This window comes from Streptomyces sp. NPDC048254, assembly GCF_043201895.1.
Taxonomy (GTDB): Bacteria; Actinomycetota; Actinomycetes; order Streptomycetales; family Streptomycetaceae; genus Streptomyces.
Window position 1 is genome coordinate 170,853 of sequence record NZ_JBICZJ010000012.1, and the last position, 57,025, is coordinate 227,877.

Genomic DNA, 57,025 nt, shown 5'->3' on the forward strand with positions numbered 1-57,025 from the left:
GCCGGTACGACGACGAGATCGGCGTCATACACCCACGGCACCGCCGTCTGCACCCCGTCCAGCACCCAGACCCCGTCCTCTCGCCGTGCGGTCACCGCCAGCTCGGCCGGGTCGTGTCCGGTGCGCCCGCTCGCGGCGACGGTCAGCACCAGCTCGCCGCGCCCCGCCCGCGTCAGCAGCCTGCCCCTCAGCTCCTCGTCCCCGTAGGCCTGGACGGCCGCCATGGCCGCGCTGTTCTCCAGCAGCGGTACCCGGGCCAGCACCTTCGCCGACTCCCGGAGCACCAGGCAGAGCGCGATGGCGTCCAGGCCCGCCCCGCCGTACTCCTCGGCCGTCAGCAGACTCAGCAGGTCCGCGGCGGCCAGCCGCTCCCACAGGTCCCGGTCCATGTGCTCGGCCACGGCGCCGGTGGTCAGCGCGGGGCTCGGCACCGCATCCGGTGCCACCCCGGCGAACACCCCGCGCGCCGCCTCGGCCGCCGCCAGCTGCTCCTCGGTGAAGGTGAAGTCCACGGTCCTGTCCTCCCGGCGGGTCCGCTGATCTGACGGTCCGTCAAGATAGAACAGGTTCTAGAAGAAGGGAACCGAAAACCTCTGCGATCACCCGCTCCTTCCGTCGTAGGCTGACGCCCGCTGCCCGCCGACGGGGGCCGGGCACACGAGGGAGGACACATGGGGATCCGAAGCCTGACCCGCACCGAGGCCGAGCGCCGGTCCGCTCTGATCACGGTCGAGCGGTACGACGTGGACATCGACCTCACCGCCCTGCCCGGCGGACCGGAGATCCGGTGCGTCTCCACGGTGGCCTTCGGCTGCGCCGAGCCTGGCGCCGAGTCCTTCGTCGACTGCGCGGCCGAGGTCCGCTCCGCCACCCTCAACGGCACCCCCCTCACCCCCACCGACGACGGCCGGATCCCGCTGCCCGGCCTGGCCGCGCACAACGTGCTGCGCGTGGAGAGCGTCCAGGCCGACACCACGGTCAGCCCGGGCATCCACAAGGCCGTCGACCCCGCCGACGGCGAGGTCTACGTCTGGACCACCTTCGAACCGGACGAGGCCCGCTTCGTCTGGGCCTGCTTCGACCAGCCCGACCTCAAGGCCCCGCACGCCTTCACCGTGACCGCCCCGGCCGCCTGGACCGTCCTCAGCAACTCCGGCGGCCCGCGCGTCGAGGAGCAGGGCGCGGCCCGCCGCTGGAGCTTCCCGGACACCCCGCCGCTGTCCGTGTACAACACCGTCGTCAACGCGGGCCCCTTCCACGAGATCCGCCGCGAGACCGACGGCCACGACCTCGGGATCTTCGCCCGCCGCTCGCTCGCCGAGGTCCTGGAACGCGACGCCGACGAGATCTTCACCCTCACCCGCCAGGGCCTCGCCTTCTACGCCGAGGCCTTCGCGATGCCGTTCCCGCAGCGCAAGTACGACCAGGTGTTCATGCCCGAGTTCGGCGGCGCCATGGAGAACTACGGCTGCGTGACCTGGTCGGACATGTTCCTGCGGCGGGCCACACCGACGCCCGCCGAGCGCGAGCTGCTCGCGGTCGTGCTGCTGCACGAGATGGCGCACATGTGGTTCGGCAACATCGTCACCATGCGCTGGTGGGACGACCTCTGGCTGAACGAGGCCTTCGCCGAGTTCGCCTGCCACTGGGCCGCGGAGGGCGCCACCCGCTACACCGACGCCTGGGCCGGCCACCTCGCCGGCGACAAGCTCAAGGCCTACCTCTCCGACCAGGGCCCGGTCTCCCACCCGATCCACCAGCCCATCCACGACGTCGCCCAGGCCGCGTCGATCTTCGACAACATCACCTACCCCAAGGGCGCCTCCGTCCTCCAGCAGTTGATGACCTACGTCGGCGAGGACCGGTTCCGCACCGGCATGGCCGCCTACTTCGCCCGCCACGCCTGGGGCACCACCACCCTCCAGGACCTGATCGACGCCCTCGCCGAGGCGAGCGGCCGGGACCTCGCCGGCTGGCGGAAGGCCTGGCTGGAGACGGCCGGCACCGACCGCTTCACCCTGGAGAACGACGGCGACACAGTCACCCTCGTCGCCGACGGCACCCCGCGCCCGCAGGTCCTGGCGGTCGGCGCGTACGACCGCGACGGCGACGCCCTCGCACGCACCGCCCTGGTCCGCGTCGAGGTCACCGAGGACCGCACCCCGGTCACCGGCCTTCCCGCCACGTCCGACCTCCTCCTGATCAACGACGACGACCTCACCTTCGCCACCACCCGCCCGGACCCCGCCACCCGGGACACCCTCTTCCGTACGGCGGCCCAGCTGCCCACGGCCATCTCCCGGGGCGCGGCCGCCGCCACCGTCTGGGACATGCTCACGGCCGGCGAGGCCACGGCGGCCGAAGCCGGACGGTGCCTCACCGCGGTCCTCGCCGCCGAGACGTCCGACGCCGTGATCGAACCCTTCCTGACCCTCGTCACCAACATCGCCGAACTCTGGGCCCCGGACGCCGACCGCCCCGCCCTGACGGAGGCCGCGGCCAAGGCCTGCCGGCGGCTCGCCGACGACCCGGGCCGCCGCCAGGTGGCCCTGCGCGGCCTGGCCCGCACCGCGACCGGCGCCGCGGACCTGGCCTGGCTCCGCGACCAGGCCGGCGACGACATCGACCTGAGCTGGCGCGCCCTCGTCCGCGAGGCCGAACTCGGCGGCGACGTCACCGCCGCGTCCGCCGCCCTGCTCGAACGCGACCCCGACCCCGACGCCTGGGTCCGCGCCCTCACCGTCCGGGCCGCCACCCCCGACCCGGCCGCCAAGGCGGAGGTCTGGCAGCGGCTGATCGTGGACCGCACGGTGCCCGTCCAGTCGGTCAGGGCGGTGGCGGACGCCTTCTGGCGCCCCGGCCAGGACGCCCTGCTCGCCCTCTACGCCGAGCGCTATCTGGCCGTGATCCCCCAGCTGGACCAGGGCGGAATGATTCCGGCGATGGTCTACACCTCCGCGCTCTTCCCGTCGTACGCCATCGACTCCGCATACCTCGAGAAGGCCCGGCAGGCGGCCCAGGACGCGGCCCCCGTGGTCCGCAACACTCTCCTGGAACGCTCCGACGCCGTCCGCCGTATGCTCCACGCCCGGACCGTGAACGCCTGATACATCCGCCATACCCCCTTCGCCCGCTGCGCCCGGTCCCGGGGCACATCCACAGTTTCGAGGGCGGGGCCCGCGGGTTCAACCGCTGTGGAAAACCTTCGGCGCGGCCTGTGGACAACCCGCCTGACAGGGCTCCACGGGCCGCCCTCGTCCGCCGCACGACCTGCTGTGACCTGGGGCGTAGGGTCCGGCGGAGCGCTGCGGGGACCGCGGCCGCGGCCGGCCGGAGTGGCGATGGCCACGCCTCCGGGCCGGTCCCCGGGGCTGCGCCCGGCCGCCAGGGCTGAGTACCGTTCCGTGCGAGTGCCGGGCAGCGGCACACCGGCCGGTCCAGGATGGGCCCTCCGGACGACACGGGACGACACGGCGGGATCGGGGAACGGGGCGTAATGGACGCGTACGACGGGGACTCGGACGCCCGGCAGGGGCTGGTGGGTCCGAGCGGGACGCGTCCTGGTCCGGGACCTGTCACAGCGGCCGGTCCGGAGCAACCGCCCCTCGGCACCCAGCAGCCCCCCGCCGCCCCCCGTACCGGCGTCGCCGCCCTCTCCCCCCGCTACCAGGTCGGCGCGGCCCTCGCGCTGGCCCTGGTCGCGGTCGCCGCCTGTGTGCACCTCGGGATGGTGTTCCTGAGCATCGCGCCGGCGAACACCGTGACGAAGCAGCACGGCAAGGCGATCGAGGAATGGGTGTACCCGGAGTTCGAGCAGAACTGGAAGCTGTTCGCGCCGAACCCGCTCCAGCAGAACATCGCCGTGCAGGTACGCGCCGACGTGCGGATGCGGGACGGCACCACGACCACCACCGGCTGGAACGACCTGTCCGCCCAGGACGGCAGGGCCATCGACGGCAGCCTGCTGCCGAGCCACACCGTGCAGAACGAGCTGCGCCGGGCCTGGGACTTCTTCGTCACCACGCACGGCACCGACAACCGCCCCATCGGCCTGCGCGGCTCCCTCTCCGAGCAGTACCTGCGCCGGATCGTCGTGATGCGCATGTACGAGGGGGACGCGACCAGCGAGAAGGGCACCATCGAGCGCGTCCAGGTGCGCTCGAGCACCACCAACGTGCCCCCACCGGACTGGAGCGGGGAAAAGGTCTCCGACACCCCCGTCTACCGGGTGCTGCCCTGGTGGACGGTCACGGTGGACGAGGCCGACGGAGGTGTGCGATGAGCCGCCTCGCCCTGTGCCTGTCCCGTGCCATCGCCCGGGTCACCGAGTCCGCGCTCGGCCCGTACCAGACGGCCGTCGTACGCATCGGCTTCGCCGGCACCTGGCTGCTGTTCCTGCTGCGCGAGTACCCGCACCGCCAGGAGCTGTACGGCCCCGACGGCCCCTGGAGCTTCGACCTCGCCCAGCAGCTGACCTCGGACAACCACGCGTTCACGGCGCTGCTGGCCTCCGACGGCCGGGCCTACTTCGAGGTCTTCTACCTCCTGGCCGTCCTCTCCAGCGCCCTGCTGGTGGTGGGCTGGCGCACCCGCACCATGTCCCTGCTGTTCATGGTCGGCGTGCTGTCCCTGCAGAACCGCAGCGTCTTCATGGGCGACGGCGGCGACAACGTGCTGCACCTGATGTCCTTCTACCTGGTGTTCACCCGCTGCGGCCAGGTGTGGTCCCTGGACGCGCGCCGAGCGGCACGCGCGCGTGCCGAGCGGCAGCCGGTCACCGACCGGGTCGGACCGGCGCTGTGGGCGGTGTCCGGTCTCCTGCTGGTCCTGGCGGCCCTCACCGGCCGCACCGGCGGCGGCTGGCTGGTACCGGCCCTCATGTGGGCGACCTGGGCGGGCGCCGCCCTGTGGTGGGCGGCGGGCCGCTGGGCACGCACACCCGAGCCGCGGATCCTGCTGGACGTCATCGCCAACATCCTGCACAACGGTGCCCTGTTCGTGATCATGGCCGAGGCCTGCCTGATCTACGCCACCGCCGGCTGGTACAAGATCCAGGGCTCCCGCTGGCAGGACGGCACCGCCATCTACTACCCGCTCCACCTGGACTACTTCTCGCCCTGGCCGGCCCTGGCCGACCTGCTGTCCGTCAACGGCACGCTGGTGATGCTGGTGACCTACGGGACGGTCATCGTCCAGGTCGCCTTCCCGTTCACGCTGTTCAACCGCCGGGTCAAGAACGTGCTGCTGGCCGCGATGATGGCCGAGCACGCGGTGATCGCGGTCGTCCTCGGCCTGCCCTTCTTCTCGCTCGCCATGATCGCGGCGGACTCGGTCTTCCTGCCGACGGCCCTCCTGCTCTGGGTCGGCGACCGCGCGTCACGCGTGCGTGACCGTGTCTTTGGGCGTGGCGCCCCCGGACTGCCGCCCACGCGCTCCCCGGAGGCGGAGGAGCAGCCCCGCGTAGGCTTCGGGGCATGACCGACCCCCTGGACCACTGGGCGCGGCTGGCGGGCTCCGCCGTCCTCCTCGACGGCTTCCACGCCCTCAAGCACGCCCTGCGCTTCGGCGCGGAGGTGCCGGTGGCGGTCACCACGGACCGGGCGGCGGCGCTGGCCCTGGCGGACGAGCTGGCGCCGGACGTACGGGAGGCGCTGGCCGCGCTCCTGACGGAGGTGCCGCCGCCGACGTACACGTCCCTCGTCCCGCGCCCGCACCCCACGGCGGTGGCCGCCCTGGCCGTACGGCCGCCTCGCGAGGCCAACCTGCGTGCGCTGTCCCGCGTCCCGCGCACGGCCCCGGTCGTGGTCCTCGACGAGCCGCGCAACCTGGGCAACGCGGGCGCCGTGATCCGCTTGGCGGCGGGCTTCGGAGCGACCGGAGTCATCACCACCGGAACCCTCGACCCCTGGCATCCGACGGTCGTCCGGGGCGGCGCGGGCCTCCACTTCGCCACGGCGGTGGAACGGCTGACGGTGGCGGAGCTGCCACAGGGCCCGCTGTTCGCCCTGGACCCGGAGGGCGAGGACATCAGGGGGCTGAAACTCCCGGACGACGCGATCCTCGCCTTCGGCTCCGAGCGAACGGGACTCTCGGCCGACCTGCGCGCGCGAGCCGACCATCTCCTCCGGCTGCCGATGCGCCCTCAGGTGAGCAGCTACAACTTGGCGACCAGCGTGGCGATGACCTTGTACCACTGGAGTGCCTTGTAAGGGGGCTGGGCTGCGGCGCCGCGTGAGGGGCGCGGGGCTGTATCCGCATGCGGCTCCGCCGCGTGGGCGCGACCAGCCCCGACGGTGCCGCACCGACCACACGACCGTCGGCCACGACGGCGGCACCGCCCGGCTCGGCACCGCCGATGACCACCGTCGTGGCCGAGCGCCGTCGCGGTGGACAAGGAAGCTCGGCCGAAGACGTGTCGGCTACCCCTCCCGCCGCACCTCGATCACCCGGAACCGGCTCGCCACGAACGCCCCGTCGCACAGCGCGGCGTTCGCCGCGGGGTTTCCGCCCGAGCCGTGGAAGTCGGAGAACGCGGCTGTCTGGTTGACGTACACGCCGCCGACCAGGTTCAGCGACAACTGGGCCGCCTCCTCCAGGCAGACCTCCTCCACGGCGCCCTCCACGTCCGCGTCGACGGTGTACGCGCCGACCGTCATCGCGCCCTTGTCCCGGACCGTCCGCCGCAGCAGCTGCACCGCGTCGGTGGCCGAGTCGACGGCGACCGCGAAGGACACCGGCCCGAAGCACTCGCTCATGTACGCGGCCTCGTCGTCGGCCCCCTCCCAATATTTCCGCGCCCCGTCCAGCTTCACGATCACCGGCGTGCGGACGACCGCGTCCGGGAACTCCGGGTTGGCGATCTCACGTGAGGCCAGGGCGACTTCGCCGAGTCCGGCGGCGGCCTCCAGGCGGGCCTTGACGTCGGGGTTGACGATCGCGCCGAGCAGCGCGTTCGCGCGGGCGTCGTCGCCGAGCAGGCCGTCGACCGCGCGGGCGAGGTCGGCGACCACCTCGTCGTACGTCCTGGGGCCTTCGTCGGTGCGGATGCCGTCGCGGGGGATCAGCAGGTTCTGCGGGGTCGTGCACATCTGGCCGCTGTAGAGGGAGAGCGAGAAGGCCAGGTTGGAGAGCATCCCCTTGTAGTTGTCGGTGGACTCCACCAGCACCGTGTTGACGCCGGCCTTCTCCGTGTAGACCTGCGCCTGCCGGGCGTTGGCCTCCAGCCAGTCGCCGAAGGCCGTTGAGCCCGTGTAGTCGATGATCTTGATCTCCGGGCGGGTGGCGAGCGTCTTCGCGATGCCCTCGCCGGGGCGTTCCGCCGTCAGCGCCACGAGGTTCGGGTCGAAGCCGGCTTCGGCGAGCACCTGCCGGGCGACCTGCACGGTCAGGGCGAGCGGGAGCACCGCGCGCGGGTGCGGCTTCACCAGTACCGCGTTGCCCGTGGCCAGGGAGGCGAACAGACCCGGGTAGCCGTTCCACGTCGGGAAGGTGTTGCAGCCGACGACCAGTGCGATCCCGCGCGGGACCGGCTTGAACGCCTTCGTCAGCGCGAGCGGGTCGCGCTTGCCCTGCGGCTTGGACCACTCGGCCGTGTCGGGGGTGCGGACCTGCTCCACGTACGCGTACGCCACCGCCTCCAGGCCGCGGTCCTGGGCGTGCGGGCCGCCCGCCTGGAACGCCATCATGAACGCCTGTCCGCTGGTGTGCATGACCGCGTGCGCGAACTCGTGCGTCCGGTCGCTGATCCGCTTGAGGATCTCCAGACACACCACCGCGCGCGCCTCCGCGCCCGCGTCGCGCCACGCGCGCTGGCCGGCCTTCATGGCGGGCAGCAGTGTGTCGACGTCGGCGTGTGGGTAGGTCACGCCCAGTTCGATGCCGTACGGGGAGACCTCGCCGCCCAGCCAGTCGTCGGTGCCGGGCTGGCCGAGGTCGATGCGGCCGCCGAGAAGGGCGTCGAAGGCGGCCTTGCCGGCCGCGGCGTCCAGGCTGCCATGCTCGCCGTAGGCCTTGGGGTGCTCGGGGTGGGGGGACCAGTACGCGCGCGTGCGGATCGCCTCCAGCGCCTGGTCAAGGGTGGGCCGGTGCTTGGCGATCAGCTCGTGCACGGTGAGTTCGGCGGTCATGCGGGACCAACTCCTCGTCTGATGAGCTCCCCTTCGAGCTCATGACCTGGGCGGAAACGGCCGGACAGAGCTAGAGTAACCGAACGATCGGTCGGGACAAGGGGGCCTGCCGCATCTGTGGAAAACCCCGTGCGGGAGGATCGCGCACATGACAGCACTCGACCTCAGCAGCCCCGTGGGGGTCGCCGGCGCCGGCACCATGGGCCAGGGCATCGCCCAGGTCGCACTCGTCGCGGGCCATCCCGTACGGCTCTACGACGCTGTCCCCGGGCGGGCCGGGGACGCTGCCGCGGCGATCGGCGCCCGTCTCGACCGGCTGGTCGAGAAGGACCGGATGACGGCCGTCGACCGGGACGCGGCCCGTGCCCGGCTGCTGCCCGCCGAGGAGCTCACCGAGTTCGCGGACTGCACCCTGGTCGTGGAGGCCGTCCAGGAGCGGCTGGAGGCCAAGCAGGAGCTGTTCCGGGCCCTTGAGGACATCGTCGACGGCGACTGTCTGCTGGCGACCAACACTTCCTCCCTGTCGGTGACCGCCATCGGGGGCTCCCTGCGCAGCGCCGCCCGCCTGGTGGGCCTGCACTTCTTCAACCCGGCGCCGTTGCTGCCGCTGGTCGAGGTCGTCTCCGGGTTCGCCACCGACGTCACGTCGGCCACGCGCGCGTACGAGACGGCCCGCGCCTGGGGCAAGGCGCCGGTCGCCTGCGCGGACACCCCCGGCTTCATCGTCAACCGCATCGCGCGGCCCTTCTACACCGAGGCGTTCGCCGTCTACGAGGCGCAGGCCGCCGACCCGGCCACCATCGACGCGGTGCTGCGCGAGAGCGGCGGCTTCCGGATGGGCGCCTTCGAACTGACCGACCTGATCGGCCAGGACGTCAACGAGTCCGTCACGCACTCCGTGTGGCAGGCCTTCTTCCAGGACGTCCGCTTCACGCCCTCCCTGGCCCAGCGCCGGCTCGTCGAGGCCGGCCACCTCGGCCGCAAGACCGGGCACGGCTGGTACGACTACGCGGACGACGCCGAGCGCCCCGAGCCGCACACCGCCGAGCCGGCCGACCGGCCCGCCTACGTCGTCGCCGAGGGCAACCTGGGCCCGGCGGCCGAGCTGCTCGCGATGATCCGCGAGGCGGGCATCCAGGTCCGCGACGAGGACGAGGACCACGGCACCCGCCTGGTACTGCCCAGCGGCGGCCAGCTGGTCCTCGCCGACGGCCAGACCTCGGTGGAGTTCCGGGACGTCGTCTACTTCGACCTGGCGCTCGACTACCGCCGCGCCACCCGCATCGCCCTGTCCGCCGGACACGACACGCTGCCCCAGACGCTCGGCGAGGCCATCGGTCTCTTCCAGGCGCTCGGCAAGCAGGTCAGCGTCATCGGTGACGTCCCCGGCATGATCGTCGCCCGCACGGTCGCCCGGATCGTCGACCTCGCGCACGACGCCGTCGCCAAGGGCGTCGCCACCGAGGAGGACATCGACACCGCGATGCGCCTGGGCGTCAACTACCCGCTCGGCCCCTTCGAGTGGAGCCGCCGCCTCGGCCGCGACTTCGCCTACGACCTCCTCGACGACCTCCATCTGCGCGACCCGAGCGGCCGCTACGCGCCCTCCCTCGCGCTCTACCGCCACGCGTACGCCACCGAGAAGCGGGAGGGCGCCTCATGACCACCGCCAAGCGCGACACCTACACCCCCGAGACCCTGCTCTCGGTGGCCGTCCAGGTCTTCAACGAGCGCGGCTACGACGGCACCTCCATGGAGCACCTCTCCAAGGCGGCCGGCATCTCCAAGTCGTCGATCTACCACCATGTCTCCGGCAAGGAGGAACTGCTGCGCCGGGCCGTCAGCCGCGCCCTGGACGGCCTGTTCGGGATCCTCGACGAGGAGCACGCGCGCGTGGGGCGCGCCGCCGACCGCCTGGAGCACGTCGTGCGCCGCATGGTCGAGGTGCTGATCGCCGAACTGCCGTACGTGACGCTGCTGCTGCGGGTGCGGGGCAACACCGACACCGAGCGGTGGGCGCTGGAGCGGCGCCGGGACTTCGACCACCGGGTGGCCGACCTGCTGAAGGCGGCCGCCGCCGACGGGGACGTCCGCGGTGACATCGAGGTGCGCCTCGCGACCCGGCTGGTCTTCGGCATGGTCAACTCGATCGTGGAGTGGTACCGCCCGGACGGGCGCGGCGGGACCGAGCGCGAGGTCTCCGACGCGGTGGTGCGCCTGGTGTTCTCGGGGCTCCGCGCGGCCTGACCCCGGCCGTCCGGCGTCAGCCGCCCGGTCCCAGGTCCTCCTCCTCGAACACCAGCAGGGTGCGGGTGCTGAGCACCTCCGGGATCGCCTGGAGCCGGGTCAGCACCAGCTCGCGCAGCGCCCTGTTGTCGGGCGTGTGCACCAGGAGCAGGACGTCGAAGTCGCCGCCCACCAGGGCGATGTGGTCGGCGCCGGGCAGCTGCCGCAACTCCTCGCGCACCGTGCGCCAGCTGTTCTGGACGATCTTCAGGGTGATGTAGGCGGAGGTGCCGTGCCCGGCCCGCTCATGGTCCACCCGGGCGCCGAAACCGCGTATCACCCCGTCCTCGATCAGACGGTTGATACGCGCGTAGGCGTTGGCGCGCGAGACGTGGACACGCTCGGCGACCGACCGTATCGAGGCCCGGCCGTCTGCCTGGAGGATCTGCAGGATGTCCTGATCAATGGCGTCCAGCGGGCGCGCGGGCGGCAGCGCGGCGCGGTCCTGCGGGCCCTCGGCCATTTGTTCAGGTGGCATGTCCCCCCGCCTTCCTACCATGGACGTAATGCGTTCATTCCAGGCTGTGGAGAACCGTTTGTCCACAGCCTGGAGCCGCCTGTAGCCAAAATGTGCTGACGACCGAACAATCGGTAGGTGAGACGGCTCACAGCCGACCCGTCTCCCGTAGCCACCCCCACGAGGAGGTGCCGTCATGACGGTCCTGGAGCAGCGAGGCGCATACCGCCCGTCGCCGCCGCCCGCCTGGCAACCCCGGACGGACCCCGCGCCTCTGCTGCCCGACGAGCGGCCCTACCGCGTCCTCGGGACCGAGGCGGCCGCCAAGGCCGATCCGGAGCTGCTGCGCCGGCTCTACACCCGGCTGGTGCACGGCCGCCGGTACAACACGCAGGCCACCGCCCTCACCAAACAGGGCCGCCTCGCCGTCTACCCGTCCAGCACCGGCCAGGAGGCCTGCGAGGTCGCGGCCGCGCTGGCCCTGGAGGAGCGCGACTGGCTCTTCCCCAGCTACCGCGACACCCTCGCGGTCGTCGCCCGGGGCGTGGACCCTGTGGAGGCGCTCACCCTGCTGCGCGGCGACTGGCACACCGGCTACGACCCCTACGCCCACCGCGTCGCCCCCCTCTCCACCCCGCTCGCCACCCAGCTCCCGCACGCCGTCGGCCTCGCCCACGCGGCCCGCCTCAAGGGCGACGACGTGGTCGCGCTCGCCATGGTCGGCGACGGCGGCACCAGCGAGGGCGACTTCCACGAGGCCCTGAACTTCGCCGCCGTCTGGCAGGCCCCGGTCGTCTTCCTGGTCCAGAACAACGGCTTCGCCATCTCCGTCCCGCTCGACAAGCAGACCGCCGCCCCCTCCCTGGCCCACAAGGCCGTCGGATACGGCATGCCGGGCCGCCTGGTCGACGGCAACGACGCGGCCGCCGTGCACCAGGTCCTCTCCGACGCCGTACGGCACGCGCGCCAGGGCGGCGGCCCCACCCTGGTCGAGGCGGTGACCTACCGCATCGACGCCCACACCAACGCCGACGACGCCACCCGCTACCGCGGCGACGCCGAGGTGGACGCCTGGCGCGACCACGACCCGATCCTGCTGCTGGAGCGCGAGCTGACCGACCGGGGACTGTTCGACGAGGACTTCGTACGGCACGCGCGCGAAGGCGCCGAGACCATGGCCGCCGACCTGCGCGAGCGCATGAACCGCGACCCGGAGCTCGACCCCATGGCCCTCTTCGACCAGGTGTACGCCGAGACCACCACCCAGCTGCGCGAGCAGCGCGCCATGCTGCGGGCCGAGCTGGAGGCCGAGCAGGCCGACCAGGAAGGCGGCGACCGATGACGACCGTCGCCGTCAAGCCCGCCACCATGGCCCAGGCCCTCACGCGCGCGCTGCGCGACGCGATGGCCGCCGACCCCTCCGTGCACGTCATGGGCGAGGACGTCGGCACCCTCGGCGGGGTCTTCCGGGTCACCGACGGCCTCGCCAAGGAGTTCGGCGAGGACCGCTGCACCGACACCCCGCTCGCCGAGGCCGGCATCCTCGGCACCGCCGTCGGCATGGCCATGTACGGGCTGCGCCCGGTCGTGGAGATGCAGTTCGACGCCTTCGCCTACCCCGGGTTCGAGCAGCTGATCAGCCATGTCTCCCGGATGCGCAACCGCACCCGCGGCCGGATGCCCCTCCCGATCACCGTCCGCATCCCCTACGGCGGCGGCATCGGCGGCGTCGAGCACCACAGCGACTCCTCCGAGGCCTACTACATGGCCACCCCCGGCCTGCATGTCGTCACCCCGGCCACGGTCGCCGACGCCTACGGCCTGCTGCGTGCCGCCATCGCCTCCGACGACCCGGTCGTCTTCCTCGAACCCAAGCGCCTGTACTGGTCCAAGGACACCTGGAACCCCGAGCAGCCGACGGACGTTGAACCCATCGGCCGCGCGGTGGTGCGCCGCACAGGGCGCAGTGCCACGCTCATCACCTACGGCCCGTCCGTATCGGTCTGCCTCGAAGCCGCCGAGGCCGCCCACGCGGAGGGCTGGGACCTCGAAGTCGTCGACCTGCGCTCCCTGGTGCCGTTCGACGACGAGACGGTCTGCGCCTCGGTACGGCGCACCGGGCGCGCGGTCGTCGTACACGAGTCGGGCGGGTTCGGCGGACCGGGAGGGGAGATCGCGGCCCGGGTCACGGAGCGCTGCTTCCACCACCTGGAGGCGCCGGTGCTGCGCGTGGCCGGGTTCGACATCCCCTACCCGCCGCCGATGCTGGAGCGCCACCACCTGCCCGGCGTCGACCGCATTCTGGACGCGGTGGCGCGTCTGCAGTGGGAGGCCGAGGGCTGATGGCACAGGTGCTGGAGTTCAAACTGCCCGACCTCGGGGAGGGGCTGACCGAGGCGGTGATCGTCAACTGGCTGGTCCAGGTCGGTGAGGTCGTCGCGATCGACCAGCCGGTCGTCGAGGTCGAGACGGCCAAGGCGATGGTCGAGGTCCCGTGCCCCTACGGCGGTGTGGTTACCGCCCGCTTCGGCGAGGAGGGCGCCGAACTGCCCGTCGGCGCCCCGCTGCTGACGGTCGCCGTCGGCGAGGCCACCCCGCTCCCCGAGGCGGAGGGCTCCGGCAACGTCCTGGTGGGCTACGGCACCGGGGCACCGCCGGCGCGCCGCCGCCGGGCCCGGCCCACCGCACCGGAGCAGGCCAACGGCACGGCCGGCAGGGCCGCCGCCGTCGAAACGGCGGTCCACGCGCGCGTGCCCGCACCGCCCCCGCTCCCCGAGGGCCCGGTCCCGGTGATCTCCCCGCTGGTCCGCCGGCTCGCCCGGGACAACGGCCTGGACCTGCGCGGGCTCTCCGGCTCGGGTCCCGACGGTCTGATCCTGCGCGCCGACGTCGAGGACGCCCTGCGGGTCAGCGCGGCCCGCGCCGCCACCAGGACCCCGCCCGGTCCGCTGAACTCCTTGGCCGGCCCCGCGAACGCCCGGACCGGCACCCGCACGCCCCTCAAGGGCATCCGGGGCGCGGTCGCCGAAAAGCTGTCCCGCAGCCGCCGGGAGATCCCGGACGCGACCTGCTGGGTGGACGCGGACGCGACCGAACTGGTGCGCGCACGGACCGCGATGAACGCGGCGGCGGGCCCGAAGATCTCCCTGCTCGCGCTCCTCGCCCGGATCAGCACGGCCGCCCTGGCCCGCTATCCCGAGCTGAACTCCTACGTCGACGTCGAGGCCCGCGAGATCGTCCAACTCGACCACGTCCATCTGGGCTTCGCCGCCCAGACCGACCGGGGCCTGGTGGTCCCTGTCGTCCGGGACGCCCACACCCGCGACGCCGAGGCGCTGACGGCGGAGTTCACCCGGCTGACCGAGGCGGCCCACACCGGAAAGCTCACCCCCGGCGAACTCACCGGCGGCACCTTCACGTTGAACAACTACGGCGTCTTCGGCGTCGACGGCTCCACGCCGATCATCAACCACCCCGAGGCGGCGATGCTGGGCGTGGGCCGTATCGTCCCGAAGCCGTGGGTGCACGAGGGCGAACTGGCGGTCCGGCAGGTCGTCCAGCTGTCCCTCACCTTCGACCACCGGGTCTGCGACGGCGGCACGGCGGGCGGGTTCCTCCGTTACGTGGCCGACTGCGTCGAAAACCCGGCGGTACTGCTCAGGACACTCTGACCGCAGCGCGCCCCTTCAGGGGCACGGGGCTGCATCAATATGCGGCTCCGCCGCGTGGGCGCGACCAGCCACAAACCAGCCGCACTCGCGCACGTACCCACGGCTCCGCCCCATGAGGCGCTGCACGACCGACTGTTCCCCGTGATCAGAAAGCCCCCCATACTCGAAAGGTGACCGACACCGAGCCGCCGGCCCACGACGCGATCGTGTTGGCCGGCGGCGCAGCCAGACGCCTCGGCGGGGCCGACAAACCCTCCGTCCGGGTAGGCGGCCGTCCCCTGCTCGACCGTGTGCTCACGGCCTGTGCCGGTGCCCGGAACACCGTCGTCGTGGCGGCCCCCCGCCCCACCTCCCGCCCGGTCCGCTGGACCCGCGAGGACCCCCCGGGCGGCGGCCCGGTCGCCGCCCTCGACGCCGGCCTGCGCCACACCACCGCCGACCGCGTGGTCGTACTCTCCGCGGACCTCCCGTTCCTCGAAGAGGCGACCGTGCAGCGGCTGCTGGCGGCCCTGCACACCAGCGGCACCGACGCCGCCCTGCTCACCGACGCCGACGGCCGGGACCAGCCCCTGGTGGCGGCCTACCGCACCGCACCGCTGCGCCGTGCGCTGTCCGCCCTCGCCGAGGATGGCGACGGCCTCGGCCTCACCGGACTCCCCCTGCGGCGCCTGACCGCCGCACTCGACCTCACCCGCGTCCCGGACCCCGTCGCGTCCTTCGACTGCGACACCTGGGACGACATCGCCGACGCCAGGGCACGCATCAGGGAGCATGGACACGTGTTGGATGAATGGATCTCCGCAGTCAAGGACGAGCTGGGCATCGACCTGGACGTCGACACCGGCGTCCTGCTCGACCTGGCCCGGGACGCCGCGCACGGCGTCGCCCGCCCGGCCGCCCCGCTGACCACGTTCCTCGTCGGCTACGCGGCCGCACAGGGCAAGGGCGGCCCCGAGGCGGTCGCCGAGGCGGCCCGCAAGGCCGCCGCGCTGGCCCTGCGCTGGGAGGAAGAGGCGAACGCTGCCGAGCAGCCGGCTTCCGGGAAGCCCGCCCCCGGCCCCGGGCTCGGCCGGTGACCGCCCCCGGCACCCGGGTCGGCGCGTCCGCCGGGGACACCGACGACGATCTCGACGTCGAGGAGGCACTCGCCCTCGTGAGAGAGCCCAGGGAGCCCCGGGAGTTCGGAGAGGGCGTCGGCGGCGGCCAGACGTCCCCGCCCAACGCCCCGGGCGAGCACGCCCACGGCGGTCGTTCGGCGCACCAGCACCGCGCCACCCCCTGGCCCCAGGCCCGCGAGATCGCCGCCCGTGCCGCCCGCTCCGGCGCCCGCCGGGCCCCCGTCTCCGTGCCACTGGCCGACGCCCTCGGGCTGGCTCTGGCCAGCCCGCTGGACGCACTGACCGACCTGCCCTCCTTCGACACCTCCGCGATGGACGGCTGGGCGGTGGCGGGCCCCGGTCCCTGGGACGTGCGCGAGGAGGGCGTGCTGGCCGGGCACGCGCAGCCCGAGCCGCTCACCGACGGTGAAGCGGTACGGATCGCCACCGGCGCCCGGATCCCGGCGGACACCACCGCGGTGCTGCGCAGCGAACACGGCCGTATCGACAGCCAGGGCAGGCTGCACCCCACCCGTGAGGTCGTGCACGGCCAGGACATCCGTCCGCGCGGCCAGGAGTGCCGCAGCGGTGACCAGTTGCTGTCCGTCGGCACCCTGGTCACCCCGGCCGTCCTCGGCCTCGCCGCGGCCGCCGGGTACGACACCGTCACGGTCGTCCCCCGTCCCCGGGCCGAAGTCCTGATCCTGGGCGACGAGTTGCTCACCGAGGGGCTCCCGAGCGAAGGACGTATCCGGGACGCGCTCGGCCCCATGCTGCCGCCCTGGCTGCGCGCGCTCGGCGCCGAGGTGACCGCCGTACGCCGGCTGGGCGACGACGCCAAGGCCCTGTACAAGGCGATCACCTCGTCCGGCGCCGACCTCGTCATCACCACGGGCGGCACCGCCTCCGGCCCGGTCGACCATGTCCACTCCACCTTGGAACGCATCGGCGCCGCCCTCCTCGTCGACGGCGTCAAGGTCCGCCCCGGCCACCCCATGCTGCTGGCCCGCACCCAGCAGAACCAGCACCTCGTCGGTCTCCCCGGCAACCCCCTCGCGGCCGTCTCCGGCCTGCTCACCCTCGCCGAGCCCCTGCTGCGCACCCTCGCCGCCCACCCGGCCCCCGAGCCGTACGCGGTGCCCCTGGCGGAAGCGGCGCAGGGACACCCGTACGACACCCGGCTCATCCCGGTCGTCCTGCGGGGTGACGCGGCCGTCCCGCTGCACTACAACGGCCCGGCGATGCTCCGCGGCATCGCCGCCGCCGACGCGCTCGCGGTCGTACCGCCGGGCGGGGCACAGCGGGGTGAGGAGACGGAGCTCCTTGACCTGCCGTGGGCGGCCGCGGGGATCGAGGTGTGTTTCACGTGAAACTTCCGGGCCATGACGCCATCGCCCGCCAGGCGGACGAACATCTGGTGACCCAACGGGTGAAACTCCCGAGGAAAGTGGTGGAGCGCCCGATCCGCCAGGTCAGCAAACGGCTGTCACTGGCCCTGCTCCTGCTGGTCGCCACCGCGTTCATCGTCTACGCCGACCGCAAGGGCTACAACGACACCTCGGACGGCAGCGTCGACCTCCTCGACGCCTTCTACTACGCGACCGTCACCCTCTCCACCACCGGATACGGCGACATCACCCCGGTCAGTGACGCCGCCCGGCTCACCAACATCTTCGTCATCACGCCTCTGCGCGTGCTTTTCCTGATCATCCTGGTCGGCACCACGCTCGAAGTCCTCACCGAACGCACCCGGGAGGAATGGCGCCAGAACCGCTGGAGGTCCGCCTTGCGGGATCACACCGTCGTCGTCGGTTTCGGGACGAAGGGGCGGTCGGCGATCCAGACCGTCTGCGCGACCGGGCTGAAGAAGGAACAGGTGGTCGTGGTCGACCCCAGCGCCACGGCGATCGACGCGGCCACTGCCGAGGGATACGCCGGGGTGGTCGGGGACGCGACACGAAGCGAGGTGCTGAAGCGGGCCGAGGTGCAGCGCGCCCGGCAGATCATCATCGCGACCCAGCGGGACGACACGGCCGTGCTGGTGACCCTGACCGCCCGGCAGCTCAACAAGGGCGCGAAGATCGTGGCCGCGGTCCGTGAGGAGGAGAACGCCCCGCTGCTCCAGCAGTCCGGCGCCGACGCCGTCATCACCAGCGCCAGCGCCGCCGGACGGTTGCTGGGGCTGTCCGTGCTCAGTCCGGCCGCCGGCATGGTCATGGAGGACCTGATCCAGCAGGGCACCGGCCTGGACCTGGTGGAGCGCCCGGCGGTCAAGGCCGAGGTCGGCAAGACCCCGCGCGAGACGTCCGACCTGGTGGTGAGCGTCCTCCGCGGACACCGGGTGCTCGGCTACGACGACCCGGCCGTCGGCACCATCCAGCTGACGGACCGGCTGATCACGATCGTGCGGGCCTCCCCGGGCACCCAGGTCGCCCCGGACATACGGCCGCTGCCCCGGGCCTGACCGGGAGCGCGGCCGGTCGGGGGGTAGCGTCGGCCGTATGTATGCGATCACGATTCCCGAACCTGGTGGGCCCGAGGCGCTGGTGTGGGACGAGGTCCCCGATCCCGTGCCCGGGGAGGGCGAGGTGCTGGTCGAGGTGGTGGCCAGCGCCGTCAACCGTGCCGACATCCTGCAACGGCAGGGCAACTACAACCCGCCGCCGGGCGCCTCCGCCTATCCCGGTCTGGAGTGCTCCGGCCGGATCGTCGAGCTCGGCCCCGGTGTCTCCGGCTGGTCGGTCGGCGACGAGGTGTGCGCACTGCTCGCGGGCGGCGGCTATGCGCAGAAGGTCGCCGTCCCGGCCGGGCAGCTGCTGCCGGTGCCCGAGGGCGTGGACCTCAAGCAGGCGGCCGCCCTGCCCGAGGTGGCCTGCACGGTCTGGTCGAACGTCTTCATGATCTCCCACCTGCACCCCGGTGAGACGCTGCTCGTGCACGGCGGCACCAGCGGCATCGGCACCATGGCGATCCAGCTGGGCAAGTCGGTCGGCGCCAAGGTCGCGGTCACCGCGGGCACCAAGGAGAAGCTGGACTTCTGCGCCGAGCTGGGCGCGGACATCCTCGTCAACTACCGCGACCAGGACTTCGTCGCCGAGGTACGGCAGGCCACCGACGGCGCCGGGGCCGACGTCATCCTCGACAACATGGGCGCCAGCTATCTGGACCGGAACGTGCGGGCCCTCGCGGTCAACGGGCGGCTCGCGATCATCGGTTTGCAGGGAGGGGTGAAGGGCGAGCTGAACATCGGCGCGCTGCTCGGCAAGCGGGCCGCGATCAGCGCGACCTCGCTGCGCGCTCGTCCGCTCACCGAGAAGGCGGCCATCGTCGCGGCCGTGCGGGAGCATGTGTGGCCGTTGATCGCGGGCGGCCATGTCCGGCCGGTCGTCGACCGCGAGCTGCCGATGGCCGAGGCGGCCGAGGCCCAGCGGCTGGTGGAGGCCAGCGCGCACATCGGCAAGGTCCTCCTCGTGGCCCCTTAGACAGGCCCTAGCTCCGCCGCACCCGCAGGGCGACGAAGGCGAGGCCGAGCCCGAGGCCGATCAGGACCAGGCCGCTGCCCAGCGGCAGGATGTGCAGCACAGGCTCGGAGGCGTCCTCCTCGCTGTGGGCCACGGCCTGGTGCGTGGGGTGCGGCGGGGACGGGGTGGGCACCAGTCCGGCCTCCCGGGGCGGCTGTGCCGAGGTGGCGGCCGGGCTCGCGTCGCCGGTCTCCTCGCCGGGCTCGTCCTCGTCCTCCCCCGAGCCGTCTTCGTCCTGCCCCTGGACGGCCGCCGCCGGGCCCTGGGGCCGTCCCGGCCGCAGCCGGCCCTCACCGGCCAGGGTTCCGGCCCGGGACGGCTCGGGGGAGGCCGAGGCGTCGGCGGAGTCCGAGGGCACGGGCTCGGGGTCATGGGCGACCACGGGCTCGGGGTCGTACGCGACGGCCGTGCCGTACGGCAGCAGTACCGTCGCGAGGACGAGCAGCAGGCGGACGAGCGCGAGCCGCACGCCGCCGAGGGTGGATCGCGGCCTTGGAGTCACGTCGGTGACCTCCTGGAACACAGTCGTCAGAGCCGACGCACACCAGACTCACATTCACTGACAAGACCGGCATTTCTGATTCGGCCGATGGGTCTACGCCCGTCCGGGAGCGGCTCGGGAAGGTGGATCAGCCCCAACCGGGGGGCACCACGGTGATGAGCTGTACGGGTGCGAGAGAATGGCGGCATGGAGATGCCGAGGAACGAACGGTCGCCCGAGAATCCGCAGATCCTGGTCGTGGGCCAGGACGGGATGGCACTCGGTGGCGGCAACGGGGACGAGGACTCCCGCGAGATCCCGGTGACGGAGATGGTGGAACAGCCCGCCAAGGTCATGCGGATCGGCAGCATGATCAAGCAGCTCCTGGAGGAGGTGCGGGCGGCTCCCCTCGACGAGGCCAGCCGGGTCCGGCTCAAGGAGATCCACGCCAGCTCCGTCAAGGAGCTGGAGGACGGTCTGGCGCCGGAGCTGGTGGAGGAGCTGGAGCGGCTCTCCCTGCCCTTCACCGACGACGTGACCCCGACCGACGCGGAACTGCGGATCGCGCAGGCCCAGTTGGTCGGCTGGCTGGAGGGCCTCTTCCACGGGATCCAGACCACCCTGTTCGCCCAGCAGATGGCCGCCCGCGCCCAGCTGGAGCAGATGCGGCGCGCGCTCCCGCCGGGCGTCGGCCACGAGGGCGAGGAACACGGACCGGCGGCCGGCCGTTCCGGCGGACCGTACCTCTAGGACTCCCGAGCAGGACTTCTGAGCAGGACTCCCGAGACGGCGAAGGGCCCGGCGTACACCGCCGGGCCCTTACTAGTGCGACTGCTGTGCCGCGCCTCAGCCGGTGGCCGGGTTGCCCGTCGACACCTTGAGCTCGATGGTCGGCATGTCCTCGGGGTCGACGTCCGTGCCGGAGGACGGGAACTGCTCCATGACCGTGCCGTCGCCGTAGGTGTTCTCGTCCATGGGGGTGATCTTCATCCGCCAGCCGGCGGCCTGGAAGCACTCCTTGACCGACTTGACGTACTTGAACTTGAAGTCCGGGACCTGGATCTTGTCGGCGTCGTCGTACGACTCCTGCGGCTCGGTGCACTCGGTCTTCTCGATGGTCTTCGCGGTGTCCGGCCCGCGGTAGCCCGACGCGTGCGAGGCCCCGGCGCTCGCGGTGCTTCCGCCGTTGCCGCCGCTTCCGCCGTTGTCGTCTCCGCTTCCGCCGCCGTTGTTCAGCGCCAGCGCGACGACCAGACCGATCACCGCGACCAGTGAGACCGCGATCGACCCGATGACCACCGGCCGGTTACCCCTGCCCCCACCACCGGAGGACGGCGACTGGGGGCTGATGGTGTACGGCGGCGGGGTCGTCGGCACCGGCTGGGCGTACCCGGCCGGCGTCTGGTAACCCGCCTGCTGCGGATAGCCGTACGCCGGAGCGGGAGCCGGAACCGGCCCTGGGGCCGGGGTGCCGTACGGATTCGGGTTCGGGTGCGGAGTCGGCTGGTACGGCGTCTGCACCGGTCCGGGAGGCGCCGGCGTCGCCTGGTCGACCGGCGGGAACACCGCGGAGCCGACCCCGGAACCGCTCTGGGCCGGCGGGATGCCCGGGACGATGCTGGGCGCGGCCGGCTGGAGCGAGGCGGCCACCCGCAGGCACTCGTCGCGCATGGACTCGGCAGTCGGGAAGCGCTCGTTCGGGTTCTTCTTCAGGGCGCGGGCGACCAGCGCGTCCACGGCCGGGGGAAGGGCACGGTTGACCGAGGAGGGAGCGACCGGCTCCTCCTGGACATGCGCGTAGGCGATCGCCAGCGGCGAGTCCGCGTCGAACGGCAGCCGGCCGGTGACCAGCTGGAACAGCATGATGCCGACCGAGTAGAGGTCGGAGCGGGCGTCCACGCCCCGGCCGAGGGCCTGCTCCGGGGAGAGGTACTGCGGGGTGCCGACGACCATCCCGGTCTGGGTCATAGAGGTGACCCCGGACTGCATGGCACGGGCGATGCCGAAGTCCATCACCTTGACGACCCCGCGCTTGGTCATCATCACGTTGCCGGGCTTGATGTCGCGGTGCACCAGCCCCATCTCGTGGCTGATCTCCAGCGCGGCCAGCACGTCGGCGGTGATCTTCAGCGCCTTGTCGGCGGGCATCGCGCCGTACTGCCGCACGTCCTCGTCGAGCACTGAGCCGAGCGGATGGCCCTCGACGTACTCCATGACGATGTACGGCATGGTCGAGCCGTCGAGTTCTTCTTCCCCGGTGTCGAAGACGGAGACGATGTTGGTGTGCGTGAGCTTGGCCACTGCCTGGGCCTCGCGGCGGAAACGCTCGCGGAAGGCCTGTTCCCGGCCGAGTTCGGTGTGCAGGGTCTTGATCGCGACCTGCCGGTCCAGGACCGTGTCGTACGCCAGGTGCACGGAGGCCATACCGCCCGCGCCGAGCAGGTCGCGCAGTTGGTAGCGGCCACCCGCCAGAGCCCGCCCCACGTAACGGCCGTGTGCGCCGTCCTGGCTCATTTGCCCCGTCCCCCGTCGGGCGCTCAGGCACCCTTGTTGATCGAATGTCTCATTCCCGGCCAAGTCTGCCGGAGGGCACCGACACGTCAAGCGCGGTGCCCGATCCGTGACCGTACGCGAAAGAAGAGCCGCGGAAGCGTTACAGCTGCCGTACGTCCGGTACACAGAATTTGCACGACAGCGCGTGGTACGGGTTTGATGGCCGGTCCGTCCACGGGCCGGAACCCGGACCTGGGGGTTGCGCGGAGGCTGTAGCGTGGCCGACTGAGACCGTGACAACACCGCGCGCACCGCGGGCAGAAACGACGGCGAGGACCGATGGCACAGACGCACAGCGCCCAGGGCCCGTCCGACCCCGAGGCGACTGGCGGCGGTATGTCGGACGCGCCTGAGCTGTGGGGCAACGGAGGTCTGGTCGGCGACGGCCGTTACCGGCTCACCCACCGCCTCGGCCGGGGCGGCATGGCCGAGGTGTTCGCGGCCGAGGACGTTCGGCTGGGCCGCACCGTGGCCGTGAAGCTGCTCCGTGCCGACCTCGCCGAGGACCCGGTCTCCAAGGCCCGTTTCACGCGCGAGGCACAGTCGGTCGCCGGGCTCAACCACCACGCGATCGTGGCGGTGTACGACTCCGGCGAGGACGTGGTCGGCGGCCAGTCCGTGCCGTACATCGTGATGGAGCTGGTCGAGGGCCGCACCATCCGCGACCTGCTGATCAACGCCGAGGCGCCGGGCCCCGAGCAGGCCCTGATCATCACGTCCGGGGTGCTGGAGGCGCTGGCCTACTCGCACCAGCACGGCATCGTGCACCGCGACATCAAACCCGCCAACGTGATCATCACCCACAACGGTGCCGTCAAGGTGATGGACTTCGGCATCGCCCGCGCCCTGCACGGCGCGTCCACGACGATGACGCAGACCGGCATGGTCATGGGCACGCCCCAGTACCTCTCCCCGGAGCAGGCGCTCGGCAAGGCCGTCGACCACCGCTCCGACCTGTACGCCACCGGCTGCCTGCTGTACGAACTCCTCTCACTGCGGCCGCCCTTCATCGGTGAGACGCCGCTGTCGGTGGTCTACCAGCACGTCCAGGACATCCCGGTGCCGCCGTCCCAGACCTCCGAGGGCGTCGCCCCGCCGGAGCTGGACGGCCTGGTCATGCGCTCGCTCGCCAAGGAGCCCGACGACCGCTTCCAGACCGCCGAGGAGATGCGCGGCCTGGTCCAGTACGGCCTGCAGATGCTGTACGACCAGGGCGCCCACACCGGCACCTGGAACACCGGCCCGGTCACCGTGCACGACGGCCGGCACGCCTCGGCGGGCGGTTTCGCCGGCACGACGGTGATGCAGAACCCGATGGCCTCCAACGGGACCTCGCAGATCCCGCAGCCGATCCTGCCGTCCGGCTACGGCGGCGGTGACGACGGCGGCTTCGAGGGTCACGGCAACCGGGGCAGCGGCCGCGGCAAGCTGTGGATCCTGGCCGTCTTCGCGGTGATCGCCATCGCGGCGGGCGTCGCGCTGGCCCTGAACAAGGGCGGCGGCAACGGCGGTGACCCGGGGACGTCGACGTCGCCGAGCGTCTCGCAGTCCACCAAGGACGAGACGCCCAGCGCGAGCCCCTCCGACGAGGCCAGCGACACGGCCACGGACACGGAGACCGACACCAGCGGCTCGGGCAACGACGACAACTCCGACTACACGCCGTCGGAGACCCCGTCGTACACCCAGTCCCAGACGGAGAGCACCGACCCGACCGACGAGCCGTCCGACACGGCGAGCGCCTCGCAGCCCACCGACACCGCGAGCTCCCCCGAGACGGACCCCACCGAATCGACGGGCACGGACGGCGGCAGCGGCGACACGGACCAGGGCAACACGATCTCCGGCGCCGGGCTGGGCAACCCCTGAAGGACACCGGCACCCCCGCGGGGCTGAGCAACGGCCCTCACCCGACGAACGCGTCGCACACCGCGTCGTACTCTCCGGTCCACCACACGGCCAGCGCCGACGCGGCCGGGAACTGAGGGTCCGCGCGGGTGTCGCCGCGCTCGTAGTGCCAGCGCAGCATCCAGAAGTCGTTGAGCCGTTCCCACCACACGCGGTGCACGGCCGCCGCCAGCTCCGAGGGCGTGGCACCGGCCGCGCGCCGGTACGCGCGCGCGTACGCCCGCACCTTCGCCAGGTCGAGCGCTCCCGCCGGGCGCACGAAGAAGATCGCGGCGGCGCGGACGGCCTCCTCCGCGCGGGGCTGCACGCCCAGCCGGTCCCAGTCGACGATCGCGGCGGGCGCATCGTCCTTGTAGAGCAGGTTGAACGGGTGGAAGTCGCCGTGCACCCAGCCCACGGAGGCGCCGCGCGGGGGACGCCGGCCGGCGTGCTGCTCCAGGAGCGCACGGCGTTCGAGCAACCGGTGCCGGGCGAGTTCGTCGAAGGCGTCGGCGGGCCGGTGCCGGCTGACCTGGGCGAGCAGGTCGTCGATGAGCGCGAAGGTGTCGGCGGGATCGGCGCTCTCGACGGGATGGGGGCTCGTTGCCGGGCGGGTGCGCCCCTTGGGTGGCATCACGCGCTCCAGGCAGGCGTGCACGGCGCCCAGGAGCGCACCGAGCCGCGCGCACTCCCCGCGCGTGAGCTGTCCGCCGTGCCGGTGCCGGCCGTCGATCCAGGGGTGCAGCGCGTAGGCGTGGCCGCCGACGACGGCGACCGTACGGCCCTCACGGTGGGCCAGCGGCGGGGCGACCGGGACGCCGAGGGCGGCCAGGCGCTGGGTGGCCAGATGGCGGCGCTCGATGGCGGCCGGGTCGGCGGTGTCGGGGTCGAAGTGGTGCTTCAGGAAGTAGCGGCCGCGGGTGGTGCGGACGCGGTAGCCGCGGTTGAGCAAGCCCTGTTCGACGGGTTCGCAGGTGAGTGCGGAACCGGCGGCGTACAGCCGGAGCAGGGCGCCCAGAGGGGGCGCATGGGGCATGAGGGGTGGTACACATGGGCGCGGCACGCGGCAGATGCTAGGGCAACGCCTGGGCCTGTGAGCTGGGGATTGTCGCAGGCAGTCGCGGTTGGTCGCTTTCGGTCACGTGGTGGACCGGGGCGAACGCGGGTGCGAAGGAATCGTCCCAGGACGCACCATCGGAGATGCCCTCACCGTGGCGCGCCCGTGTCGCGGGCCGAGAGCCGTACATCTTCCCGTGGCCCGGGGTGGCGGGATAACGTGCGGTAGCTCCGGCCTCCCGCAAGGCTCTGACCAGCTACCTTCCAGCCTGTGTCGATTTACTAGGAAACCCAAGCAAAAAGTACTTGGATTTCCAAGCAAAATCGCAGGTCAGGAGGGGTTTCACAGAAATGTGGAGCACTGGGTAACGTGCATCTTGCAGGGCGCTCGCCGGGGCACCTGTCACGCCTGTTCCCGGCCGAGTGGCACCCACCCCGTGCCACGGGTGTCGGAAGCAGGTGAGCCGCACTGGTTCACCCGGCAACCCCGGGGGCCGGACCGACGGAGGAGCACACGTGACCGTGGACAGCAGTGCCGCGAGCGAACCGCGACGCAGCGCCGCAGGCAAAGCCGGTACCACCGGCAGCAAGACCGGCACCAAGCGCACCACTCGCACCACCACGCCTCGCACCACCACGAAGAAGAGCACCGATCCCGAACTCGTGCAGCTGCTGACCCCGGAGGGCAAGCGGGTCAAGAACGCCGAGTACGACTCCTACGTCGCCGGGATCACCCCCGACGACCTGCGCGGCCTGTACCGCGACATGGTGCTCACCCGCCGCTTCGACGCCGAGGCCACCGCCCTGCAGCGCCAGGGCGAGCTGGGCCTGTGGGCGTCCCTGCTCGGCCAGGAGGCCGCCCAGATCGGCTCCGGGCGCGCCACCCGCGAGGACGACTACGTCTTCCCGACCTACCGTGAGCACGGCGTCGCCTGGTGCCGCGGGGTCGACCCGACCAACCTGCTGGGCATGTTCCGCGGCGTCAACCACGGCGGCTGGGACCCCAACAGCAACAACTTCCACCTCTACACGATCGTCATCGGCTCCCAGACGCTGCACGCCACCGGCTACGCCATGGGCGTCGCCAAGGACGGCGCGGACTCGGCGGTCATCGCCTACTTCGGCGACGGCGCCTCCAGCCAGGGCGACGTCGCCGAATCGTTCACCTTCGCCGCGGTCTACAACGCCCCGGTGGTGTTCTTCTGCCAGAACAACCAGTGGGCGATCTCCGAGCCGACCGAGAAGCAGACCCGCGTCCCGCTCTACCAGCGCGCCCAGGGCTACGGCTTCCCCGGCGTCCGTGTCGACGGCAACGACGTGCTGGCCTGCCTCGCGGTCACCAAGTGGGCGCTGGAGCGAGCCCGCAGCGGCGAGGGCCCGACGCTGGTCGAGGCGTACACCTACCGGATGGGCGCCCACACCACCTCCGACGACCCGACCAAGTACCGGGCCGACGAGGAGCGTGAGGCCTGGGAGGCCAAGGACCCGATCCTGCGCCTTCGCCGGTACCTGGAGGCCTCAAACCACGCGGACGAGGGATTCTTCGCGGAACTCGAGGCCGAGTCCGAGGCGTTGGGCAGGCGAGTGCGCGAAGCGGTCCGAGCCATGCCGGACCCGGACAACTTCGCCATGTTCGAGCACGTGTACGCGGACGGGCACGCGCTCGTCGACGAGGAACGAGCCCAGTTCGCCGCCTACCAGGCGTCGTTCGCGGACGTAGAGGGGGCCTGACCATGGCAGCGGAAAAGATGGCTCTGGCCAAGGCGATCAACGAGTCGCTGCGCCGCGCCCTGGAGACCGACCCCAAGGTCCTCGTCATGGGCGAGGACGTCGGCAAGCTCGGCGGCGTCTTCCGGGTCACCGACGGCCTCCAGAAGGACTTCGGCGAGAGCCGCGTCATCGACACCCCCCTCGCCGAGTCCGGCATCGTCGGCACCGCGATCGGCCTCGCCCTGCGCGGCTACCGCCCGGTGGTGGAGATCCAGTTCGACGGCTTCGTCTTCCCGGCCTACGACCAGATCGTCACCCAGCTGGCGAAGATGCACGCGCGTTCGCTGGGCAAGGTCAAGATGCCGGTCGTCGTACGCATCCCCTACGGCGGCGGCATCGGCGCGGTCGAGCACCACTCGGAGTCCCCCGAGGCGCTCTTCGCGCACGTGGCGGGCCTGAAGATCGTCTCCCCGTCCAACTCCTCGGACGCCTACTGGATGATGCAGCAGGCCATCCAGAGCGACGACCCGGTGATCTTCTTCGAACCCAAGCGCCGCTACTGGGACAAGGGCGAGGTCAACACCGAATCCATCCCGGGCCCGCTGCACAAGGCGCGCGTGGTCCGCGAGGGCACCGACCTCACCCTGGCCGCCTACGGCCCGATGGTGAAGCTCTGCCAGGAGGTCGCCGACGCGGCCGCCGAGGAGGGCAGGTCCCTGGAGATCCTCGACCTGCGGTCCGTCTCCCCGCTGGACTTCGACTCCATCCAGGCCTCGGTCGAGAAGACCCGCCGGCTGGTCGTCGTCCACGAGGCACCGGTGTTCTTCGGCTCGGGCGCGGAGATCGCCGCCCGTATCACCGAGCGCTGCTTCTACCACCTGGAGGCCCCGGTGCTCCGGGTCGGCGGCTACCACGCCCCCTACCCGCCGGCCCGCCTGGAGGAGGAGTACCTTCCGGGCCTGGACCGGGTGCTCGACGCCGTCGACCGTGCCCTGGCGTACTGAGGAGAGGGTCGTGACGACGATGACGGAAGCGTCCGTACGCGAGTTCAAGATGCCGGACGTGGGCGAGGGGCTCACCGAGGCCGAGATCCTCAAGTGGTACGTCCAGCCGGGCGACACGGTCACCGACGGCCAGGTGGTGTGCGAGGTCGAGACGGCGAAGGCGGCCGTCGAACTGCCCATCCCCTACGACGGGGTGGTGCGCGAGCTGCGCTTCGCCGAGGGCACCACGGTCGACGTGGGCACGGCGATCATCGCGGTGGACGTGTCGGGCGGGGCGGCCGTTCCCGTGGCGGAGCCCGCGCCGGCCGCGGAGCCGGAGGAGAAGCCGCAGGCCCGCCAGCCGGTCCTCGTCGGCTACGGCGTCGCGGCCTCCTCCACGAAGCGCCGCCCGCGCAAGGGCCCGGAGGTGACGGTCGCCGAGGCGGCGGTCACGGCGGCGGTCCAGCAGGAGCTGAACGGCCACGGCCCTGCCGAGGTCGCCGCAGTGGTCCCCGAGGCCCCCGCCGCGGAGCGTGCCCGTCCGCTGGCGAAGCCGCCGGTGCGCAAGCTGGCGAAGGACCTGGGCGTCGACCTGGCCACGGTGACCCCGTCGGGCCCGGACGGCGTCATCACGCGCGAGGACGTCCACGCGGCGGTGGCGGCCGTACCGGCGGCGGCCCCGCAGCAGGCGCCGGCCGTGCCGGCGGCTCCCGCCGTGCCGGCGGCTCCCGTGGCGTCGTACGAGGGTGCGCGGGAGACCCGGGTCCCCATCAAGGGCGTCCGCAAGGCGACGGCGGCGGCGATGGTGGGTTCGGCGTTCACGGCCCCGCATGTCACGGAGTTCGTGACGGTGGACGTGACCCGCACGATGAAGCTGGTGGAGGAGCTGAAGCAGGACAAGGACCTGCAAGGCCTCCGGGTGAACCCGCTTCTCCTCATCGCCAAGGCCCTGCTGGTCGCGATCCGGCGCAACCCGGACATCAACGCGTCCTGGGACGAGGCGAACCAGGAGATCGTGCTCAAGCACTACGTCAACCTGGGCATCGCCGCGGCCACCCCGCGGGGCCTGATCGTCCCGAACATCAAGGACGCCCACGCGAAGACGCTGCCGCAGCTGGCCGAGTCCCTCGGTGAGTTGGTGACCACGGCCCGGGACGGCAAGACCTCGCCCGGCGCCATGCAGGGCGGCACGGTGACGATCACCAACGTCGGTGTCTTCGGCATCGACACGGGGACGCCGATCCTCAACCCGGGCGAGGCGGCGATCCTGGCGGTCGGTGCGATCAAGCTCCAGCCCTGGGTCCACAAGGGCAAGGTCAAGCCCCGCCAGGTCACCACGCTGGCCCTGTCCTTCGACCACCGCCTGGTCGACGGCGAACTGGGCTCCAAGGTCCTCGCGGACATCGCGGCGATCCTGGAACAGCCGAAGCGGTTGATTACCTGGGGCTGAGGACGGATAGGTTGGACGAGTGGGCGGTCGCAACTTGGTCTTGCGACCGCCCACTCACTTTCAGATCCGGTTCAGCACGTAGACCGGCGCCCCCTCCTCCGTCCCGCCCCGCGAGTGGATGCAGGCGTGCTTGCGCAGCAGCCGGAGACACTCGTTGACGCGGTGCACCGTCAGGCCGGTGCGCGCGGCGATCGATTCGAGCGGCTCCCGCAGCTCGCCCCGCTCGACGAGGACCGGGGCGATGACGACGGCCACCGTCCACACGTCCTCGGTCACCGACAACCGCTGCCGCCAGTCGGCGAGCACGGACTCGGTGGTCGGCAGCGCCATGGGCGGGCCGTACGGCTTACGACGTTCGAGGACGAGTTCGTCGATCCGGTCGGCGATTCGTTCCATGGCCCGGACCATGGCCTGCTGCACGGCGAGCGTGCTCTTCTGCAACTCGATCAGTTCGCGCTGCCCGTTCGCCAGCTGCTCGTCCAGCTGAAGGTTGTGCGCCTCCAGCCGGACGATGGCCTCGGCGACCTGCTCCGGCATGGCGTAGGCGACGGGCGCGCCCGGTTCGGTGGGCTGCACCTCGGCCTCTTCGAGAGTGTAGGAACCCTCCTCGTGAACTGTCACGAGCACCTCGGTGGCCCATTCCTTGAAAGGAGCAGCGGTGCGCTTGGTGCAGGACATGACGAGGACGAGCAAGCCCTGGATATCGATCAGCTGCAGATCTCGACGCCACTGTCTACCTGCGGGGATGCTGAGACCGTAAGCGCTGCTGACACTCTCAAGACTCTCTCGATGTGTCTCCGGGACATGATCCGCCAGCGCCTTGCCGGGTGAGGCGTACCCCAGTTCCTTGCACACATCCACCGCCGGGAACCAGTGCGTTCCGTCCGGCATGGTCAGTCGTCGTACGCGGGCTCCGGTCGCCGCGTACACGAAGTCGCCGACGTCGATCGCCTCGTGGGACCTGGCGGGCTTCGCCTGCTTTTCGGGTTCGTTCATGGGAACCACCTCCGCCGCGGAATTTAGGGCGAAGAAAATCGAATATGCCAGTCAAATACTGCGATGTTCACGATTGCGAGGGAAGGATGCGATTTTTGCTGCGCCGGGTCGCTCGGGTATGCGAAAAGGCCCGCCGCAGATGGTGCGGCGGGCCTTCGTCGTCTGGGTGCCGGGGTGTCAGCCGAGGCGGGCGAAGCCGTAGTTGAGGAGCTTCGTGGCGTCCGTGGCGCGCTGGGTGATCGAGGAGGAGGCGAGGACGGTGCCGATGACCGTCTTGCCGTTGCGGGTCGCGGCGAAGACCAGGCAGTACTTGGCCTCGGGGCCGGAGCCGGTCTTCACGCCGATGGCGCCGCTGTAGCTGCTGAGCAGCGTGTTGGTGTTGGTCCAGGCACCCATGGTGCGGGTGGAACCGGTCTTGGTGATCGTCTTCGCCGTGTACTTCTTCGTCTTGACGACCGTGCGGAACGTGGAGTTCTTCATCGCGCTGCTGGCGATCTTCGTCAGGTCGCGCGGCGTGGAGTAGTTGTTGCCGTTGCCGATGCCGTCGAAGGAATCGAAGTGCGTGTTCGTCAGGTGCAGGTTCTTGGCGGCGGTGTTCATCTTGCCGATGAAGTTGGCGACGCGCTTGGCGCGGGTGGTGCCCGTGCCGTACTTGTCGGCGAGCGCGTAGGCGGCGTCGCAGCCGGAGGGCAGCATCAGCCCGTACAGCAGCTGGCGGACGGTGACCTTGTCGCCGACGATCAGGTGGGCCTGGGAGGCGTTGTTGGCGACCACGTAGTCGCTGTACGCCTTCTGGATGGTGACCTTGGCGTCCAGGTTCAGGTTCGACTGCGCGAGCACGACCTTGGCGGTCATGATCTTCGTGGTCGAGCCGGTGGACAGCTTGGTGTCCGCCTTCTTCGTGTACAGCGAGGCGGCGTTGGCGTTGTTCATGAGGTAGCCGCCCTTGGCCACAATGGTGGGCGCCGTGACAGCCTGCGCGGGCGCCGCGGTGAGGGCCCCGGTGGCGAGCATCGCGCCGGACGTGACGGCGACGGCGGCGGCTCTGCGGAAGCGGGTGCCCTTAATGCCGGTAATCAAGTGAGTTACCCCGAGTCGAGTCGAATGCCCCTGTAGTGCGGCCAAGTTGAGGCGGCAGGGAAGTGCGGGCCGCACGTGTAGGACACGTAAGTAGCACAGATGGTTGTGCGGTTGCTTGGGGAGACATAGGTCACGTCCGCATGGTGGACGGCCCACCTGCATGTGTACGTGTTGTATCTATCCTGTGGGCATGAGCCTGGCCGTCAAGCAGCCCCCCGCCGCCGACCGTGTGTACTCCCATGTCAAGCAAGCCGTCCTGGACCGCCACTACGAGGGCGGCACGCTGCTCACCGAGGGCGAGCTGGCCGAGGCCGTAGGGGTGTCCCGCACCCCGGTCCGCGAGGCGCTGCTGCGCCTCGAGGTCGAGGGCCTGATCAGGCTCTACCCGAAGAAGGGCGCCCTGGTGCTGCCGGTCTCCGCGCAGGAGATCGCGGACGTGGTGGAGACCCGGATGCTGGTCGAGGAGCACGCGGTGCGCAAGGCCGTACCGCCGTCGGCGATGCTCGTGGCCCGCCTGGAGGAGCTGCTGGACCGTCAGAAGGCCGAGGCCGCCGCCGGCGACCTGGCCGCCGCGGCCGTCACCGACCGCTGCTTCCACGCCGAGATCGTCCGCGACGGCGGCAACGAGATCCTCTCCCGCCTCTACGACCAGCTCCGCGACCGCCAGCTGCGGATGGGCGTCGCGATCATGAACGCCCACCCCGACCGGATCGCCAAGTCACTGACCGAGCACGAGGAGATCCTGGACGCGCTGCGTGCCGGGGACGCCGACCGTGCGGTCGAGCTGGTGCACCGGCACGTCGACTGGTTCGCGCACCTGGCGCGGGGTGAGGTCCGATGAACCGCGGCAGCGTCGCGTTGCCCGGCGATCCGCCCGGCGGCCGCCGGGCCGTCGCGGTGTGGTCCATAGGCGTCTCGGTCTACTTCGTCGCCGTCATCTTCCGTACGTCCCTCGGTGTCGCCGGCCTCGACGCGGCCGACCGCTTCCACGTCAACGCCTCGGCCCTGTCCACCTTCTCCATACTCCAGCTGCTGGTCTACGCCGGTATGCAGATACCCGTCGGCCTGCTGGTCGACAGCCTCGGCACGAAGAAGGTGCTGTCCATCGGCGCGGTGCTGTTCACGGCCGGCCAGCTGGGCTTCGCGTTCTCCCCGTCGTACGGCACCGCGCTCGCCTCACGCGCGCTGCTCGGCTGCGGCGACGCCATGACCTTCATCAGCGTGCTGCGGCTCGGCACCCGCTGGTTCCCGGTGCGGCGCGGGCCGCTCGTCGCACAGCTCGCCGGCCTGGTCGGCATGGCGGGCAACCTCGTCTCCACGCTGGTCCTGGCCCGGTTGCTGCACGGCATCGGGTGGACCCCCGCGTTCGCCGGCAGCGCGCTGGCCGGTGTGGTCGCGCTGGTCCTCGTGCTGTTCTTCCTGAAGGACCACCCCGAGGGGTACGAGCCGGCGCCCTTCCCGCACCGGGGCGCGGCGTACGTACGCAAGCAGATCGCCGCGTCCTGGCGGGAGCCGGGGACCCGGCTCGGTCTGTGGGTGCACTTCACCACCCAGTTCCCGGCGATGGTGTTCCTGCTGCTGTGGGGGCTGCCGTTCCTGGTCCAGGCGCAGGGGCTGTCCCGGGCCACGGCCGGTGAGCTGCTGACGCTGGTCGTGCTCTCCAACATGGTGATCGGTCTGGTCTACGGCCAGATCGTCGCCCGGCATCACGCGGCGCGGCTGCCGTTGGCGCTGGGCACGGTCGGGGCGACTGCCGTCGTGTGGGCGGCGACACTGGTGTATCCGGCCGAGCATGCGCCGACGTGGCTGCTGTTGGTGTTGTGCGCGGTGCTGGGGGCGTGTGGGCCGGCGTCGATGCTCGGCTTCGACTTCGCGCGGCCGGCGAATCCGCCCGAACGGCAGGGGACCGCGTCGGGGATCACCAACATGGGTGGTTTCGTGGCCTCGATGACGACGTTGTTCGTGGTGGGTGTGCTGTTGGACGCGACCGGTGACAACTACTCGGTGGCGTTCTCGTGTGTGTTCGTGCTCCAGGCGCTGGGGGTGAGCCAGATCCTGCGGTTGCGGGGGCGGGCGGCTCGGCGGGAGCGGGAGCGGTTGGTGGCGAGCCGGGTGGAGACGGTGCACGTGCCTGCGTGACTTCTTCTCCACCCGCGCGCCACCCGTTTCCAGTCGGCAGAAGGGTTGCCCGACCTGTGGCGTGCGGCGGTCAGCTGTCGGTACGGCTCGTTGTCGGCACGAGGGTGAGGTAGATCAGGCCCAGTACGCCTCGGTAGGTCAGCCAGGTCGATCGGTGGGTGTCCAGGCGGGTCCGGGTTTCCGTGGCCAGGGGGTGGCCGGGGTGGGTCGCGAGCCATACCTCCTGGTCCGCCTGGTACGCCGACTCGAACTCCTCCCACTCCGCCGGGCTCGCCGTCTCCGTCCACTCCGGGCGGAAGCCCGCCGCCACCGCCAGGTCGACCAGGGTCGCCAGGTCGTGGTGGTCGGCGGCCGACGCGCCCGGCCACATCCCGGAGAGCTCCGCCTCGGTCGGGGTGCGTTGCCAGAAGCCCTCGCCGAGCAGGACCCGCCCGCCGTCGGTCACCAGTCGCCGCAGCTCCCGCAGGGCCGTCACCGGGTCGTCGCCCAGAGCCTGGCTCGCCCCGAGGCACAGCACCACGTCGGCCGGGCCGCGTCCGGTGTCCACCGCCGACTCCTCGGCGAACTCCACCCGGTCGGTCAGCCCGCGCGCCTCGGCGGCCTGCCGTCCCCGCGCCAGATCCCCGGCGTGCACATCCAGTCCGACGCCGTGTGCGCGGGGTACGGCGTCCAGCAGACGGAGCATCAACTCGCCCCAGCCGCAGCCGATGTCGAGCACGGTGGTGGGGTGCGTGGACGCGAGCCGCCGTACCATCGCGGCCGCTCGTGCCTCGGAGAGCGGGCCGTGGAAGGTGAGGCGGGTCAGGCGGGGTGGGAGGTCGTCGCGCGGTGCGGTGGCAGTGGTCATGCCGGGCAAGGTAGATCCCGGCGGCTGCCGCGGCCCACCGAATTACCGATGCCCGCGCCTGTTTCTGCCCGCTGTCTCTTACGGCGTGACCGTGGACTCGTACCGCATGACCGTGGACTCCTATCGCCTGAGCGTGGATTCCTACTGCGTGACCGCGAAGTTCCGCAGGATCGCCGCCGTCAGTTCCGGGTCGCCCTCCGCCTTCACCCGGTCCGCGGCCGCGTCCGGGGTGATGCGGCCGCAGGCCAGGCGGACGTAGGTCTCCCAGTCGAGGGTGAAGATGGCGGCGGGGCCGAGCGCGGGGGTGGTCTCCAGGGTGCCGCGGCCCTGGATGTCGATGCGGATGGTGCGCAGGAACTCCACCGGCCCGTGCACGTCGAAGATGACGGCCGAACTGCGCGGGGCGTCCGCGTCGTGGGCGACCACCTTGGGCAGCTCGCCGAGCAGCACGTCCCGGGCGACCTGGGCGCCCGGCGAGTCGAGGTTGCCGGGGCGGCCGAGCGCCGCCCGCAGGTCCTGCTCGTGCACCCACACGTCGAACGCGCGGTTGCGCATGGCCTCCTCGAGGGTGATCTCCTTGCCCATCGGCCCGCGCACGGCGTGCCCCGGCTCCCGCGACTCGTTGCGCAGCTGGCGGTTGCGGCGGATGACCGTGTACTCCAGCTCGGAGGTCATCTCGGGCGCCGTGTGGTGGCGGCGGGCGTCGACCTGCATCTCCATGTAGCGCTGGTGCTCGTTGGTGATGTGGAAGAGGTCGCGCGGGAGGGTGTGGATCGGGCGCGGGTCGCCGAGCATCTCGGTGTCCATGCCGATGACATGGGAGACCACGTCCCGCACCGACCAGCCCGGGCACGGTGTCCGCCGGTTCCACTCGCCCTCGGCAAGGGGCGTCACCAGCTCGGATATCGCGTCGATGGAGTGGGTCCAGGCGTCGGCGTAGGGCTGGAGAGTGGGATGCAGACTCACGGAACGGGACCCCTCGGCGGTCGGTACTCGGGCAGGTTGTGGCGGCGCTGCCAGTGGGCGGTAGCTGCTGTCGGCGGGTGTCTTGAGACGTTAAGTTACGCTGCTGTGAGGCACCCCGGCAGTGCTTTCGTGTGACGATCGTAGGCCCGTGTGGACGGCTCGAATGCCAGGACGGTGGTACTGTGCGCGCCTCGCTCATCCAGATCGATGTAAACGAGGGCGAATCGGTCGAATCTCGTCGGCACCGCGTGACCGCACTGGTGCGCGAGCAGACGGACGCCGATCTTGTCGTACTGCCCGAGCTGTGGACGACCGGCGCGTTCGCCTACGAGGAGTTCGCCACCGAGGCCGAGCCGCTCGAAGGCCCGACGTACGAGGCGATGGCGAAGGCGGCGAGCGACGCGGGTGTCTGGCTGCACGCCGGCTCCATCCCCGAGCGAGACCCTGAGGGCCCCCTCTACAACACGGCTCTCATCTTCTCCCCCTCCGGTGATCTGGCCGCGGCCTATCGCAAGATCCACCGCTTCGGCTTCGACAAGGGCGAGGCGGTGCTGATGGGCGCCGGCCAGGAACTGGTGACCGTCCGGCTCCCGGAGACCACGCTGGGCGTGGCCACCTGCTACGACCTCCGCTTCCCCGAACTCTTCCGCGCACTCGTCGACTCCGGTGCCGAGACGATGGTGATCTCGGCGGGCTGGCCCGAGCGGCGGCGCGCGCACTGGACGCTGCTGGCCCAGGCGCGGGCGGTCGAGAACCAGGCGTTCGTGCTCGCGTGTGGAACGGCCGGGACGCATGCCGGAGTTCCGCAGGCGGGTCACTCGATCGTGGTCGATCCCTGGGGCGAGGTGCTGGCCGAGGCGGGCGCCGGCGAGGAGATCCTCACCGTCGACCTCGACCCGGCCAAGGTCGCCGCCACCCGCGAACAGTTCCCGGCGCTCAAGGACCGCCTGCTGGGCCTCGAACCTCCGCGCCGGTAGTCCTCCGCGCCGGTAGTCCTCCGCGTCGCTGGTCCTCCGCGTCGCTGGTCCTCCCGGCGTCAGTCCTCCTCGCGCTCCTTGTCGGCGAGGTGGATCACGCACACCGCCACCGCGATCAGCAGCGCCGGGTCCGCGTCGTCCCGTACGACGTCGACACCGTAGGTCTCCCGGACGTGCAGCCAGCGCCGGGAGACCACGGCCAGCAGCTCACCGTCGTACTCCACGGCGAACTCACGGTCGAGGATCTTGCCGCTGACATCCAGTTCGGTGCCGTCGACCAGGTGCACGCGGTAGTGGTTGCGCAGCAGCGAGAGCCGCTTGCGCCTGATGGTGGCCAGGGATTCGCCGTCGCGTTCGATCACCATGGTGTCGCGCAGGGCGAACATCTTCTGGCGGATGTCGACGAGCACGCGCCCGTGCCGGTCCTTCAGCTCGAACGTGTCGCGCACCCGCATGGCCTTGCCGTCGACGAGGAAGACCTTGTCGCCGTGCTCGTCCTCGATCCAGTAGTCCTCGCCGAAGCCGAGGATCCGGTCGCGTACCAGGAATCTCATGTCCGTACCCCTTCCCGGCCCACCGGCCCGAAACGCCGCCGGTAGTCCGACGGGCTGAGCCCGGTCTCGCGCCGCAGCCGTGCGCGCAGGTTGGCCGCGGTGCCCAGGCCGCTGCGCGCGGCCACCACCTCCAGGCGCTCCTCACCGCGTTCGATCAGCCGGCACGCCAGCGCCACCCGCTCGCCGGTCAGCCAGGCCAGCGGGGTGGTGCCCAGCTGGGCGCGGAACCGGCGGTGCAGGGTCGCCGGGGAGACCGCCGCCCGCATGGCCAGGTCCGCCACGGTCAGCGGCTCGCCCAGCCGCTCCTGTGCCCAGGCCAGCAGCGGGCCGAGCGACTCGTCCGGCACCTCGGGCACCGGCCGCTCCACGAACTGCCGCTGCCCGCCGTCCCGGTGCGAGGCGAACACCAGCCGCCGGGAGACCGCGTTGGCGATCTCTGCGCCGTGGTCCTGCCGCCAGACGTGCAGCCCCAGGTCGAGCGCGGCCGCGCTGCCGGAGGCGGTGAGCAGGTCGCCGTCGTCGACGAAGAGCACGTCCGGACGGAGCAGCACCCGGGGATGCAGCTGCCGGAAGGCGTCCGCCCAGCGCCAGTGCGTGGTGGCCGGCCGACCGTCCAGCAGCCCGGCCTCGGCGAGCGCGAAGGTCCCGGTGCAGAAACTCACCACCCGCGCCCCGCGCGCGTGCGCGCGCCGGATCGCGTCGAGCACGTCCTCGCCGCGCGGCACGACATTGTCCGGGCGCCCCGGCACGACGAGGGTGTCCGCCGTGTCCACCGCCGCCAGCCCGGCCACACCGCTCAGGGTGAAGAAGCCGTGGTTCATGCGCACCTCGCGGGTGGGCGCGCACAGCGTCACCTCGTACGGCGGCACGGACAGCCCCAGCTCCGGCCGCGGCAGCCCGAACAGTTCGGTGGCGACACCGACCTCGAACGGGTTGGTGCCCGCGTCCACGATCACGGCCACCCGGTGCGTCGACTGCGAGGATCCTTGCGGCATATGCGATTTCTAGCACTCACCCGACCGCCGGGCGAGCACCCAGGATGAACGCCATGAACGCCATGAGCAGCGCCATGAACAGCGCCATGAACAGCGAACCCGTCTCCCTCGCCCGCGCCCTCGGCTCCTTCGAGGACCTGTGGAGCCCCCGGATCGTCACCGCCGTCAACGACTACGACGTGCGCGTCGCCAAGGTCGAGGGCGAGCACCTCTGGCACGTCCACGACCACACCGACGAGTTCTTCCTGGTACTGGAGGGCGAGCTGCACATCGCCCTGCGGGAGCCGGCCGGCGAGCGCACGGTCGTGCTCCCCAGGGGCTCGGTCTTCACCGTCCCCCGCGGCACCGAGCACAAGCCGGCCGCCCTGGCCGGAGCCTCGATCCTCCTCTTCGAACCGACCGGCACCTCCACGGTCGGCGACCGCCACGACGAGATCCCACCCCACGTGGACGCGACGACGGGCCACACCCTCGCCTGACCAGGGAAGACGCGAGTTATCCACAGGGGTGAACGAGCTCCCGCCGACAAGTGGCACCCTTGATCCATGAGCGACACATCCCCGGCCCCCACCCCGCGCCGTGCCCGCGTCCGTGCCCCCGAGCTGATCGGCAAGGGCGGCTGGCTGAACACCGGTGACAAGCAGTACACCCTCGCGGACCTGCGCGGACGCATCGTAATTTTGGACTTCTGGACGTTTTGCTGCATCAACTGCCTGCACGTCCTGGACGAGCTGCGGGAGCTGGAGGAGCGGCACCGGGACACGGTGGTGATCATCGGGGTGCACTCGCCGAAGTTCGTGCACGAGGCGGAGCACCAGGCGGTCGTCGACGCCGTGGAGCGGTACGGCGTGGAGCATCCGGTGCTCGACGACCCGGAGCTCGCCACCTGGAAGCAGTACGCGGTGCGGGCCTGGCCGACGCTGGTCGTGGTCGACCCCGAGGGGTATGTCGTCGCCCAGCACGCCGGCGAGGGCCACGCGCACGCGATCGCCCGGCTGGTCGAGGAGCTGGAGGCGGAGCACGAGGCGAAGGGCACCCTGCGGCGCGGCGACGGTCCGTACGTGCCGCCGGAGCCCGAGCCGACCGCTCTGCGCTTCCCCGGCAAGGCGCTGCTGCTGCCCACCGGGAACTTCCTGGTCAGCGACACCACCCGGCACCAGCTGGTGGAGCTGGCCGAGGACGCGGAGACGGTGGTGCGGCGGATCGGCTCCGGCACGCGCGGCTTCGCCGACGGCCCGGCGGCCGAGGCCGCCTTCAGTGAACCGCAGGGACTGGCGCTTCTCGACGACGGCTCGGTGGTCGTCGCCGACACCGTCAACCACGCCCTGCGCCGCCTCGACCCGGCGACCGGCGAGGTGACCACGCTCGCCGGCACCGGCCGCCAGTGGTGGCAGGGCTCCCCGACCTCGGGCCCGGCCCGCGAGGTCGACCTGTCCTCCCCCTGGGACGTGGCGGTCTTCGGCGGCAAGGTGTGGATCGCCATGGCGGGCGTGCACCAGCTGTGGGCGTACGACCCGGAGAGCGAGGCGGTCGCGGTCGCCGCCGGCACCACCAACGAGGGGCTGGTGGACGGGCCGGCGGCCGAGGCCTGGTTCGCGCAGCCGTCCGGTCTCGCCGCCACCGCCGACCGGCTCTGGCTCGCCGACTCCGAGACCAGCGCCCTGCGCTGGGTCGACCTGGACGGACACGTCCACACCGCCGTGGGTACCGGCCTCTTCGACTTCGGTCACCGGGACGGCGCGGCCGGACAGGCGCTGCTTCAGCACCCGCTGGGCGTGACGGCGCTCCCCGACGGCTCGGTCGCGGTGTCCGACACCTACAACCACGCGCTGCGCCGCTACGACCCGGCGACCGGCCAGGTCACCACGCTTGCCACGGACCTGAGAGAGCCGAGCGACGCGGTGCTGGCCGGGGACGACATCGTGGTGGTCGAGTCGGCCCGCCACCGGCTGACCCGGCTGCGGCTGCCCGAGGAGGCGGTCCGGGTGGAGTCGGTCGCCCACCGCACCCGGCGGGCGGCGACCGAGGTGGCCCCCGGCCGCCTCCGCCTGGACGTGATCTTCCAGGCCCCCGCGGGCCAGAAGCTGGACACGCGCTACGGCCCGTCGACGCGGCTCCTGGTGTCCTCGACCCCGCCGGAGCTGCTGCTCAAGGGCGAGGGCGCGGACACCGACCTGGCCAGGGAGCTGGAGCTGAACCCGGCCGTGCCGGAAGGCGTCCTGCACGTCTCGGCGATGGCCGCGTCCTGCGACGACCCTGAGTCCAACAGCGGCTCCGCCGCGGGCGCCAACGAGTACCCGGCCTGCCATGTGCACCAGCAGGACTGGGGAGTCCCGGTACGGATCACGGAGGCAGGGGCGAACCGGCTGCCGCTGGTCCTGGCCGGAATGGACCACGAGGCCTAGGCGGCTTTGTCAGGCGCCGTACCCGTCGCCGTAGCCGTCGCGGTGGTGGCGCCGGTCGTCCTCGACCACGGCCGTCGGCGGTACGACCACCCGCCGGCGGTGGGCGATGCTGCTGAATGTGGCGACGCCGATGATCCCGACGGCCATCAGGATCAGGCCGACGACATCGAGGTTGACGCCCTGCATGTGCCAGTCGGTCGCGAACGTGAGGATTGCCCCCACGGCGATGAGGATGATGCACCCGCCGAGCCCCATGAGTGTCGCCTTCCTTTCAGGTCCGGTGGTTCCGGTCCACACCGGGTACCCAGGGGCGGGCGGCGCATGTGCAACTAGCCCTCCAGGAAAGCCGTCAGCGCGTTCGCGAGGAGGAACGGGTCGTCGGCGCCGCAGAGTTCACGGACGCTGTGCATGGAGAGGATCGCCGCGCCGATGTCGATGGTCTGGATGCCGTGGCGGGCCGCGGTGATCGGGCCGATCGTGGTGCCGCAGGGCATGGAGTTGTTGGAGACGAAGGTCTGGAAGGGGACTCCGGCCTTGTCGCAGGCGGCGGCGAAGATCGAGCGGCCCGAACCGTCCGTCGCGTAGCGGTTGTTGACGTTGACCTTGAGGATCGGGCCGCCGTTGAGGCGGGGGTGGTGCGTGGGGTCGTGGCGCTCCGCGTAGTTGGGGTGCACGGCGTGACCGGTGTCGGAGGAGAGACAGACGGTGGCCGCGAGGGCCCTCGCCCGGTCCTCGTACGACCCGCCGCGCGCCAGTACCGAGCGCTCCAGCACGCTGCCGAGCAGCGGGCCGTCCGCGCCGGTGTCGGACTGGGAGCCGGTCTCCTCGTGGTCGAAGGCGGCGAGCACCGGGATGCAGGGGAGCTGCGGGCCGCCCGCCGCCACGGCCGCGAGGGCCGCCGTACCGGCGTGCACGGAGAGCAGGTTGTCCATCCGGGGGCCGGCCATCAGCTCCTGGTCGCGGCCCAGGTAGGCCGGCGGTTCGACGGCGTAGGTCATCAGGTCCCAGCCGGTCACCGAGCCGGCCGGCAGGCCCGACTCCTGCTCCAGGAAGGCGATCAGGTCGCCGTCGCGGATGTCGTCGCCGAGGCCCCAGATCGGCTGCAGATGGCGCTGCTTGTCCAGCTTGAGCCCGTCGCTGCTCACCGCACGGTCCAGGTGGATGGCGAGCTGGGGCACCCGCAGCAGCGGCCGGCGCACGTCGACGAGACGGGTGGAGCCGTCGCGCAGGCTGAGCCGGCCGGCCAGGCCCAGGTCCCGGTCGAGCCAGGAGTTCATGAGCGGTCCGCCGTAGATCTCCACGGCGACCTGGCGGAAGCCGTGCGCCCCGGTGTCCGGGCGGGGCTTGACCCGCAGGTTCGGGGAGTCGGTGTGTGCGCCGACGATCCGGAACGGCGTGTGGGGTGCGGCGCCTTCCGGGACGTACCAGGCGATGATCGCGCCGCCGCGCAGCACGTACTTGCCGCCCGCCGTCCCGTCCCAGGCGTCCGTCTCGGCGACCTGCCGGAAACCGGCCTTCTCCAGCCGTTCGCCGGCGTTCGCCACGGCGTGGTAGGGCGTGGGGCCGGCCGCGAGGAAGGACATCAGGTCATCGGTGTGGCCGCGATCGAAGCGGGCTGGTTCGCTCATGTTCCTCACCTTAACGACGGACGGTGGCCCGCTCCCCGGCGAGGGAGCGGGCCACCGTGGGCGGATCAGGTCGGCCGGATCAGAAAGCCGCCTCGTCCAGCTCCATCAGGTCGAGGTCGACGTCGGCCGCGACCTTGCGGGCCAGGGTGACGCCCGGCAGCACGTTGGCCGCGAAGAACTTCGCCGCCGCGATCTTGCCGGTGTAGAAGGCGACGTCCTTGGCGGACACGGCCTTGGTGGAGGCCGTCTCCAGCTTCTCGGCGGCGATCGCGGCGCCCTTGAGCAGCAGGTAGCCGACGATCACGTCGCCGGAGGCGAGCAGCAGGCGGGTGGTGTTCAGGCCCACCTTGTAGATGTTCTTGACGTCCTGCTCGGTGGCCGCGAGGTCGGTCAGCATCAGGCCGACGATCGCCTCCAGCTCCACGGCAGCCTTCGCGAGGTGCTCGCGGGCGCCGGCCAGCTGCTCGCCGCCGGTGCCGAGTGCCAGGAACTTCTTGATGTCCTCGGCGAGGGAGTTCAGCGCCGCGCCCTGGTTGCGGACGATCTTCCGGAAGAAGAAGTCCTGGCCCTGGATCGCGGTGGTGCCCTCGTAGAGGGTGTCGATCTTGGCGTCGCGGATGTACTGCTCGATCGGGTACTCCTGGAGGAACCCGGAGCCGCCGAAGGTCTGCAGCGACTGGGCGAGCTGCTCGTAGCCCTTCTCGGAGCCGTAGCCCTTGACGATCGGCAGAAGCAGGTCGTTGAGCGCGTGCTCGGTCTTCGGGTCCTCGCCGTTCGCCTCCTTGACCGCGATCGCGTCCTGGATCGAGGCGGTGTAGAGGACCAGGGCGCGCATGCCCTCGGCGTACGCCTTCTGCGTGATCAGCGAGCGGCGGACGTCGGGGTGGTGGGTGACGGTGACCTTGGGCGCGGACTTGTCCATGAAGTTCGCGAGGTCGGGGCCCTGGACGCGCTCCTTGGCGTACTCGAGGGCGTTGAGGTAGCCCGTCGACAGCGTGGAGATCGCCTTCGTGCCGACCATCATCCGGGCGAACTCGATGATCCGGAACATCTGGCGGATGCCCTCGTGCTTGTCGCCGATCAGCCAGCCCTTGGCCGGGTGGCGGTCGCCGAAGGTCATCTCGCAGGTGTTGGAGGCCTTGAGGCCCATCTTGTGCTCGACGTTCGTGGCGTAGACGCCGTTGCGCTCGCCCAGCTCGCCGGTCTCGAAGTCGAAGAGGTACTTCGGGACGAGGAAGAGCGACAGCCCCTTCGTGCCCGGGCCGGCACCCTCGGGGCGGGCCAGCACGTAGTGGAGGATGTTCTCCTCCATGTCGTGCTCACCGGAGGTGATGAAGCGCTTCACGCCCTCGATGTGCCAGGAGCCGTCCTCCTGCTGGACCGCCTTGGTGCGGCCGGCGCCGACGTCCGAACCGGCGTCCGGCTCGGTGAGGACCATGGTCGAACCCCAGGTCCGGTCGACCGCGATCTGGGCCCACTTCTTCTGCTCCTCGGTGCCCTCCTCGAAGAGGATGCGGGCGAACGCCGGGCCGGAGGAGTACATCCACACGGCCGGGTTGGCGCCGAGGATCAGCTCCGCGTACGACCAGATCAGCGACGGGGGAGCGGTGGTGCCGCCGATCTCCTCGGGCAGGCCGAGCCGCCAGTACTCGGAGTCCATGAAGGCCTTGTAGCTCTTCTTGAAGGAGGCCGGGACCGGTGCGGTGTTGGTCTCCGGGTCGAAGACCGGCGGATTGCGGTCGGCGTCGGCGAAGGACTCGGCCAGCTCGTTCTCGGCGAGCCGGGTCAGCTCCGCCAGGACGCTCTTCGCGGTGTCGGTGTCCATCTCGGCGAACGGGCCGGTGCCGTACAGCTTGTCGCGCCCGAGCACTTCGAAGAGGTTGAATTCGATGTCGCGGAGGTTGGACTTGTAGTGCCCCATGGTGACGGCTCCGTATCCGGATCGGCGAGGCACTGAATCCTCGCGCAAGCTTTCACATACCAACGAGTAGCTCCGATGATGCTACCCGCCGGTAATAAGACGCAACCCCCATCGGGCGAAGTGTGAGAAGGGTCTACCTTCTCGCGGAGGCCGCGTGTCTCGGTAGGCTTGCGCCCATGTACGGATACGGCGGCCAGCCCATGGACGGTGCTGCTGCTCAGCAGCAGTACGCCCAGCCGCAGCAGCAGATGCCCGGCGCGGGCGGGTACGGCCAGCAGCCTCCGCTCTACCCGGAGCCGTCTCCGCCCTCGCTCGCGGACGCGGTACGGGCCTTCACCACGGGCCAGTTGACCGCCGAGGACTTCCAGCAGGTCTTCGCCACGTCCAAGGTGTACTGCCCGCGCGGCGACAACCCCGGGTTCCTCGCCCTGCACAACACCCAGCAGCCGGTGATCCCGATGTTCACCTCGCTGAAGGAGCTGCGCCGGTACGCCGGCAAGGAGTCCAAGTACTTCGTGATCACGGGCGCGGAGGTCATCGACCTGCTGCCGACCGGCTACGGCTTCGTCCTCGACATGGAGGGCGAGCACCGGATGGTCTTCGACGCGAAGGCGGTCGAACAGATGGTGGAGTTCGCGATGCGGCGGATGTACGGCTAGACGTTCGGCTAGACGCCCCCACTCGGACAGCCGCGCACCGGGCGGGCCGCTGCTTTCGGGCACACATGTCCCACGGCTGTCCTCGGAGCCCCCCGGATCCCTCCGTAAACCCGCTCCCCCTTTGTCACAGCCATGCCATAGGCTGCCCCCTGGCAGCCGCGCCCCACGCGCAACCGCTCTTCCGCGGTCGTGTACGGGTGCCGCGCGGCGCTCTCATCCACCCGGCGAACCCGGGTTTCCACTGGGGGTTTCATCACTGTGCGCATGCGCAGCACTTCGGCCGCGACGGCGCTCGCGGTCCTCTTCAGCTCGGCGGCGCTGAGCGTCGTGGCGGCGGGGACCGCCTCGGCACAGTCGGCCGTCCTCGGCACGCCGGTCGGTCTCGTCGCCGACAGCGCCGTGAAGCGTGTCTTCGTCGCCGACGAGGCCAACGGCCGGATCCTGGCCACCGACTACAACGGCACCCTCGTCGACCTGAACGTCGGCTTCGGTGACGTCAGCGACCTGGCGGTGTCGGACGACGGCGCCACCCTGTACGCGGCCCAGGCCTCCGGTCACGCGATCCTGGCGCTGGACGCGGCCACCCTGGAGATCAAGACCACCTACGACATCGGCACCGGGGCCACCCCGCACGAGGTCGCCTTCACCGGAGGCCGGCTCTGGTTCTCGTACCGGACCGAAGGCACGGACGGGTACCACGGCAACCTGGGCTCGGTGGACCCGGCGGCCACGGATCCGGCCGCCGCGGTGACCCTGGGGCAGTTGCCGGAGACGGTCGCCCCCTACTACAACTCGGGCCTTCTCGGCGCGAACCCGGCCGTCCCCGGCCTGCTGACCTACGCCGACAGCGGGGACTCTCCGGGCGCGGTCAACCTCCTTGACGTCTCCGGTGCCACCCCGCAGCTGGTCGCCAAGACGGACGGCGGACGCTACTCCAGCGACGTCGACCTCCTGCCCGGCACCTCCCAGGTGCTGTGGAACGGCGATCGGAAGCTGACCTACGCCGACGGCACCTTCACGGAGGGCTCGGACCTCACCGAGACCGGCTGGTTCGGCGACGTCTCGCCGAGCGGCCTGATCGCCCAGGTCTACGACCGCCACGTGAACGTCTACAAGGCGGGCTCGGCCACGCCGGTGCGCCGGTTCGAGGCCGGGAACTCCTCCATGGGCGCGGTCGCCTGGGCTCCCGACTCCTCCCGGGTGTTCGCCCTGGCGGGCAACTACGACAACACGTACACCCTGAAGGCGTTCTCGGACCCGACGCTCAGCGTGCCGGCCCTCACCGTCAACGCGCCGGCGTCCGCGACCCGGGCCAAGAAGCTCACCGTCACCGGAAAGATCACCGCGAGCGTCGCCCTCCCGGCCGGCTCGCGGCTCGCCGTCACCCGCACCGACCTGGAGTCCCCGAACGGCAAGGCGCTCGCCTCCGCCACGGTCAAGGCGGACGGCACGTACTCCTTCTCCGACACCCCGCCGGCCGGCGGCACGGTCACGTACAAGGTGAGCTTCGCGGGCGACGCCGAGCACACGGCGGTCTCCGCCTCCGACAAGGTCGCGGTCTCCCGTGCGGCGACGAGCCTGAGCCTGAACAACAACGGCAAGCTGTACAACTACGGCGCCGACGTGAAGTTCACCGCGCACCTGGGGACGACGTACAAGAACCGTTCGGTCAAGATCTACGCGGACCCCTTCGGCAGTGACAAGGGCAAGAAGCTGATCAAGACCGGCAAGGTGGACTCCCACGGGAACATCGCCGGCTGGGTGGACATGACCCGGGACACGGCCGTCTCCGCGGTCTTCGACGGCGACGCCCGTTACGCGCCGAAGACGGTGAAGGCCACGGCGTACGCGCGGGTCAAGATCTCCACCGCGGTCTCCAAGCACTACAAGACGGCGAAGATCGGTTCGACGTCGTACTACTGGTTCCACAAGAACACCGACCCGGTGTTCACCACGACCATGACCTACTACCCGGGCCGCGAGCACCGCCTGGACCTGGAGGTCTACTACCAGGGGAAGTGGTACTCGGGGGACTCCGAGTACTTCGCGCTCGGCACGAGCGGCAAGTCGGCCGTGCGGATCGGCGCTCCCGGCGAGTCCGGCATCCGGGCGCGGCTGCGTTCGGTATACGTCAACGGCTCGTCCGGCGACACCGTGAACTCCACGACGTACGGCGGCTGGAAGTACATCTACTTCAGCAACTGAGCCACTGATCCACTGATCGGCGGATGACCGGGCCCGGAGGGAATGTCCTCCGGGCCCTCTCCGTTAGGGGTAGCAGAAAGTTCAACGCTCAACTAAACTGGGCGTACAAGGAGGAGCCAACATGCCTGCAGTGACCGTCGAGAACCCGCTGACCCTTCCCCGGGTGGCCGCACCGGCCGACGCCGTGGCCCGTCCCGTGCTCACCGTCACGACCGCGCCGAGCGGTTTCGAGGGCGAGGGCTTCCCGGTACGCCGGGCGTTCGCGGGGATCAACTACCGCCACCTCGACCCGTTCATCATGATGGACCAGATGGGTGAGGTGGAGTACGCGCCGGGCGAGCCCAAGGGCACGCCCTGGCACCCGCACCGTGGCTTCGAGACCGTCACCTACATCATCGACGGCATCTTCGACCACCAGGACAGCAACGGCGGCGGTGGCACCATCACCAACGGCGACACCCAGTGGATGACGGCCGGTGCCGGCCTGCTCCACATCGAGGCGCCGCCGGAGTCCCTGGTCATGTCCGGAGGCCTCTTCCACGGCCTGCAGCTGTGGGTGAACCTCCCGGCCAAGGACAAGATGATGGCCCCGCGCTACCAGGACATCCGCGGTGGCAACGTGCAGCTGCTGACCACCCCCGACGGTGGCGCGCTGCTGCGGGTCATCGCCGGTGAGCTGGACGGTCACGCCGGTCCCGGCATCACGCACACGCCGATCACCATGATCCACGCGACGCTGGCCCCCGGCGCCGAGCTCACGCTGCCCTGGCGCGAGGACTTCAACGGGCTGGCGTATGTGCTGGCCGGCAAGGGTGCGGTGGGTGCGGAGCGCCGGCCGATCCACCTCGGCCAGACGGCCGTCTTCGGCGCGGGTTCCTCGCTGACCGTCCGTGCGGACGAGAAGCAGGACTCGCACACCCCGGACCTGGAGGTCGTCCTCCTCGGCGGGCAGCCGATCCGGGAGCCGATGGCCCACTACGGCCCGTTCGTCATGAACACCAAGGACGAGCTGATGCAGGCCTTCGAGGACTTCCAGAAGGGCCGCCTGGGCACGATCCCGGCGGTCCACGGAATGACGGAGACGGGCCCCGAGGCGTAACGGACCCGCGACTCCAGGAGGCCCGGCGTAACTCCTACACCGGGCCTCCCGCCATTCGCTTTCCGGTGGACCGAGACGGGTGGTGGGTGTCACTCGGCAGGGGGTGTACGGCAGGGCGTCGGGGGGCCTTGCGTGATGCGCTGGACGCGTGTCCCTGCTGCCCGAGCCCGTGCGTCGGTTCGCTGCCTGGTGTGCCGTTCTGCTGCTGGCCGCCGGCGTCGGCTGGGTCGGCATCCGGCTCTGCTCGGAGTTCCGCACCGCGGTGACCCCCGTGCTGCTCGCCCTCCTCGGCACCGCCCTGCTCGGGCCCCTGTACCGGCGGCTCGTCACGGCCGGCGTGCAGCGCTCCCTCGCCGCCGGCCTCACCTGCGTCGCCGTCGCAGCCGTCGTCGGCGGGGCCGTGTACATCGTCGTCGCCGCGCTCATCGACACCGGCGGCCAGATCACCTCGTCCCTCAAGAACGCCGCGAAGTCGCTCGCCCAGCACTTCGGCGCCGCCGGGACCTCGCTCGACGACCTCGCCGACAACGCCAAGGACCTGCTGGGCAAGTTCGGCGGGACGGCCGCCTCCAACGTCATCAGCGGCGTGAGCGTGGTCGGCGAGGGCATCGCCATGGCCGTACTGGCGTTGCTGCTGGTCTTCTTCTTTCTCCGTGACTCGCATCTCGTCGTCGAGTCCATCCGGGCCATGGCCCCCGGCGGCAGCGCCGACCTGCTGGAGGCCATGGCCCGTCGTGCCTTCGAGCGCATCGAGGGGTTCATGCGCGGCACCACCGTCATCGCGTTCATCGACGCCGTCTGCATCACCGTCGGCCTGCTGGTCCTCCGGGTGCCGGGCGCCGTGGGACTCGGCGCGCTGGTCCTCGTCGGCGCCTACATCCCCTACCTCGGCGCCTTCATCTCCGGCGCCGTCGCCGTACTGGTCGCCCTCGCCGACCGGGGTTTCGTCATCGCGCTGTGGGTGCTCGGTGTCGTACTCGCCGTGCAGGTGCTGGAAGGGCATGTGCTGCAGCCCATGATCCAGAGCCGGACCGTGCAGATGCACCCGGCGGTGGTGATGGTGACCATCACCGCGGGGGCCTCCGTCGCCGGGATCCTGGGCATGCTGCTCGCCGTACCGCTCACCGCGGCCGCCTTCGGAGTCGTACACGAGCTACGAGCGCGGTACGCGACCACCACCTAGTCCACACCTAGTCCCCGTCGTCGCCGTACCCCCCGTCCCCCTCGTACAGCTCGAACCAGATGCTCTTGCCCTCCCCGCGCGGCTCGACGCCCCAGGCCTCCGCCAGGAGCTCGATCAGGACCAGGCCGCGGCCGGAGGAGGCCAGCTCCCCGGGGCGGCGCTTGTGCGGGAGGTCGTCGCCGGCGTCCGTGACCTCGACGCGCAGCCGCCGCTCCGGGGCCTGGCCGCCGACCTCGGCGAGCAGCAGCGCGTCCGCGTCGGTGTGCACCAGCACGTTCGTGAGCATCTCGGAGACCAGCAGCACCGCCGAGTCGACCTGGTCGGGCGAGCCCCAGTCGTGCAGCAGCTCGCGCAGGTGCTGGCGGGCCTCGGCGATCCGCTCGGGCTCGGCCTGGGCCACCGACAGCAGGGTGCGGCGGACCAGGGGCCGTACGGCGATGGTCCCGTCGCCGTGCACGGCGCCCGGCCGGGACAGCAGCAGGACCGCGATGTCGTCCTCGCGGCGGTCGGCCAGCGGTCCGGTGGTGTGGTGCGATGAGGGGCCGTGTACGGCCTGGACCAGGGCGTCGGACAGTTTCTCCAGGTCGCTGTCCTGGTCCTCCATGATCGCCCGGACCCGCTGCCAGCCGCTCTCCATGTCATGGCCGCCGGTCTCGATCAGACCGTCGGTGCAGATCATCATGGTCTCGCCGGGTTCGAGGGTGAACCGCGTGGTCGGATAGTCCGCGTCGGGGTCGATGCCGAGTGGCAGCCCGCCCGCCGTCGGCCGCCGCAGCACCGTGCCGTCGGTCATCCGGATCGTCGGGTCGAGATGCCCCGCGCGGGCGATCTCCAGCATCCCGGTCGCCGGATCCGCCTCGACGTACAGGCAGGTCGCGAAGCGGAGGTCGGTGATCTCCTCGTCGTAGGTGACCCCGTGCAGGAAACGGGAGGCCCGGGAGAGGACCGCGTCCGGGCGGTGGCCCTCGGAGGCGTAGGCGCGCAGCGCGATCCGGAGCTGGCCCATGATGCCCGCGGCCCGTACGTCATGCCCCTGGACGTCACCGATGACCAGCGCGAACCGGCCGGACGGCAGCGGGATCATGTCGTACCAGTCGCCGCCCACCTGGAGTCCGCCGCCGGTCGGGATGTAGCGGGCGGCCACGTCCATGCCGGGTATCTCGGGGCCGAGCGTCGGCAGCATGGAGCGCTGGAGGCCGTCGGTCAGCTCCCGCTCCGAGTCGGCGATCCCGGCCCGGGACAGGGCCTGCGCCAGCATCCGGGCCACCGTGGTGAGCACGGACCGCTCGTCGGGCGTGAACGACACCGGGTAGGTGAACCCCGCCATCCAGGCGCCCATGGTCCGCCCGGCCACCGTCAGCGGCAGAAAGGCCCAGGACCGGCGGCCGAACCGCTGGGCCAGCGGCCAGGTGACCGGGTAGCGGGACTTGTACTGCTCGGCCGAGGAGAGATAGACGGCCCGGCCGGTCCGTACCACCTCCGCCGCCGGGTAGTCGGTGTCCAGCGGCATGTTGCTGAAGGGGCTGTCCTCGTCGATCTGCTGACCGTGGTGGCCGATCATCGTCAGCCGGTCGCCCTTGGCTCCGAAGACGGCCAGCCCGTCCGGGGAGAACCCGGGCATCGAAAGACCCCCGGCGACCCGCAGCACCTCCTCGGTGGACCGCGCCTCGGCCAGCGCCCTCCCCGCGTCCAGCAGGAACGCCTCACGGGAGCGCCGCCAGTCGCCGGTGACCGGATGCTGGGCGGCGCTGCCGGGGGCCGGCTCGGAGACCTCCTGGATGGTGCCCGTCACCCGGTAGACGCGCTCCTCGGAGTCGTACACCGGCCGGAAACGGCTGCGCACGGTACGGATCAGCCGGCCCCGCTCGTCCATGACCCGCAGCCGGACCTCGCCGAGCGTGCCCTCGGTGGCGGCCAGCCGGGTGATGCTGGTGTTCTCGTTCCAGTCCACGGGGTGGAAACGGGACCGGACCAGGGCCTCCGAGAGAATGGACGGTTCGGCCGGCAGCCCGATGAGCCGCGCCGCCTCCGCATCCGCGGTGACCAGCCCGGTGGCCGTGTCCCAGTGCCACAGCCCGGTCGCGAGGGCGGCGAGGACGTCCTCCACGGCGGGCAGGGGCTCGCCAGTTCGCATTGCCCCACTTTAAGAAGATGAGATCGAAGAGTGCCACTGTTTCGGACCGAGATTAGTGGGACCGAGACCATCGCCCCCCTGCCCCGGTCCGCCGTCGCCGCGCCCCGCCCCCGCCTGCGGTTAATGGTGGGGAGGCGATCTTTGGGTGCCCGGTACCCTTGATGGGTCCGGGCGCCATGGCTTGGTGCCGGTCGAGGAGAGCACCTCGGCAGACCACAAAGAAGAGGAACACCCGACGATGCATCGGTACAGGTCCCACACCTGCGGCCAGCTCCGCGCCTCTGACGTCGGCACCGACGTCCGGCTGAGCGGCTGGCTGCACAATCGGCGCGACCTGGGCGGCATCCTCTTCATCGATCTGCGCGACCACTACGGCATCACGCAGCTCGTCGCCCGCCCCGGCACCCCGGCGTACGAGGCCCTGGACAAGCTTTCCAAGGAATCCACCGTCCGGGTCGACGGCCGCGTTGTTTCACGTGGAACCGAGAACATCAACCCCGACCTGCCCACCGGCGAGGTCGAGGTCGAGGTCGGCGAGGTCGAGCTGCTCGGCGCGGCCGCCCCGCTGCCGTTCACGATCAACACCGAGGACGGGGTCAACGAGGAGCGGCGCCTGGAGTACCGCTTCCTGGACCTGCGCCGCGAGCGCATGCACCGCAACATCATGCTGCGTACGGCCGTGATCTCGGCCATCCGCCACAAGATGGTCGCCCTCGGCTTCAACGAGATGGCCACCCCGATCCTCACCGCGACCTCCCCCGAGGGCGCCCGTGACTTCGTGGTGCCCTCCCGCCTGAACCCGGGCAAGTTCTACGCCCTGCCGCAGGCCCCGCAGCAGTTCAAGCAGCTGCTGATGATCTCCGGCTTCGACCGCTACTTCCAGATCGCGCCCTGCTTCCGCGACGAGGACGCCCGCGCGGACCGCTCGCCGGGCGAGTTCTACCAGCTCGACGTCGAGATGAGCTTCGTCGAGCAGGAGGACGTCTTCCGCCCGATCGAGCAGCTGATGACCGAGCTGTTCACGGAGTTCGGCGGCGGCCACGAGGTCACCTCGCCGTTCCCGCGGATCCCGTTCCGCGAGGCGATGCTGAAGTACGGCTCCGACAAGCCGGACCTGCGCGCCCAGCTGGAACTGGTCGACATCACCGACATCTTCGAGGGCTCGGAGTTCAAGGCCTTCGCCGGCAAGCACGTCCGCGCGCTGCCGGTGCCGGCGGTCCAGGACCAGCCCCGCAAGTTCTTCGACCAGCTCGGTGACTTCGCGGTCTCGCAGGGTGCCAAGGGCCTGGCCTGGGTCCGCGTTGCCGAGGACGGCTCGCTCTCCGGCCCGATCGCCAAGTTCCTCACCGAGGACAACGTCGCCGAGCTGACCAAGCGGCTCCAGCTGGCCGCCGGTCACGCCGTCTTCTTCGGCGCGGGCGAGTTCGACGAGGTCTCCAAGATCATGGGCGCGGTGCGGGTCGAGGCCGCCAAGCGCGCCGGGCACTTCGAGGAGAACGTCTTCCGGTTCTGCTGGATCGTCGACTTCCCGATGTTCGAGAAGGACGAGGAGACCGGCCGGATCGACTTCTCGCACAACCCGTTCTCGATGCCCCAGGGCGGCATGGAGGCCCTGGAGACCCAGGACCCGCTGTCCATCCTGGCCTGGCAGTACGACATCGTCTGCAACGGCGTCGAGCTGTCCTCCGGCGCGATCCGGAACCACGAGCCGGACATCATGCTCAAGGCGTTCGGCATCGCGGGCTACGACGAGGAGACCGTCGAGCGCGAGTTCGCCGGCATGCTGCGCGCGCTGCGCTTCGGCGCCCCGCCGCACGGTGGCATCGCCCCGGGCGTGGACCGCATCGTGATGCTCCTGGCCGACGAGCCCAACATCCGCGAGACCATCGCCTTCCCGCTCAACGGCAACGCCCAGGACCTGATGATGGGCGCGCCGACCGAGCTGGAGGAGGCCCGGCTGCGCGAGCTGCACCTGACCATCCGGAAGCCGCAGCCGAAGTAGGCGAAAAGCGCGGAGGCAAGAGCCGACGCCGGGGTCGAGGAAAGCGCCGGCGTAAGGGGTTCTGCAAGGGAAGCCTTACCGCGCTGGAATTTCATGAGGGCCGGAAATCACCGTAGATTTCCGGCCCTCATGGTGTGCGGCGGCCCGCGGTGGCGGGCGGTGCGGCCTTGGCACCCTTGGAGACCTGCTGCGAGCTGCGGTCTCGGAGACGGCCGAGAGCACTGCTGTGCAGCGCCTTTTCCGGCGCGTCGGGTATATCCGGCGCGCCTCCGGCATATCCGGCGCCGGTTTCCGGACTTAATCTCGCGCACTGGTGGAAGAGCGCTCTTTTCTCAGCTCTCGCAAAGCTTTCCTACCTACCTTCCAGCCGCATGACAGACAACGAAAAGCTCGATCAGACCCGTCCGGACGATCCGACGCGCCGCAAGGTCGTCACCGTGGGCGCCGGTGCGGTCGCGGCGGTCGGCCTGGGCGGGGCGTTCGCCGCGAACGCCGTCGCGGGGGAGAGAAAGGCACCGGGGCACGGCCCGAAACCGGCGCCGCCGGAGGACTGCTACCTGCTCACCTCGGAGGCCGTCGAGGGCCCCTACTACATCGACGCGGACAAGCTCCGCCAGGACGTCACCGAGGACAGGCCGGGCATTCCGCTCACGCTGAGCCTCCGGGTGATCGACTCCGAGACCTGCGGCCCGGTGCGGAACGCGGCCGTCGACATCTGGCACTGCGACGCGATCGGCGTCTACTCCGGCTACGAGAACCAGGGCAGCGGCGGCGGAGGCGGGGGCGGCGGTGGACCGGCTCCGACCGGTTCGCCCACCGGCACGCCGACCGGCGTCCCCACCGGACCCCCGCCCGGCGGTGGCGGCGGCCACCAGGAGCCCACCGACGACACCCGCTATCTGCGCGGCACCTGGCACACCGACCGACACGGCCATGTCACCTTCAAGACCGTCTTCCCGGGCTGGTACCAGGGCCGCTGCGTCCACATCCACGTCAAGGTGCACGTGGACGGCGAGTGGACGGACGCGGGTTACGAGGGCGGGCACACCTGCCACACCGGCCAGTTCTTCTTCGCGGAAGAGGCCGTCATCGCGACCATGACCCTCGACCCGTACGTCACCAACACCACCACCCGCACCACCCTCACCGAGGACACGATCTACGACCAGTCCGGCACCCAGGGCGGCCTGCTGAAGCTCCGCTACCACAAGGACGACATCGGCAAGGGCGTCGTGGGCTCGATCACCATGTCCGTGGACACGGACGCCACCAACGACGGCGAGGGCGGCGGCGGCCCGGCCCCGTCGGCCTCGGCATCACCGTCGGCCTCCGCGTCGTAGTCCTCCGCCCTGAGCACCGGAAGGCGTCCGGGATCACGACGGTCTCGGGCGCCTTCACTCATGTGACCGGACGGGTCAGGAAACGGACTTGTACCCGCTCCAGCCACTGGCGATCTTCACCCGCGCCCCGAACGACCCCTTGCCGTCACCGCTGGTGCGGTACACGTTGCCGGAGGCGTCGCGGGAGACCAGGTCGGCCCTGCCGTCCCCGGTGATGTCGCCCACGCCGACCACGGCGTTGTAGGAGCCGCCCCACGCGGCGAACAGCTTCACCCGAGCCTTGAAGGTGCCCCTGCCCGTCCCGCTGTAGCGGTACAGGTTGTTGGACTTGTCCTGGGCGATCAGGTCGCCGATGCCGTCGCCGTTGAGGTCCCCGACGCCGACGATCTTCTTGTACGTCTTCCAGTTGTCGTACAGCTTCACCCGGGCGGAGAACTTGCCGGTGCTGGTCCCCTTGTAGAGGTAGACGGTCCCGGTGGCGGAGTTGCGGGCGATCAGGTCCGGTCGTCCGTCACCGCTGATGTCCCCGGGCGAGGTCAGCACGTCGTACTGGTTCCAGCCGCTGCTGCCGATCGTCGTGTACGACGTCGACGGCGTGAGCGCCTTGCCGCAGGCCGGCTTGTACAGGCGCAGCGCGCCGCTGCTCGGCCGCACCAACACGTCGTTGCAGCGGTCGCCGCTGAGGTCGCCCACGGGGACGAACTTCGTGGAGGTGGCCCAGCCGGTGCCGGTGACCTTGCCGGAGAACGTGCCGGTGCGGGTCCCGAGCTGGTAGCTCAGCGCACCCGACGAGGAGAGGGTGAGCAGATCGCCCGCGCCGTCCGGGGTGGCCGAGGCACCGCCGAAGTCCCGGGCGACGGCCGCGCCGCCGGTCACGGTGACCTTGCCGGAGGCCAGCCGCACGGCCGCACCCTGCTGGGTGGCGCTCAGCGTCCAGGTCAGGGGGCCGTCGGGGGCGTAACCCCCGGACGCCGTACGGCCGTTCCAGCTCGCGGTGACGGTCAGGCCGTCGGCTGAACCGGTGAGCGTGCGGACGGTCTTCCCGGCCGTGTCGGTGAGCGTCACCGCCCAGGAGGAGGTGGGCCGGCTGAGCGTCCAGGTGGGCGTCCAGGCGCTGCTCGCGGTGGTGGTGCCCGTCAGCGCGGCGGTCGCCGGGACGGTGGAGCCGGTGACGGCGAGCGTGGGCCAGGCGGTACGGCTGCCGAACAGCTGCGAGTTGGCGCCGCCGGTCGGGGCGCCGGACCAGACGGCGGTAGCGCCGCCGTCCTTGCCGACGCTGACCCGCCCGAGGACGTAGGCAGCCGACGAGCCCGGCAGCGGCGTGGGAGCGGTCCAGGCGCCGTCGCTGCGCACGGACTCCACAAGGTCCCGCTTGTTGCCGACTTCCTGCGGCCACAGGGCGTGCACGGTGCCGTCGTCGGCGATGTCGGCGTCCCACGCCTCGGGGACGTACGACGTGGACAGCGTCTGCACGGCCGACCAGGCGCCGGTGGCGGCTTCACGGGTGGCGGTGCGGGTGCTGAACGTCGAGGTGCGGTCGACCCAGTCGACCCAGACCAGGGTGACGTCGCCCTCCGGGGCGATGAGCGGTTCGGGGGTCTCGGCGAGATTCTCGGTCGCGGTCACAGCGTCGGGCGCCGACCAGATGCCGTCGTTGCCACGGACTGCGGTGCGGATGGTCTGGTTCTCGGACTCGTCGGCGGCCTTGAAGGCGACCGTCGCGGTGCCGTCGTCGGCGGCGGTGAGCTCGGGCGGACTGACGGACTGGTAGGTGGGGCTCGCGGCAGCCGGGGCGGTCCAGCCGGCGGCGCCGGCCGCGCGGGAGACGGTCCGCACTGAGGCCGACGGTCCGTCGGTCTGCTCGTAGACGACGACGGTGGTGCCGTCGGAGGTGACGGCGACGCTCGGCGAGTTCGCCCCGTCGGCACCGTCCGCGGCCGTGTCGCTGAGCTGCGCGGGCGCCGACCAGATGCCGTCGGCACCTCGGGTGGCGCCGTACACCTCCCACGGCGCCCAGGAGTCCGGCGACCTGGCGCTCCATACGGCGGTGAGCGTGCCGTCGGGGGCCTCGGCGAGGTCGATGCCGCCGTCGCCCACGAAGGCGTCGGTGCCACCCAGCGCGACGGGTGCGGACCAGCCGGAGTGGTCGGCGGCGAGCACGGAGCTGACGACCCGGGTGTCGAAGGGCCCGGACCCCGGCGCGGTCTCGTCCGGGTACTCCGACCACAGCGCGGTGACCGTGCCGTCGGCGGAGGGGTGCAGCTTGACGTGGCCGGCCTCTTCCGGGGTGGTGGCGATCAGCGCCGGGGTGCCCCAAGTGTCGCTGCCGGCCGGCCTGACGGCGGCGTACAGCTTGCGTTCAGCGGACCCCGCGGCCGCGAACTGGTTCCAGATCGCGACGGCGGACCCGTCCGGGGTGGCCACCAGATCCTGCACCGAGGTGGAGACGTCGGTGCCGGTGAGGGCGGTGGCCGAGGTCCACGGCACGACCGGAGCCGCCACGGCCGTCGTAGGAAGCGCGGCGCCGCCGGTGACGGCCAGCGCCACCGAAGAGATCGCGACCGCCAGCCGGCGGCGCGACAGGGCGTATCTGCCCACGAGAGAGTCCCTCCCTGCG

The 57,025-nt window shown here is 71.3% G+C and carries 46 protein-coding genes (1 of these 46 running past the window's edge); 29 read left to right on the forward strand and 17 right to left on the reverse strand.

The features are described from left to right. Window positions 1–512 carry the start of an acyl-CoA dehydrogenase family protein gene (locus ACGFZQ_RS31350; RefSeq protein WP_393843132.1) on the reverse strand. Its footprint begins 622 nt before the window's first position, so only the first 512 of its 1,134 coding nucleotides appear in the window; it begins with the start codon at window positions 510–512; its stop codon lies off the left edge, out of view. Window positions 513–671: 159 nt separating this feature from the next. Here ACGFZQ_RS31350 and pepN point away from each other — a divergent pair, with 159 nt between their 5' ends. From pepN to ACGFZQ_RS31370, 4 genes are all read left to right on the forward strand, one after another. Beyond that, window positions 672–3,107, forward strand: coding sequence for an aminopeptidase N (gene pepN / locus ACGFZQ_RS31355; protein WP_393843133.1), 2,436 nt, complete (start codon window positions 672–674; stop codon window positions 3,105–3,107). Window positions 3,108–3,496: 389 nt separating this feature from the next. After that, entirely contained in the window at window positions 3,497–4,282 is a 786-nt protein-coding gene (locus tag ACGFZQ_RS31360) for a DUF5819 family protein (protein ID WP_393843134.1), read from the forward strand. Then, a complete protein-coding gene (locus tag ACGFZQ_RS31365) occupies window positions 4,279–5,478 on the forward strand; it encodes an HTTM domain-containing protein (RefSeq protein WP_393843135.1) in 1,200 nt (399 codons plus the stop codon). Before ACGFZQ_RS31360 ends, ACGFZQ_RS31365 begins: the two co-directional genes overlap by 4 nt. Beyond that, window positions 5,475–6,209: a TrmH family RNA methyltransferase gene (locus ACGFZQ_RS31370; RefSeq protein WP_393843136.1), complete on the forward strand. Its 735-nt coding sequence runs from the start codon at window positions 5,475–5,477 to the stop codon at window positions 6,207–6,209. Before ACGFZQ_RS31365 ends, ACGFZQ_RS31370 begins: the two co-directional genes overlap by 4 nt. A gap of 210 nt (window positions 6,210–6,419) precedes the next feature. Here ACGFZQ_RS31370 and paaN read toward each other — a convergent pair whose 3' ends face one another. Beyond that, complete coding sequence (gene paaN / locus ACGFZQ_RS31375; RefSeq protein WP_393843137.1) at window positions 6,420–8,126, reverse strand: phenylacetic acid degradation protein PaaN; 1,707 nt, start codon at window positions 8,124–8,126, stop codon at window positions 6,420–6,422. 148 nt (window positions 8,127–8,274) lie between these two features. On the opposite strand from paaN, the gene ACGFZQ_RS31380 reads away from it, so the two are divergent. Together ACGFZQ_RS31380 and ACGFZQ_RS31385 are read left to right on the forward strand one after the other, a co-directional pair. Then, entirely contained in the window at window positions 8,275–9,789 is a 1,515-nt protein-coding gene (locus ACGFZQ_RS31380; protein ID WP_393843138.1) for a 3-hydroxyacyl-CoA dehydrogenase, read from the forward strand. Further along, the gene (locus ACGFZQ_RS31385) at window positions 9,786–10,373 is read left to right on the forward strand and encodes a TetR/AcrR family transcriptional regulator (protein WP_393843139.1); all 588 of its coding nucleotides are present in this window, start codon (window positions 9,786–9,788) and stop codon (window positions 10,371–10,373) included. Before ACGFZQ_RS31380 ends, ACGFZQ_RS31385 begins: the two co-directional genes overlap by 4 nt. 16 nt (window positions 10,374–10,389) lie before the next feature. Here ACGFZQ_RS31385 and ACGFZQ_RS31390 read toward each other — a convergent pair whose 3' ends face one another. Further along, complete coding sequence (locus ACGFZQ_RS31390) at window positions 10,390–10,890, reverse strand: Lrp/AsnC family transcriptional regulator (RefSeq protein ID WP_382529295.1); 501 nt, start codon at window positions 10,888–10,890, stop codon at window positions 10,390–10,392. 175 nt (window positions 10,891–11,065) lie between these two features. Here ACGFZQ_RS31390 and pdhA (ACGFZQ_RS31395) point away from each other — a divergent pair, with 175 nt between their 5' ends. From pdhA (ACGFZQ_RS31395) to ACGFZQ_RS31425, 7 genes are all read left to right on the forward strand, one after another. Next, window positions 11,066–12,211, forward strand: coding sequence for a pyruvate dehydrogenase (acetyl-transferring) E1 component subunit alpha (gene pdhA / locus ACGFZQ_RS31395; protein WP_393843140.1), 1,146 nt, complete (start codon window positions 11,066–11,068; stop codon window positions 12,209–12,211). Continuing rightward, window positions 12,208–13,212 (forward strand): alpha-ketoacid dehydrogenase subunit beta, encoded by a 1,005-nt coding sequence (locus ACGFZQ_RS31400; protein ID WP_393843141.1) that lies wholly within the window; start codon window positions 12,208–12,210, stop codon window positions 13,210–13,212. The genes pdhA (ACGFZQ_RS31395) and ACGFZQ_RS31400 overlap by 4 nt, the downstream gene beginning before the upstream one ends. Next, on the forward strand, window positions 13,212–14,540 hold the full coding sequence (locus ACGFZQ_RS31405) for a dihydrolipoamide acetyltransferase family protein (protein WP_393843142.1): 1,329 nt from the start codon (window positions 13,212–13,214) through the stop codon (window positions 14,538–14,540). Before ACGFZQ_RS31400 ends, ACGFZQ_RS31405 begins: the two co-directional genes overlap by 1 nt. 170 nt (window positions 14,541–14,710) lie before the next feature. Next, complete coding sequence (locus tag ACGFZQ_RS31410) at window positions 14,711–15,616, forward strand: NTP transferase domain-containing protein (RefSeq protein WP_393843143.1); 906 nt, start codon at window positions 14,711–14,713, stop codon at window positions 15,614–15,616. Further along, complete coding sequence (locus tag ACGFZQ_RS31415; RefSeq protein WP_393843144.1) at window positions 15,613–17,007, forward strand: molybdopterin molybdotransferase MoeA; 1,395 nt, start codon at window positions 15,613–15,615, stop codon at window positions 17,005–17,007. Before ACGFZQ_RS31410 ends, ACGFZQ_RS31415 begins: the two co-directional genes overlap by 4 nt. Further along, entirely contained in the window at window positions 17,004–18,101 is a 1,098-nt protein-coding gene (locus ACGFZQ_RS31420; RefSeq protein WP_393843145.1) for a potassium channel family protein, read from the forward strand. The genes ACGFZQ_RS31415 and ACGFZQ_RS31420 overlap by 4 nt, the downstream gene beginning before the upstream one ends. A gap of 37 nt (window positions 18,102–18,138) precedes the next feature. Continuing rightward, window positions 18,139–19,119: an NAD(P)H-quinone oxidoreductase gene (locus ACGFZQ_RS31425; protein WP_393843146.1), complete on the forward strand. Its 981-nt coding sequence runs from the start codon at window positions 18,139–18,141 to the stop codon at window positions 19,117–19,119. 7 nt (window positions 19,120–19,126) lie between these two features. Here the strand turns inward: ACGFZQ_RS31425 and ACGFZQ_RS31430 are convergent, their stop codons facing one another. Then, the gene (locus ACGFZQ_RS31430) at window positions 19,127–19,660 is read right to left on the reverse strand and encodes a hypothetical protein (protein WP_393843147.1); all 534 of its coding nucleotides are present in this window, start codon (window positions 19,658–19,660) and stop codon (window positions 19,127–19,129) included. 186 nt (window positions 19,661–19,846) lie between these two features. Between ACGFZQ_RS31430 and ACGFZQ_RS31435 the strand changes: the two genes are divergently transcribed. Further along, window positions 19,847–20,389 carry a bacterial proteasome activator family protein gene (locus tag ACGFZQ_RS31435; RefSeq protein ID WP_351696009.1) on the forward strand — a complete coding sequence of 181 codons (543 nt, stop codon included), beginning with the start codon at window positions 19,847–19,849 and terminating at the stop codon, window positions 20,387–20,389. Window positions 20,390–20,485: 96 nt separating this feature from the next. Here ACGFZQ_RS31435 and ACGFZQ_RS31440 read toward each other — a convergent pair whose 3' ends face one another. Continuing rightward, complete coding sequence (locus tag ACGFZQ_RS31440; protein ID WP_393843148.1) at window positions 20,486–22,153, reverse strand: protein kinase; 1,668 nt, start codon at window positions 22,151–22,153, stop codon at window positions 20,486–20,488. A gap of 318 nt (window positions 22,154–22,471) precedes the next feature. Here ACGFZQ_RS31440 and ACGFZQ_RS31445 point away from each other — a divergent pair, with 318 nt between their 5' ends. Then, on the forward strand, window positions 22,472–24,061 hold the full coding sequence (locus ACGFZQ_RS31445) for a protein kinase (protein WP_393843149.1): 1,590 nt from the start codon (window positions 22,472–22,474) through the stop codon (window positions 24,059–24,061). A 37-nt stretch (window positions 24,062–24,098) separates the two neighbouring features. Here the strand turns inward: ACGFZQ_RS31445 and ACGFZQ_RS31450 are convergent, their stop codons facing one another. Further along, a complete protein-coding gene (locus ACGFZQ_RS31450; RefSeq protein WP_393843150.1) occupies window positions 24,099–25,115 on the reverse strand; it encodes a phosphotransferase in 1,017 nt (338 codons plus the stop codon). Window positions 25,116–25,651: 536 nt separating this feature from the next. On the opposite strand from ACGFZQ_RS31450, the gene pdhA (ACGFZQ_RS31455) reads away from it, so the two are divergent. Genes pdhA (ACGFZQ_RS31455) through ACGFZQ_RS31465 form a run of 3 tightly spaced genes read left to right on the forward strand, consistent with a single transcriptional unit; the run spans window position 25,652 to window position 29,278 of the window. Then, entirely contained in the window at window positions 25,652–26,866 is a 1,215-nt protein-coding gene (gene pdhA, locus ACGFZQ_RS31455) for a pyruvate dehydrogenase (acetyl-transferring) E1 component subunit alpha (RefSeq protein ID WP_351738159.1), read from the forward strand. A 2-nt stretch (window positions 26,867–26,868) separates the two neighbouring features. Continuing rightward, a complete protein-coding gene (locus tag ACGFZQ_RS31460; RefSeq protein WP_351738162.1) occupies window positions 26,869–27,849 on the forward strand; it encodes an alpha-ketoacid dehydrogenase subunit beta in 981 nt (326 codons plus the stop codon). A 10-nt stretch (window positions 27,850–27,859) separates the two neighbouring features. Then, window positions 27,860–29,278: a dihydrolipoamide acetyltransferase family protein gene (locus ACGFZQ_RS31465; RefSeq protein ID WP_393843151.1), complete on the forward strand. Its 1,419-nt coding sequence runs from the start codon at window positions 27,860–27,862 to the stop codon at window positions 29,276–29,278. Between the two features lie 60 nt (window positions 29,279–29,338). Here the strand turns inward: ACGFZQ_RS31465 and ACGFZQ_RS31470 are convergent, their stop codons facing one another. After that, window positions 29,339–30,274, reverse strand: coding sequence for a BRO family protein (locus ACGFZQ_RS31470; protein WP_393843152.1), 936 nt, complete (start codon window positions 30,272–30,274; stop codon window positions 29,339–29,341). A gap of 177 nt (window positions 30,275–30,451) precedes the next feature. Beyond that, a complete protein-coding gene (locus ACGFZQ_RS31475) occupies window positions 30,452–31,354 on the reverse strand; it encodes a D-alanyl-D-alanine carboxypeptidase family protein (RefSeq protein ID WP_393843153.1) in 903 nt (300 codons plus the stop codon). Between the two features lie 190 nt (window positions 31,355–31,544). On the opposite strand from ACGFZQ_RS31475, the gene ACGFZQ_RS31480 reads away from it, so the two are divergent. Beyond that, window positions 31,545–32,195 carry a GntR family transcriptional regulator gene (locus ACGFZQ_RS31480; protein ID WP_351738173.1) on the forward strand — a complete coding sequence of 217 codons (651 nt, stop codon included), beginning with the start codon at window positions 31,545–31,547 and terminating at the stop codon, window positions 32,193–32,195. Continuing rightward, window positions 32,192–33,493, forward strand: coding sequence for a nitrate/nitrite transporter (locus tag ACGFZQ_RS31485; protein ID WP_393843154.1), 1,302 nt, complete (start codon window positions 32,192–32,194; stop codon window positions 33,491–33,493). Before ACGFZQ_RS31480 ends, ACGFZQ_RS31485 begins: the two co-directional genes overlap by 4 nt. A 70-nt stretch (window positions 33,494–33,563) precedes the next feature. On the opposite strand, the gene ACGFZQ_RS31490 is transcribed toward ACGFZQ_RS31485, so the two are convergent. After that, the gene (locus ACGFZQ_RS31490) at window positions 33,564–34,340 is read right to left on the reverse strand and encodes an SAM-dependent methyltransferase (RefSeq protein WP_393843155.1); all 777 of its coding nucleotides are present in this window, start codon (window positions 34,338–34,340) and stop codon (window positions 33,564–33,566) included. A gap of 141 nt (window positions 34,341–34,481) precedes the next feature. Continuing rightward, entirely contained in the window at window positions 34,482–35,306 is an 825-nt protein-coding gene (locus ACGFZQ_RS31495) for a maleylpyruvate isomerase family mycothiol-dependent enzyme (RefSeq protein WP_393843156.1), read from the reverse strand. A 182-nt stretch (window positions 35,307–35,488) separates the two neighbouring features. Between ACGFZQ_RS31495 and ACGFZQ_RS31500 the strand changes: the two genes are divergently transcribed. After that, window positions 35,489–36,283 (forward strand): carbon-nitrogen family hydrolase, encoded by a 795-nt coding sequence (locus ACGFZQ_RS31500; RefSeq protein ID WP_393843157.1) that lies wholly within the window; start codon window positions 35,489–35,491, stop codon window positions 36,281–36,283. A 59-nt stretch (window positions 36,284–36,342) separates the two neighbouring features. Here ACGFZQ_RS31500 and ACGFZQ_RS31505 read toward each other — a convergent pair whose 3' ends face one another. Continuing rightward, on the reverse strand, window positions 36,343–36,837 hold the full coding sequence (locus ACGFZQ_RS31505) for an LURP-one-related/scramblase family protein (protein ID WP_393843158.1): 495 nt from the start codon (window positions 36,835–36,837) through the stop codon (window positions 36,343–36,345). Continuing rightward, window positions 36,834–37,832 (reverse strand): GlxA family transcriptional regulator, encoded by a 999-nt coding sequence (locus ACGFZQ_RS31510; RefSeq protein WP_393843159.1) that lies wholly within the window; start codon window positions 37,830–37,832, stop codon window positions 36,834–36,836. The genes ACGFZQ_RS31505 and ACGFZQ_RS31510 overlap by 4 nt, the downstream gene beginning before the upstream one ends. Window positions 37,833–37,918: 86 nt before the next feature. Here ACGFZQ_RS31510 and ACGFZQ_RS31515 point away from each other — a divergent pair, with 86 nt between their 5' ends. Together ACGFZQ_RS31515 and ACGFZQ_RS31520 are read left to right on the forward strand one after the other, a co-directional pair. Then, a complete protein-coding gene (locus tag ACGFZQ_RS31515) occupies window positions 37,919–38,311 on the forward strand; it encodes a cupin domain-containing protein (RefSeq protein WP_393843261.1) in 393 nt (130 codons plus the stop codon). A 66-nt stretch (window positions 38,312–38,377) separates the two neighbouring features. Next, entirely contained in the window at window positions 38,378–40,237 is a 1,860-nt protein-coding gene (locus ACGFZQ_RS31520) for a thioredoxin-like domain-containing protein (RefSeq protein WP_393843160.1), read from the forward strand. Between the two features lie 9 nt (window positions 40,238–40,246). Here ACGFZQ_RS31520 and ACGFZQ_RS31525 read toward each other — a convergent pair whose 3' ends face one another. The 3 genes from ACGFZQ_RS31525 to ACGFZQ_RS31535 all read right to left on the reverse strand — a co-directional run bounded on the left by ACGFZQ_RS31525 (window position 40,247) and on the right by ACGFZQ_RS31535 (window position 43,786). Beyond that, window positions 40,247–40,492, reverse strand: coding sequence for a DUF6458 family protein (locus ACGFZQ_RS31525; RefSeq protein ID WP_351738194.1), 246 nt, complete (start codon window positions 40,490–40,492; stop codon window positions 40,247–40,249). A 74-nt stretch (window positions 40,493–40,566) separates the two neighbouring features. Then, window positions 40,567–41,865, reverse strand: coding sequence for a M18 family aminopeptidase (locus ACGFZQ_RS31530; protein ID WP_393843161.1), 1,299 nt, complete (start codon window positions 41,863–41,865; stop codon window positions 40,567–40,569). 79 nt (window positions 41,866–41,944) lie between these two features. Then, complete coding sequence (locus ACGFZQ_RS31535) at window positions 41,945–43,786, reverse strand: acyl-CoA dehydrogenase (protein ID WP_351738198.1); 1,842 nt, start codon at window positions 43,784–43,786, stop codon at window positions 41,945–41,947. Between the two features lie 176 nt (window positions 43,787–43,962). Here ACGFZQ_RS31535 and ACGFZQ_RS31540 point away from each other — a divergent pair, with 176 nt between their 5' ends. From ACGFZQ_RS31540 to ACGFZQ_RS31555, 4 genes are all read left to right on the forward strand, one after another. Continuing rightward, window positions 43,963–44,445 (forward strand): SseB family protein, encoded by a 483-nt coding sequence (locus tag ACGFZQ_RS31540; protein ID WP_393843162.1) that lies wholly within the window; start codon window positions 43,963–43,965, stop codon window positions 44,443–44,445. Between the two features lie 264 nt (window positions 44,446–44,709). Continuing rightward, window positions 44,710–46,650: a YncE family protein gene (locus ACGFZQ_RS31545; RefSeq protein WP_393843163.1), complete on the forward strand. Its 1,941-nt coding sequence runs from the start codon at window positions 44,710–44,712 to the stop codon at window positions 46,648–46,650. Between the two features lie 121 nt (window positions 46,651–46,771). Beyond that, window positions 46,772–47,749, forward strand: a complete 978-nt coding sequence (locus ACGFZQ_RS31550) for a pirin family protein (protein ID WP_351696054.1) — start codon at window positions 46,772–46,774, stop codon at window positions 47,747–47,749. Window positions 47,750–47,897: 148 nt separating this feature from the next. Further along, window positions 47,898–48,932, forward strand: a complete 1,035-nt coding sequence (locus ACGFZQ_RS31555) for an AI-2E family transporter (RefSeq protein WP_393843164.1) — start codon at window positions 47,898–47,900, stop codon at window positions 48,930–48,932. 7 nt (window positions 48,933–48,939) lie between these two features. Here the strand turns inward: ACGFZQ_RS31555 and ACGFZQ_RS31560 are convergent, their stop codons facing one another. Then, a complete protein-coding gene (locus tag ACGFZQ_RS31560; RefSeq protein WP_393843165.1) occupies window positions 48,940–51,066 on the reverse strand; it encodes a SpoIIE family protein phosphatase in 2,127 nt (708 codons plus the stop codon). Between the two features lie 238 nt (window positions 51,067–51,304). On the opposite strand from ACGFZQ_RS31560, the gene aspS reads away from it, so the two are divergent. Continuing rightward, entirely contained in the window at window positions 51,305–53,068 is a 1,764-nt protein-coding gene (gene aspS / locus ACGFZQ_RS31565) for an aspartate--tRNA ligase (RefSeq protein ID WP_393843166.1), read from the forward strand. Window positions 53,069–53,439: 371 nt separating this feature from the next. Then, a complete protein-coding gene (locus tag ACGFZQ_RS31570) occupies window positions 53,440–54,408 on the forward strand; it encodes an intradiol ring-cleavage dioxygenase (protein ID WP_393843167.1) in 969 nt (322 codons plus the stop codon). A 75-nt stretch (window positions 54,409–54,483) separates the two neighbouring features. Here ACGFZQ_RS31570 and ACGFZQ_RS31575 read toward each other — a convergent pair whose 3' ends face one another. Beyond that, complete coding sequence (locus ACGFZQ_RS31575; protein ID WP_393843168.1) at window positions 54,484–57,006, reverse strand: FG-GAP-like repeat-containing protein; 2,523 nt, start codon at window positions 57,004–57,006, stop codon at window positions 54,484–54,486. Window positions 57,007–57,025 lie beyond the last annotated feature (19 nt).

What these genes read in the sequence shown, in the direction of transcription:
- pepN (WP_393843133.1), top strand. Translation starts at nt 672, where the DNA reads ATGGGGATCCGAAGCCTGACCCGCACCGAGGCCGAGCGCCGGTCCGCT.
- ACGFZQ_RS31360 (WP_393843134.1), top strand. Translation starts at nt 3,497, where the DNA reads ATGGACGCGTACGACGGGGACTCGGACGCCCGGCAGGGGCTGGTGGGT.
- ACGFZQ_RS31365 (WP_393843135.1), top strand. Translation starts at nt 4,279, where the DNA reads ATGAGCCGCCTCGCCCTGTGCCTGTCCCGTGCCATCGCCCGGGTCACC.
- ACGFZQ_RS31370 (WP_393843136.1), top strand. Translation starts at nt 5,475, where the DNA reads ATGACCGACCCCCTGGACCACTGGGCGCGGCTGGCGGGCTCCGCCGTC.
- paaN (WP_393843137.1), bottom strand. Translation starts at nt 8,126, where the DNA reads ATGACCGCCGAACTCACCGTGCACGAGCTGATCGCCAAGCACCGGCCC.
- ACGFZQ_RS31380 (WP_393843138.1), top strand. Translation starts at nt 8,275, where the DNA reads ATGACAGCACTCGACCTCAGCAGCCCCGTGGGGGTCGCCGGCGCCGGC.
- ACGFZQ_RS31385 (WP_393843139.1), top strand. Translation starts at nt 9,786, where the DNA reads ATGACCACCGCCAAGCGCGACACCTACACCCCCGAGACCCTGCTCTCG.
- ACGFZQ_RS31390 (WP_382529295.1), bottom strand. Translation starts at nt 10,890, where the DNA reads ATGCCACCTGAACAAATGGCCGAGGGCCCGCAGGACCGCGCCGCGCTG.
- pdhA (WP_393843140.1), top strand. Translation starts at nt 11,066, where the DNA reads ATGACGGTCCTGGAGCAGCGAGGCGCATACCGCCCGTCGCCGCCGCCC.
- ACGFZQ_RS31400 (WP_393843141.1), top strand. Translation starts at nt 12,208, where the DNA reads ATGACGACCGTCGCCGTCAAGCCCGCCACCATGGCCCAGGCCCTCACG.
- ACGFZQ_RS31405 (WP_393843142.1), top strand. Translation starts at nt 13,212, where the DNA reads ATGGCACAGGTGCTGGAGTTCAAACTGCCCGACCTCGGGGAGGGGCTG.
- ACGFZQ_RS31425 (WP_393843146.1), top strand. Translation starts at nt 18,139, where the DNA reads ATGTATGCGATCACGATTCCCGAACCTGGTGGGCCCGAGGCGCTGGTG.
- ACGFZQ_RS31435 (WP_351696009.1), top strand. Translation starts at nt 19,847, where the DNA reads ATGGAGATGCCGAGGAACGAACGGTCGCCCGAGAATCCGCAGATCCTG.
- ACGFZQ_RS31440 (WP_393843148.1), bottom strand. Translation starts at nt 22,153, where the DNA reads ATGAGCCAGGACGGCGCACACGGCCGTTACGTGGGGCGGGCTCTGGCG.
- ACGFZQ_RS31445 (WP_393843149.1), top strand. Translation starts at nt 22,472, where the DNA reads ATGGCACAGACGCACAGCGCCCAGGGCCCGTCCGACCCCGAGGCGACT.
- ACGFZQ_RS31450 (WP_393843150.1), bottom strand. Translation starts at nt 25,115, where the DNA reads ATGCCCCATGCGCCCCCTCTGGGCGCCCTGCTCCGGCTGTACGCCGCC.
- ACGFZQ_RS31460 (WP_351738162.1), top strand. Translation starts at nt 26,869, where the DNA reads ATGGCAGCGGAAAAGATGGCTCTGGCCAAGGCGATCAACGAGTCGCTG.
- ACGFZQ_RS31470 (WP_393843152.1), bottom strand. Translation starts at nt 30,274, where the DNA reads ATGAACGAACCCGAAAAGCAGGCGAAGCCCGCCAGGTCCCACGAGGCG.
- ACGFZQ_RS31480 (WP_351738173.1), top strand. Translation starts at nt 31,545, where the DNA reads ATGAGCCTGGCCGTCAAGCAGCCCCCCGCCGCCGACCGTGTGTACTCC.
- ACGFZQ_RS31485 (WP_393843154.1), top strand. Translation starts at nt 32,192, where the DNA reads ATGAACCGCGGCAGCGTCGCGTTGCCCGGCGATCCGCCCGGCGGCCGC.
- ACGFZQ_RS31490 (WP_393843155.1), bottom strand. Translation starts at nt 34,340, where the DNA reads ATGACCACTGCCACCGCACCGCGCGACGACCTCCCACCCCGCCTGACC.
- ACGFZQ_RS31505 (WP_393843158.1), bottom strand. Translation starts at nt 36,837, where the DNA reads ATGAGATTCCTGGTACGCGACCGGATCCTCGGCTTCGGCGAGGACTAC.
- ACGFZQ_RS31510 (WP_393843159.1), bottom strand. Translation starts at nt 37,832, where the DNA reads ATGCCGCAAGGATCCTCGCAGTCGACGCACCGGGTGGCCGTGATCGTG.
- ACGFZQ_RS31515 (WP_393843261.1), top strand. Translation starts at nt 37,919, where the DNA reads ATGAACAGCGAACCCGTCTCCCTCGCCCGCGCCCTCGGCTCCTTCGAG.
- ACGFZQ_RS31520 (WP_393843160.1), top strand. Translation starts at nt 38,378, where the DNA reads ATGAGCGACACATCCCCGGCCCCCACCCCGCGCCGTGCCCGCGTCCGT.
- ACGFZQ_RS31525 (WP_351738194.1), bottom strand. Translation starts at nt 40,492, where the DNA reads ATGGGGCTCGGCGGGTGCATCATCCTCATCGCCGTGGGGGCAATCCTC.
- ACGFZQ_RS31530 (WP_393843161.1), bottom strand. Translation starts at nt 41,865, where the DNA reads ATGAGCGAACCAGCCCGCTTCGATCGCGGCCACACCGATGACCTGATG.
- ACGFZQ_RS31535 (WP_351738198.1), bottom strand. Translation starts at nt 43,786, where the DNA reads ATGGGGCACTACAAGTCCAACCTCCGCGACATCGAATTCAACCTCTTC.
- ACGFZQ_RS31540 (WP_393843162.1), top strand. Translation starts at nt 43,963, where the DNA reads ATGTACGGATACGGCGGCCAGCCCATGGACGGTGCTGCTGCTCAGCAG.
- ACGFZQ_RS31545 (WP_393843163.1), top strand. Translation starts at nt 44,710, where the DNA reads ATGCGCAGCACTTCGGCCGCGACGGCGCTCGCGGTCCTCTTCAGCTCG.
- ACGFZQ_RS31550 (WP_351696054.1), top strand. Translation starts at nt 46,772, where the DNA reads ATGCCTGCAGTGACCGTCGAGAACCCGCTGACCCTTCCCCGGGTGGCC.
- ACGFZQ_RS31560 (WP_393843165.1), bottom strand. Translation starts at nt 51,066, where the DNA reads ATGCGAACTGGCGAGCCCCTGCCCGCCGTGGAGGACGTCCTCGCCGCC.
- aspS (WP_393843166.1), top strand. Translation starts at nt 51,305, where the DNA reads ATGCATCGGTACAGGTCCCACACCTGCGGCCAGCTCCGCGCCTCTGAC.
- ACGFZQ_RS31570 (WP_393843167.1), top strand. Translation starts at nt 53,440, where the DNA reads ATGACAGACAACGAAAAGCTCGATCAGACCCGTCCGGACGATCCGACG.